This window comes from Planococcus donghaensis (assembly GCF_001687665.2).
Taxonomy (GTDB): Bacteria; Bacillota; Bacilli; order Bacillales_A; family Planococcaceae; genus Planococcus; species Planococcus donghaensis.
On sequence record NZ_CP016543.2, the window covers coordinates 1,037,559 to 1,095,229 of the forward strand.

The 57,671-nt window shown below is 39.3% G+C and carries 61 protein-coding genes, 1 tRNA gene, 1 other RNA gene and 1 riboswitch (2 of these 64 cut by a window edge); of the genes, 56 read left to right on the forward strand and 7 right to left on the reverse strand.

Translation table 11 applies throughout. From position 1 onward, the window contains the following. The 3 genes from BCM40_RS05115 to BCM40_RS05125 form a co-directional block, all read right to left on the reverse strand. A protein-coding gene (locus BCM40_RS05115; protein WP_065526862.1) for a DUF1801 domain-containing protein crosses the window boundary here: on the reverse strand, positions 1–212 show its beginning. Its footprint begins 214 nt before the window's first position; only the first 212 of its 426 coding nucleotides appear in the window; the start codon lies at positions 210–212; the stop codon falls past the left edge of the window. A gap of 31 nt (positions 213–243) precedes the next feature. Next, positions 244–2,190: an elongation factor G gene (locus BCM40_RS05120; protein ID WP_065526861.1), complete on the reverse strand. Its 1,947-nt coding sequence runs from the start codon at positions 2,188–2,190 to the stop codon at positions 244–246. Between the two features lie 87 nt (positions 2,191–2,277). Further along, positions 2,278–2,826, reverse strand: coding sequence for an N-acetylmuramoyl-L-alanine amidase (locus BCM40_RS05125; protein WP_065526860.1), 549 nt, complete (start codon positions 2,824–2,826; stop codon positions 2,278–2,280). Positions 2,827–2,992: 166 nt separating this feature from the next. Here BCM40_RS05125 and hprK point away from each other — a divergent pair, with 166 nt between their 5' ends. The 20 genes from hprK to BCM40_RS05225 all read left to right on the forward strand — a co-directional run bounded on the left by hprK (position 2,993) and on the right by BCM40_RS05225 (position 19,851). Next, the gene (gene hprK / locus BCM40_RS05130; RefSeq protein ID WP_065526859.1) at positions 2,993–3,919 is read left to right on the forward strand and encodes an HPr(Ser) kinase/phosphatase; all 927 of its coding nucleotides are present in this window, start codon (positions 2,993–2,995) and stop codon (positions 3,917–3,919) included. Positions 3,920–3,940: 21 nt separating this feature from the next. Continuing rightward, positions 3,941–4,753 (forward strand): prolipoprotein diacylglyceryl transferase, encoded by an 813-nt coding sequence (lgt, locus tag BCM40_RS05135; protein WP_065526858.1) that lies wholly within the window; start codon positions 3,941–3,943, stop codon positions 4,751–4,753. Between the two features lie 19 nt (positions 4,754–4,772). After that, entirely contained in the window at positions 4,773–5,708 is a 936-nt protein-coding gene (locus BCM40_RS05140) for a nucleoside recognition domain-containing protein (RefSeq protein WP_065526857.1), read from the forward strand. Beyond that, positions 5,705–6,361 (forward strand): pyrophosphatase PpaX, encoded by a 657-nt coding sequence (gene ppaX, locus BCM40_RS05145; protein ID WP_065526856.1) that lies wholly within the window; start codon positions 5,705–5,707, stop codon positions 6,359–6,361. The genes BCM40_RS05140 and ppaX overlap by 4 nt, the downstream gene beginning before the upstream one ends. Next, the gene (locus BCM40_RS05150; protein ID WP_065526855.1) at positions 6,358–6,870 is read left to right on the forward strand and encodes an acyltransferase; all 513 of its coding nucleotides are present in this window, start codon (positions 6,358–6,360) and stop codon (positions 6,868–6,870) included. Before ppaX ends, BCM40_RS05150 begins: the two co-directional genes overlap by 4 nt. Before the next feature lie 130 nt (positions 6,871–7,000). Then, positions 7,001–8,158: an ATP phosphoribosyltransferase regulatory subunit gene (gene hisZ / locus BCM40_RS05155; protein ID WP_065526854.1), complete on the forward strand. Its 1,158-nt coding sequence runs from the start codon at positions 7,001–7,003 to the stop codon at positions 8,156–8,158. Beyond that, positions 8,158–8,784, forward strand: coding sequence for an ATP phosphoribosyltransferase (gene hisG / locus BCM40_RS05160; protein ID WP_065526853.1), 627 nt, complete (start codon positions 8,158–8,160; stop codon positions 8,782–8,784). Before hisZ ends, hisG begins: the two co-directional genes overlap by 1 nt. After that, entirely contained in the window at positions 8,781–10,064 is a 1,284-nt protein-coding gene (gene hisD / locus BCM40_RS05165) for a histidinol dehydrogenase (protein WP_065526852.1), read from the forward strand. Before hisG ends, hisD begins: the two co-directional genes overlap by 4 nt. Next, positions 10,061–10,648: an imidazoleglycerol-phosphate dehydratase HisB gene (hisB, locus tag BCM40_RS05170; RefSeq protein ID WP_065526851.1), complete on the forward strand. Its 588-nt coding sequence runs from the start codon at positions 10,061–10,063 to the stop codon at positions 10,646–10,648. The genes hisD and hisB overlap by 4 nt, the downstream gene beginning before the upstream one ends. After that, positions 10,645–11,274 carry an imidazole glycerol phosphate synthase subunit HisH gene (gene hisH, locus BCM40_RS05175; RefSeq protein WP_065526850.1) on the forward strand — a complete coding sequence of 210 codons (630 nt, stop codon included), beginning with the start codon at positions 10,645–10,647 and terminating at the stop codon, positions 11,272–11,274. Before hisB ends, hisH begins: the two co-directional genes overlap by 4 nt. Then, positions 11,267–11,995, forward strand: a complete 729-nt coding sequence (gene hisA, locus BCM40_RS05180) for a 1-(5-phosphoribosyl)-5-[(5-phosphoribosylamino)methylideneamino]imidazole-4-carboxamide isomerase (RefSeq protein ID WP_065526849.1) — start codon at positions 11,267–11,269, stop codon at positions 11,993–11,995. The genes hisH and hisA overlap by 8 nt, the downstream gene beginning before the upstream one ends. Then, positions 11,989–12,741, forward strand: a complete 753-nt coding sequence (gene hisF / locus BCM40_RS05185; RefSeq protein ID WP_065526848.1) for an imidazole glycerol phosphate synthase subunit HisF — start codon at positions 11,989–11,991, stop codon at positions 12,739–12,741. The genes hisA and hisF overlap by 7 nt, the downstream gene beginning before the upstream one ends. Beyond that, complete coding sequence (gene hisIE, locus BCM40_RS05190) at positions 12,738–13,361, forward strand: bifunctional phosphoribosyl-AMP cyclohydrolase/phosphoribosyl-ATP diphosphatase HisIE (protein ID WP_065526847.1); 624 nt, start codon at positions 12,738–12,740, stop codon at positions 13,359–13,361. The genes hisF and hisIE overlap by 4 nt, the downstream gene beginning before the upstream one ends. Before the next feature lie 85 nt (positions 13,362–13,446). Continuing rightward, positions 13,447–14,970: a tetratricopeptide repeat protein gene (locus tag BCM40_RS05195; RefSeq protein ID WP_065526846.1), complete on the forward strand. Its 1,524-nt coding sequence runs from the start codon at positions 13,447–13,449 to the stop codon at positions 14,968–14,970. A 70-nt stretch (positions 14,971–15,040) separates the two neighbouring features. Then, on the forward strand, positions 15,041–16,003 hold the full coding sequence (gene trxB / locus BCM40_RS05200; RefSeq protein WP_065526845.1) for a thioredoxin-disulfide reductase: 963 nt from the start codon (positions 15,041–15,043) through the stop codon (positions 16,001–16,003). Between the two features lie 203 nt (positions 16,004–16,206). Beyond that, positions 16,207–16,692 carry an NUDIX domain-containing protein gene (locus tag BCM40_RS05205; RefSeq protein WP_065526844.1) on the forward strand — a complete coding sequence of 162 codons (486 nt, stop codon included), beginning with the start codon at positions 16,207–16,209 and terminating at the stop codon, positions 16,690–16,692. Then, entirely contained in the window at positions 16,685–17,566 is an 882-nt protein-coding gene (gene rapZ, locus BCM40_RS05210; protein WP_065526843.1) for an RNase adapter RapZ, read from the forward strand. The genes BCM40_RS05205 and rapZ overlap by 8 nt, the downstream gene beginning before the upstream one ends. Before the next feature lie 4 nt (positions 17,567–17,570). Then, a complete protein-coding gene (locus BCM40_RS05215) occupies positions 17,571–18,566 on the forward strand; it encodes a gluconeogenesis factor YvcK family protein (protein WP_065526842.1) in 996 nt (331 codons plus the stop codon). A 23-nt stretch (positions 18,567–18,589) separates the two neighbouring features. Then, positions 18,590–19,540, forward strand: a complete 951-nt coding sequence (whiA, locus tag BCM40_RS05220; RefSeq protein WP_008430561.1) for a DNA-binding protein WhiA — start codon at positions 18,590–18,592, stop codon at positions 19,538–19,540. A 53-nt stretch (positions 19,541–19,593) separates the two neighbouring features. Further along, complete coding sequence (locus BCM40_RS05225) at positions 19,594–19,851, forward strand: HPr family phosphocarrier protein (protein ID WP_065526841.1); 258 nt, start codon at positions 19,594–19,596, stop codon at positions 19,849–19,851. Positions 19,852–19,922: 71 nt separating this feature from the next. On the opposite strand, the gene clpP is transcribed toward BCM40_RS05225, so the two are convergent. Beyond that, the gene (gene clpP / locus BCM40_RS05230) at positions 19,923–20,534 is read right to left on the reverse strand and encodes an ATP-dependent Clp endopeptidase proteolytic subunit ClpP (protein ID WP_065526840.1); all 612 of its coding nucleotides are present in this window, start codon (positions 20,532–20,534) and stop codon (positions 19,923–19,925) included. A gap of 172 nt (positions 20,535–20,706) precedes the next feature. On the opposite strand from clpP, the gene BCM40_RS05235 reads away from it, so the two are divergent. From BCM40_RS05235 to BCM40_RS05330, 21 genes are all read left to right on the forward strand, one after another. Then, positions 20,707–20,778: transfer RNA gene (locus tag BCM40_RS05235), tRNA-Arg, on the forward strand. A 128-nt stretch (positions 20,779–20,906) separates the two neighbouring features. Further along, positions 20,907–21,137 (forward strand): glutaredoxin family protein, encoded by a 231-nt coding sequence (locus BCM40_RS05240; protein ID WP_065526839.1) that lies wholly within the window; start codon positions 20,907–20,909, stop codon positions 21,135–21,137. A gap of 107 nt (positions 21,138–21,244) precedes the next feature. Further along, positions 21,245–22,288 carry a sugar-binding transcriptional regulator gene (locus tag BCM40_RS05245; protein ID WP_065526838.1) on the forward strand — a complete coding sequence of 348 codons (1,044 nt, stop codon included), beginning with the start codon at positions 21,245–21,247 and terminating at the stop codon, positions 22,286–22,288. Further along, positions 22,289–23,296: a type I glyceraldehyde-3-phosphate dehydrogenase gene (gap, locus tag BCM40_RS05250; protein ID WP_065526837.1), complete on the forward strand. Its 1,008-nt coding sequence runs from the start codon at positions 22,289–22,291 to the stop codon at positions 23,294–23,296. A gap of 111 nt (positions 23,297–23,407) precedes the next feature. Next, a complete protein-coding gene (locus BCM40_RS05255) occupies positions 23,408–24,592 on the forward strand; it encodes a phosphoglycerate kinase (protein ID WP_065526836.1) in 1,185 nt (394 codons plus the stop codon). Between the two features lie 27 nt (positions 24,593–24,619). After that, the gene (tpiA, locus tag BCM40_RS05260) at positions 24,620–25,381 is read left to right on the forward strand and encodes a triose-phosphate isomerase (protein WP_065526835.1); all 762 of its coding nucleotides are present in this window, start codon (positions 24,620–24,622) and stop codon (positions 25,379–25,381) included. Further along, on the forward strand, positions 25,374–26,906 hold the full coding sequence (gene gpmI / locus BCM40_RS05265; RefSeq protein WP_065526834.1) for a 2,3-bisphosphoglycerate-independent phosphoglycerate mutase: 1,533 nt from the start codon (positions 25,374–25,376) through the stop codon (positions 26,904–26,906). The genes tpiA and gpmI overlap by 8 nt, the downstream gene beginning before the upstream one ends. 15 nt (positions 26,907–26,921) lie before the next feature. Next, the gene (eno, locus tag BCM40_RS05270; RefSeq protein ID WP_065526833.1) at positions 26,922–28,217 is read left to right on the forward strand and encodes a phosphopyruvate hydratase; all 1,296 of its coding nucleotides are present in this window, start codon (positions 26,922–26,924) and stop codon (positions 28,215–28,217) included. A gap of 172 nt (positions 28,218–28,389) precedes the next feature. After that, on the forward strand, positions 28,390–28,617 hold the full coding sequence (gene secG, locus BCM40_RS05275; RefSeq protein WP_008429540.1) for a preprotein translocase subunit SecG: 228 nt from the start codon (positions 28,390–28,392) through the stop codon (positions 28,615–28,617). 71 nt (positions 28,618–28,688) lie between these two features. Further along, positions 28,689–29,435, forward strand: a complete 747-nt coding sequence (locus BCM40_RS05280) for an alpha/beta hydrolase (protein ID WP_065526832.1) — start codon at positions 28,689–28,691, stop codon at positions 29,433–29,435. Between the two features lie 24 nt (positions 29,436–29,459). Next, on the forward strand, positions 29,460–31,784 hold the full coding sequence (rnr, locus tag BCM40_RS05285; protein ID WP_083394475.1) for a ribonuclease R: 2,325 nt from the start codon (positions 29,460–29,462) through the stop codon (positions 31,782–31,784). A gap of 47 nt (positions 31,785–31,831) precedes the next feature. Next, positions 31,832–32,296, forward strand: coding sequence for an SsrA-binding protein SmpB (gene smpB, locus BCM40_RS05290; protein WP_008429534.1), 465 nt, complete (start codon positions 31,832–31,834; stop codon positions 32,294–32,296). An 84-nt stretch (positions 32,297–32,380) separates the two neighbouring features. Next, positions 32,381–32,734, forward strand: a transfer-messenger RNA (tmRNA) gene (gene ssrA / locus BCM40_RS05295). Between the two features lie 161 nt (positions 32,735–32,895). Beyond that, the gene (locus BCM40_RS05300; protein WP_238323757.1) at positions 32,896–33,873 is read left to right on the forward strand and encodes a tyrosine-type recombinase/integrase; all 978 of its coding nucleotides are present in this window, start codon (positions 32,896–32,898) and stop codon (positions 33,871–33,873) included. Between the two features lie 212 nt (positions 33,874–34,085). Then, positions 34,086–35,354 carry a hypothetical protein gene (locus BCM40_RS05305; protein WP_065526831.1) on the forward strand — a complete coding sequence of 423 codons (1,269 nt, stop codon included), beginning with the start codon at positions 34,086–34,088 and terminating at the stop codon, positions 35,352–35,354. Between the two features lie 221 nt (positions 35,355–35,575). Beyond that, positions 35,576–35,749 carry a hypothetical protein gene (locus BCM40_RS16375; protein WP_156851260.1) on the forward strand — a complete coding sequence of 58 codons (174 nt, stop codon included), beginning with the start codon at positions 35,576–35,578 and terminating at the stop codon, positions 35,747–35,749. 202 nt (positions 35,750–35,951) lie between these two features. After that, entirely contained in the window at positions 35,952–36,704 is a 753-nt protein-coding gene (locus BCM40_RS05310) for a hypothetical protein (RefSeq protein WP_065526830.1), read from the forward strand. Positions 36,705–36,843: 139 nt separating this feature from the next. Then, positions 36,844–37,515: a hypothetical protein gene (locus BCM40_RS05315; RefSeq protein WP_065526829.1), complete on the forward strand. Its 672-nt coding sequence runs from the start codon at positions 36,844–36,846 to the stop codon at positions 37,513–37,515. A gap of 894 nt (positions 37,516–38,409) precedes the next feature. Then, positions 38,410–39,171: a SurA N-terminal domain-containing protein gene (locus tag BCM40_RS05320; RefSeq protein WP_065526828.1), complete on the forward strand. Its 762-nt coding sequence runs from the start codon at positions 38,410–38,412 to the stop codon at positions 39,169–39,171. A 317-nt stretch (positions 39,172–39,488) separates the two neighbouring features. Then, positions 39,489–40,985 (forward strand): glycine betaine uptake BCCT transporter, encoded by a 1,497-nt coding sequence (locus BCM40_RS05325; protein WP_065526827.1) that lies wholly within the window; start codon positions 39,489–39,491, stop codon positions 40,983–40,985. A gap of 79 nt (positions 40,986–41,064) precedes the next feature. Further along, positions 41,065–41,961 carry a 5'-3' exonuclease gene (locus tag BCM40_RS05330; RefSeq protein ID WP_065526826.1) on the forward strand — a complete coding sequence of 299 codons (897 nt, stop codon included), beginning with the start codon at positions 41,065–41,067 and terminating at the stop codon, positions 41,959–41,961. Here the strand turns inward: BCM40_RS05330 and BCM40_RS05335 are convergent. From BCM40_RS05335 to BCM40_RS05345, 3 genes are all read right to left on the reverse strand, one after another. Beyond that, positions 41,942–42,454: a C39 family peptidase gene (locus BCM40_RS05335; RefSeq protein ID WP_065526825.1), complete on the reverse strand. Its 513-nt coding sequence runs from the start codon at positions 42,452–42,454 to the stop codon at positions 41,942–41,944. The two genes, BCM40_RS05330 and BCM40_RS05335, sit on opposite strands and share 20 nt — an antisense overlap. A gap of 38 nt (positions 42,455–42,492) precedes the next feature. Then, complete coding sequence (locus BCM40_RS05340; RefSeq protein WP_065526824.1) at positions 42,493–42,957, reverse strand: STAS domain-containing protein; 465 nt, start codon at positions 42,955–42,957, stop codon at positions 42,493–42,495. 115 nt (positions 42,958–43,072) lie between these two features. Then, on the reverse strand, positions 43,073–43,393 hold the full coding sequence (locus BCM40_RS05345) for a thioredoxin family protein (protein WP_008429521.1): 321 nt from the start codon (positions 43,391–43,393) through the stop codon (positions 43,073–43,075). A 211-nt stretch (positions 43,394–43,604) separates the two neighbouring features. Between BCM40_RS05345 and BCM40_RS05350 the strand changes: the two genes are divergently transcribed. The 15 genes from BCM40_RS05350 to sufD form a co-directional block, all read left to right on the forward strand. Beyond that, a complete protein-coding gene (locus tag BCM40_RS05350; RefSeq protein WP_065526823.1) occupies positions 43,605–45,989 on the forward strand; it encodes a 3-hydroxyacyl-CoA dehydrogenase/enoyl-CoA hydratase family protein in 2,385 nt (794 codons plus the stop codon). A gap of 27 nt (positions 45,990–46,016) precedes the next feature. Continuing rightward, the gene (locus tag BCM40_RS05355) at positions 46,017–47,192 is read left to right on the forward strand and encodes an acetyl-CoA C-acetyltransferase (protein WP_065526822.1); all 1,176 of its coding nucleotides are present in this window, start codon (positions 46,017–46,019) and stop codon (positions 47,190–47,192) included. Positions 47,193–47,312: 120 nt separating this feature from the next. Beyond that, positions 47,313–49,094 (forward strand): acyl-CoA dehydrogenase family protein, encoded by a 1,782-nt coding sequence (locus tag BCM40_RS05360; RefSeq protein ID WP_065526821.1) that lies wholly within the window; start codon positions 47,313–47,315, stop codon positions 49,092–49,094. A gap of 96 nt (positions 49,095–49,190) precedes the next feature. After that, the gene (locus tag BCM40_RS05365) at positions 49,191–49,544 is read left to right on the forward strand and encodes an arsenate reductase family protein (protein ID WP_065526820.1); all 354 of its coding nucleotides are present in this window, start codon (positions 49,191–49,193) and stop codon (positions 49,542–49,544) included. Positions 49,545–49,624: 80 nt separating this feature from the next. Continuing rightward, entirely contained in the window at positions 49,625–50,005 is a 381-nt protein-coding gene (gcvH, locus tag BCM40_RS05370) for a glycine cleavage system protein GcvH (protein WP_008429509.1), read from the forward strand. Between the two features lie 220 nt (positions 50,006–50,225). Then, complete coding sequence (locus tag BCM40_RS05375) at positions 50,226–50,561, forward strand: toprim domain-containing protein (RefSeq protein ID WP_065526819.1); 336 nt, start codon at positions 50,226–50,228, stop codon at positions 50,559–50,561. A 5-nt stretch (positions 50,562–50,566) separates the two neighbouring features. Further along, positions 50,567–50,893: a thioredoxin family protein gene (locus tag BCM40_RS05380; protein WP_065527735.1), complete on the forward strand. Its 327-nt coding sequence runs from the start codon at positions 50,567–50,569 to the stop codon at positions 50,891–50,893. A 68-nt stretch (positions 50,894–50,961) separates the two neighbouring features. Next, positions 50,962–51,066, forward strand: a riboswitch (SAM riboswitch). 87 nt (positions 51,067–51,153) lie between these two features. Continuing rightward, on the forward strand, positions 51,154–52,179 hold the full coding sequence (locus BCM40_RS05385) for a methionine ABC transporter ATP-binding protein (RefSeq protein ID WP_065526818.1): 1,026 nt from the start codon (positions 51,154–51,156) through the stop codon (positions 52,177–52,179). Beyond that, positions 52,172–52,840: a methionine ABC transporter permease gene (locus BCM40_RS05390; protein WP_065526817.1), complete on the forward strand. Its 669-nt coding sequence runs from the start codon at positions 52,172–52,174 to the stop codon at positions 52,838–52,840. Before BCM40_RS05385 ends, BCM40_RS05390 begins: the two co-directional genes overlap by 8 nt. 50 nt (positions 52,841–52,890) lie before the next feature. After that, on the forward strand, positions 52,891–53,709 hold the full coding sequence (locus BCM40_RS05395; RefSeq protein WP_065526816.1) for a MetQ/NlpA family ABC transporter substrate-binding protein: 819 nt from the start codon (positions 52,891–52,893) through the stop codon (positions 53,707–53,709). A 154-nt stretch (positions 53,710–53,863) separates the two neighbouring features. Further along, positions 53,864–55,030, forward strand: a complete 1,167-nt coding sequence (locus BCM40_RS05400; protein WP_065526815.1) for a dicarboxylate/amino acid:cation symporter — start codon at positions 53,864–53,866, stop codon at positions 55,028–55,030. Between the two features lie 103 nt (positions 55,031–55,133). Beyond that, a complete protein-coding gene (locus BCM40_RS05405; protein ID WP_065526814.1) occupies positions 55,134–55,661 on the forward strand; it encodes a hypothetical protein in 528 nt (175 codons plus the stop codon). A gap of 203 nt (positions 55,662–55,864) precedes the next feature. After that, positions 55,865–56,020, forward strand: a complete 156-nt coding sequence (locus BCM40_RS16465) for a YuzK family famiily protein (protein WP_169818716.1) — start codon at positions 55,865–55,867, stop codon at positions 56,018–56,020. Positions 56,021–56,291: 271 nt separating this feature from the next. Continuing rightward, entirely contained in the window at positions 56,292–57,074 is a 783-nt protein-coding gene (sufC, locus tag BCM40_RS05410; RefSeq protein WP_331429111.1) for a Fe-S cluster assembly ATPase SufC, read from the forward strand. An 18-nt stretch (positions 57,075–57,092) separates the two neighbouring features. Further along, positions 57,093–57,671: the start of a Fe-S cluster assembly protein SufD gene (gene sufD / locus BCM40_RS05415; protein WP_065526813.1), read on the forward strand. The gene runs 726 nt beyond the window's last position; the window shows 579 of its 1,305 coding nt (coding positions 1–579); it begins with the start codon at positions 57,093–57,095; the stop codon falls past the right edge of the window.

Sequence of the window (57,671 nt, forward strand, 5' to 3'; positions counted from 1 at the left end):
AGTGGCGCATCGCCTTCATGACCAGTTTTGTAGACATAATGGTAAGAACCAAAGCCGATGATGCTTGGCCCCCACATTTTAGGGGGATAACCACTGGTTTGTTCAAATAATTCTACGAGTTGATAAGCATCATGCCGTTTTTTAGGGTGTTCAACCGATTCAATAAATTCAATAACATCTCTATCGTTTTCTTTTGTTTTCGGTTCGTACATAATCAATCCCTCTTTTCATCCAGATGTGATTTTACAAACAATGCATTGCTTTTTTAGCTTCGGCCCACGGAACTTTATAACCTTGACCTTTAGCACAAAATATAGAAGTCGAAGTATAGAGCGGATCGGCATTTTTGTCGTAGCCCATCTTGGAAATCACATGAGCTTCATTGTGGCATACATCGTACCCATCAAATAGTAAACGGAGCGATCCTTTGCCATGAGTCCATGCAGCAAACTCCGTGCTGTAATTCATAAATGTTGCAACAGGTACACGACCTTCAATCGTTGTTTTGCCGTCAATTGTTTCTGGTGTTTCAAAACTGCCATAAGCTTGTTGTATATCAGATAGTACTTTCCCAATTTGTTCAAAGTTAACTTTTATTTTGAATCGATACATGGGTTCAAGCAATCGATTTTGAGCTTGTTCCAATCCTTGACGAAGAGCACGAAAAGTAGCTTCTCGAAAATCTCCACCTGAAGTATGTTGGTTGTGTCCACGCCCGGTCACTAAGGTTGCTTTAACATCCGTCAAAGGAGAACCCGTTAATAATCCATGATGATGTCGCTCAGTTAAATGATGAAGAATCAAGTTTTGATTGCCCGTAGATAACGCATCAGCGTGACACGAATTCCCGATTTGAAAACCACTGCCTCGTTCGCCAGGTTCTAATTTCAAATGAACTTCTGCATAGTGGCGGAGTGGTTCAAAATGGCCGTAGCCCATAACAAGCGCATCAATTGTTTCTTTGTAAAGAATTTCTGGTATTCCAAACTGGATAGAATAACCAAAGCGCTCGAGGATGACTTGTTCTAATACTTCAAGCTGAATAATGCCCATTACTTGAATTTGGATCTTTTGAAAATGTTCATCCCAGTAAACCGATAGGGAAGGGTCTTCTGCACCGAGTAGTTGAAAGCTCCTTAACACTTCTTTTACATGCACAGTTGAATTAAATAACACGGTTGATTTTAAAGTAGGGAATACTTCTGATTGGGTGTTGTTTGAACAATTGCCAATCACCTCCCCAATTGATGCTTCGGATAATCCAGCAATCGCAAACAGTTCTCCTGCAACAGCTTGTTCCACTGTTTGAAATTTCATGCCATTGTAAATTCGGATTTGTGATACTTTTTCTTCTACATGTTTTGGTCCATAGGAAAGTTTATCACGAACATTGAGTGTGCCACTTACAGCTTTCAAAAAGCATATTCGGTTTCCATTCTCATCATGTCTAATTTTATAAATCCGGGCTCCAAATGGTTCAGCTTGTTGATAAGCACTGACGGTTAATTGGTCAAGTTGATGCAAAAACTCAGAAATGCCGGTATCTTGTAAGGCAGAACCGCTGGCGCACGGGAAAATGAGATTTGAAGCAATCAGGTATTGAAAGTGTTCAAGCCAAAGCGCTTCTTCGTAGCCAGTTTCTACATATCGAGATAATAGCTCTTCATCTCGTTCTGCGATAAATTCGATTAAAGATTCACTCATCTGTCCATTTTGGAAATCGAATGTGATATCACAAGCATTTTTTGAGAAATTCGTTTGAATTTCATTTAACACTTGCTTAGGGTTTGCACCTTCGCGATCGGTTTTATTGATGAAGAAAAAAACGGGAACTTGGTGCTTTTGTAGAAGCTCCCAAACAGTTTCCGTATGTCCTTCAATCCCATCAACCGCACTGATGATAATAATGGCGTAATCCATTACTTGAATTGAACGTTCCATTTCTGGTGAAAAATCGACATGTCCAGGTGTATCGATGAGAAAGTAAGTTGAATCTTTATAAGAAAAAGTCGCTTGATCTGCAAAAATAGTAATGCCTCTACTTTTTTCAATACTGTGACTATCTAGAAAAGCACTTTGGTGATCCACTCGACCACGCTCACGAATACTTTTTGTATGATAAAGCAATTGCTCTGAAAATGTAGTTTTACCGGCATCAACATGTGCCAGGATACCAATCGTTTTGTTCATATTGTCACCTCTTGGTTTTAGTGTAGCAGAATTTATATTTATCCATAAGAAAAACGCGAAAACCGAATAGGCTTTCGCGTTGAAACTTTAAATACTGTTTTCAAAACAAGCAATACCAAAGCAAATGCCTTGTGCACAACGCTTTCGGTAAAGTAGAGACTTGAGCAAATCAACTTCCTGTTTATGTGTCATGAAACCACATTCCACGAGTATAGCTGGCATATGGGTATCGCGCAGTACGGCAAAATCAGCTTGTTTAACACCCCGATTTTTTCTCCCTGTAATCAACACTAACGATTGTTGAACCATGGCTGCTAATTTTTGTGTAGCTTCTTGAGGTTTATGGTATATAAACGTCTCTATTCCATTTGCAGAACTAAACGTATGACCCGCTGCATTCGCATGAATTGAAATGAATAAATCCACACGCAATTGATTTGCAAGCCGTGTTCGTTCGTGAAGGGGCACGTCTAAATCAGGTTGGTGACTAAAAAACACACTATGGCCATCTAGTAGTAATTGTTTTTTTACCTCTTCTGCCACAGCAGTATTAAAATAAAACTCTCGCAACTTCCCATCGGGTGAGCGCTTTCCAGGTGTATTTGGCCCATGCCCGGCATCGATCATTATTTTCATGTTGAATCTCCTCCTTTTTCTAGTTATATAGCTAAAGGAAGTGAGGGAAGGGACAAAAATCTTCAAATATAGTTTATCCATGGTAAAATAAAAGCAAACCGCATGCAAAACTAGCTATTTCGACAAAATTCGAAATAATGTGTGGATAGGAAGTGAGGAGCAAAGAATGGGGCAAGTAACGACAAAACAAGTCATGAAAATGTTTGACCTAGATTTAATCAGCGGAGAAGAAGGCATTGGTCGTCATATTCCCATTAGTGATATTTCGAGACCGGGTTTGGAAATGGCGGGATATTTTACGCATTATCCAGCAAACCGTGTGCAATTGCTCGGGAAAACGGAGCTTTCTTTTTTTGCGATGTTAACACCAAAAGAGCGTACCGAACGAATGATGAAACTTTGTACTGACGACACACCAGCAATCATTGTTTCGCATGGCGTTTCAGTTCCAAATGAATTGATTGCGGCTTCAAGCAACCGGCATGTTCCGGTTTTGACGACTCCAATGTCGACCACTCGTTTTTCAAGTTTACTGACAAACTTTTTAGAAAGTAAATTAGCTCCTACCACAGCGGTTCATGGTGTGCTTGTTGATATATATGGTGTAGGGGTTTTACTAACAGGAAAAAGTGGTGTTGGTAAAAGTGAAACTGCGCTTGAACTTGTCAAAAAAGGACATCGTTTAGTTGCTGATGACTGTGTAGAAATTCACCAGGAAGGTGAAAATACCCTAGTTGGATCGGCACCGAAATTAATCGAGCATCTGCTTGAAATTCGTGGAGTTGGCATCATTGACATTATGACGTTATTTGGTGCGAGTGCAGTTCGTACATTTAAACGAATTTCACTAGTGATTGATTTGGAAATATGGGATCAAGATAAAACATACGATCGGCTAGGATTAGAAGAAGAAAAGATGAAAATTATAGATACACAAGTAACAAAACTGACAATTCCAGTTCGCCCTGGACGAAATTTATCCGTTATTATCGAAGTAGCAGCGATGAACTATCGTTTAAAACGAATGGGCGTTAATGCAGCTGAAGAATTTTCGAATCGTCTTAATGACGTTATTGCTCAAGACACAAATTAAGCGAATGGGAAGGTGCACAAAATGTTTTCATTATTAGCTACAATCGACCCCGTCGCTTTTTCACTCGGACCGATTTCAGTTCGTTGGTATGGCGTAATCATCGCAGCAGGGATTGTCATCGCTTTTTTAGTAGGACAGCGTGAGATGGTTAAACGGGGATTGCATAACGAATTTTTAACAGATTTATTGATATGGGCGGTTCCGCTCGCGATTGTGGGTGCACGTATTTATTATGTGGCTTTTGAGTGGGAACATTATAAAGGTAACCCCGGAGAAATTATTGCCATATGGAATGGTGGAATCGCGATTCATGGTGCTTTGATTGCATCAGTGATTGTCGCTTATCTGTTTACGAAAAAGCGCAATACTTCATTTTTAAGAGTAGCGGATATTTTAGCGCCAAGTATTTTAATTGGGCAAGCGATAGGCCGTTGGGGAAATTTCATTAACCAAGAAGCACATGGTGGAGAAGTGTCACGCACGTTCTTAGAAAATTTATTTATTCCTGATTGGATTATTAATCATATGTACATAGATGGAGCTTATTACCACCCAACCTTCTTGTATGAATCTATGTGGAGCCTAGTAGGTATTATCATTTTACTGTTGCTTCGTAACGTTAACTTAGTGCGAGGGGAAATGTTTTTCTTCTATATGATATGGTATTCTGTTGGTCGCTTTTTTATCGAAGCAATGCGGACAGATAGCTTGTATGTAGTTGGGGAACTTCGGGCAGCACAACTTGTATCTGTAATTGCCATCGTCATTGCCGTGGTATTAATTGTATACCGTCGTGTAGCAATTAAAAATCCACCCCATTACAAAGATAACTAATAAAGAAAAGAGCGATTAAATGACGACATTGAAAAATGGATTGAAGGCAGGGTTAAAAACGACTTGGTCGTTAGGGAAAATTATTTTTCCGATTACCTTGCTCATTACTATGCTTCAATATACACCGGTCTTGCCTTTTGTTATTAATTTAATTGCGCCAGTTATGGGCTTGTTTGGCTTAAGTGGAGATGCGGCAATTCCATTAGTTCTGGGGAACGCGCTTAATTTATATGCGGGTATCGCCGGCATCTTGTCTTTGGAATTAACAGTCAAAGAAGTGTTTATCTTGGCAGTTATGCTATCATTTTCACATAATATTTTTATCGAGACTGGGGTGGCATTAAAGGTTGGCGTTAAGCTATGGGTCGTGTTAGTTGTCCGTTTCGGATTGGCTGCACTTTCTGGTGTCATCATCAACTTGTTTTGGCAAGGTGGAGGAGAACTAGCTCAATACGGCTTTGCACCTGAAGTTTCTGCGACGCCTGAGAGTTGGGTAGGGATTTTGTTCATTGGGCTAGAGAAAGCTTCATTTGGTGTTTTGCAATTGGCAATGATTGTGATTCCGTTAATGGTTATGATCCAGATTTTAAAAGATAAACACTACCTCCAAAAAATATCTGACACACTAGGCCCTTTAACTCGATTATTGGGTGTTCAAAAAAATGCTTCATTAACATTAGCTTCTGGACTTGTTTTTGGATTGGCTATGGGAGCAGGTGTGATGATTCAAGCTGTGCAAGAAGATGGTGTTAGTAAAAAAGACGCGACTTTAGTGTTTATATTCTTAGTGGCTTGTCACGCCATCGTCGAAGATACGCTAATCTTTATCCCATTAGGAATTCCGATATGGCCGCTACTCGCAATTCGTATAGTTACAGCGCTTGGGTTAACTATATTCATCGCTTATATGTGGCGTAAAGGAGAAGAAAAGCAGAAGGAAGTGGTTTCTACATGACAGAGAAAAAAATCAATACACTTTTATTCGATTTTGATGGTACGTTATTAGATACAAACGAACTAATCATTCAAACTTTCTTAGCTGTGCTTGATCAACATTATCCGGGCCGTTTTAATCGAGAAGATGCGTTGCACTTTATTGGCCCGTCATTAGAACAAACTTTTACCGCTATTGACCCAAACCGTGTAGAAGAACTGATAACTGAGTATCGGCAGTTGAACCGAATCATGCACGATGATTTAGTTGAAGAATACGATGGAGTAACTGAGACGTTGCATCATTTGAAAGCGCAAGGGTTGAAAATGGCAATTGTCTCAACAAAACGGAGTGAAACGATTCGTCACGGGTTATCTTTAATGGGGGTTAAGGATGTGTTTGATGTGATAGTTGGTTTAGACCATGTAACCAACCCAAAACCACATCCAGAACCGGTACAACTGGCTTTAACACGATTAGGGGCATCTCCTGATGAAGCGCTAATGATTGGAGATAACTCGCATGATATCGACGGTGGTAAAAATGCAGGAGTGCGAACGGCAGGGGTAGCTTGGGCTGCAAAAGGCGAGGACTACTTGGCTAAATTCAAACCAGATTTTATGCTTCAGCACATTAGCGATTTACTGGAATTAACAAAAGAGGCTGTAAAATGAGAAACACCCAACGCCATTTTGTAGAAGGACCGAATTCACTTTGGCATATTTACAAAACGGTGCCATTTTGGAAAGTTGCCAAAAATTTTTTAGTAATTCAAACAGCGAGATATACACCGTTTTTGCCAATGAAAAATTGGTTGTATAAAACTTTTTTGAAAATGAAAATCGGAAAACATTCTTCTTTTGCGTTAATGGTGATGCCGGATGTTATGTTTCCCGAGAAAATTACAGTTGGAGAAAACTCTGTAATTGGCTACAATACAACGATTCTTGCACACGAATATTTAATAGATGAATACCGGCTCGGCGACGTGGTCATCGGAGACCGCGTCATGATCGGAGCAAACACTACGATTTTGCCCGGCATTACGATTGGAAACGGTGCCATTGTTTCCGCTGCCACGCTCGTCCATAAAGATGTGCCAGCTGGATCTTTTGTCGGTGGAAATCCGATGAACATCATCTTTACAGCTGAACAAATGGCAGAGCGACAAGCAAAATCCTGAAAGCACTCAGTGCTTTCAGGATTTTTTTCGAGTATATCCCTTGACGATAGACGGAAAAATAAGATAAAATGTGTTTACTTCACCACATTAGCGAGATAAAGTAAAATAACCAATATTAGGGAGTTTTATGATGACTATACAAATGTTTGAGAAACCATTAGGCATGAGAGATGATTTTCCATTTATCGCAAAAAAGAAAGCAGAGCTCCGCGCAAGCGGTACGAATATCATTCAACAAGCGGGTTATGAATTGTTGCAGACACCAACGTTAGAATATTACGAAACCATTGGTAAAATATCGGCTATCGCTGATAACGCCTTGTTTAAACTATTAGACAGTCAAGGAGAAACATTGGTGTTGCGACCAGATATGACATCACCAATCGCACGAGTTGCAGCATCTAAACTATTAAAAGAGAAAATGCCAGTTAGACTTGGCTATTATTCAAATGTCTTTCGTGCTCAAAAACGAGAAGGTGGCCGCCCGGCTGAATTTGAACAAATGGGCGTAGAACTGATAGGCGATGATTCCTTGTATGCCGATGCAGAAGTGATCATTCTTGCAGGCACTATCTTAAAAAACTTAAACATCGAATCTAGTCGTTTCGTAATTGGTCACACGCAATTGCTTCAATTGATTCTTGAAGATTTCGGGTTAAACCAAGAGCAAATAGAACAAGTACGTAGCGCATTTGTTTCTAAAAATAGTGTTGGGTTTGAAACCTTAGCAAAACAATTACCTATCGAAGAGTCAAGAATGGAGTCGTTTATTGGTTTGATTTCCACGACTACTGTCGAAGAATGGCAACAATGGGTCAACCCTCATAATTCGAAACAAAGCTCATTATTTGAAGAGATGAAAAAATTAAAGAAAATATTAGACCGCAATGGATTATCTGAAGCTGTTACTTATGACTTATCATTTAATAGCCACATGACTTATTACACCGGAGTAGTGTTTGAAGTATACGCTGCAGGTAGTGGTTTTTCACTTGGCAATGGTGGAAGATACGACGGTTTGATGAAGCAATTTGGGCTAGAAGTCGGTGCGACTGGTTTTGGTTTGCGTGTCGACAGACTATTAGAAATCATGTCAGCTGTCTCTGAACAACAAGAACATATATTAATTTTGTTCGATGCAGATAATGAGGATCAAGCATTTGACGAAGCACAAAAACTTCGCACAAATGGGACGCGCGTGACGTTGCAATTTGCACCAGCGGTCAAAGCCACTGATGAATTTAGCAACCATTTCAGCAAGGTTCTACGATTGGAAGGTGCTAACTAATGGATGCATTAACTATAGCAATGCCAAAAGGCAGAATATTTGAAGAAGCTTATGAATTGCTGGTGAAAGCTGGCTATGATTTACCGAAAGAACTTGACGATTCAAGAAAGTTAATCGTCGAAGCACCTAATGAGAATATCCGTTTTATTCTTTCAAAACCAATGGATGTTCCAGCCTATGTTGAACACGGGGTAGCAGATATCGGCATTGCAGGAAAAGACGTTATGCTGGAACATGACCGTGATGTTTATGAATTACTAGATCTTGGCATTAGCCGTTGCTATATCGCGACTGCAGGTATGCCAGATTCCCCAATGAATAAAGTTTCACCACGTGTCGCAACTAAATACCCGAAAGTAGCTTCACAATATTACCGTGGCAAAGGCGAACAAGTTGAAATCATTGAATTGAACGGTTCGATTGAATTGGCCCCAATGATTGGCTTGGCTGACCGTATCGTAGATATTGTTTCGACTGGTAAAACGTTAAAAGAAAATGGATTAGTTGAATACGAAAAAATCGTCGACATTACGTCACGTTTAATAGCGAATCCTGTAAGTTATCGCTTGAAGCAAAAGCGTATTAGCGATCTTGTGGAAAGACTAAGAAAGCAGGCAGTTTTATGAAAGTGACTCGTCTTTCTTCAGGAATATCCATTAGAAGAACGATTGCAGAAGGCACTGAACAGCAAGTCACAGCAGTAAAAGCGATTATTCAGGAAGTGAAAGATCACGGAGACAAAGCAATGTTTCGCTTTACTGAAAAATGGGATGGGGCAAAATTAACTTCTTTACGTGTGACAGAAGAAGAAATTGCGCAGGCGGTGGAGCGCTTTGATCCTCAATTGTTAGCGGACTTAACTGAAGCAGCGGCGAATATTCGGAAGTACCACGAAAGTCAACAGCAACAAGGTTATCGTTTAGATAATGAAGATGGCTCATATGTCGCACAACGTGTAACAGCCATCGAATCAGCTGGGCTTTATGTGCCGGGCGGTACCGCTGCATATCCATCATCGGTATTGATGAATGTCATACCAGCACAAGTAGCGGGAGTTTCACGCATTGTGCTTATATCCCCACCAAGTAAAGACGGTACTTTGTCGGATGGCGTACTCGCATCCGCTCATATTCTCGGCATTTCGGAAGTGTATAAATCGGGTGGTGCACAAGCGGTTGCTGCATTAGCTTACGGCACAGAATCGATTGTACCCGTTGATAAAATTACAGGACCTGGCAATATTTTTGTCGCCCTTGCTAAACGAGAAGTAAATGGGGACGTGGCCATTGACATGATTGCTGGACCAAGTGAAATTGCGATTATTGCGGATGATACAGCTTATGCAGATGAAGTAGCTGCAGATTTGTTGTCTCAAGCGGAACATGATCCACTTGCTAGCGCTGTATTACTTACAACAAGCGAAAAACTAGCAGATGCGGTTTCCGAACAAGTGGAGAAACAGCTGGCAAGTTTGCCGCGTGAAGCTATTGCCAGCCCAGCAATTGCAAACCACAGCATGATTTATATTGGAGACTCAATAAATGAGCTCATTGAAGCTGCAGATCAACTAGCACCCGAACATTTGGAAATTATGACAGCAGATGCCGAAGCAGTCGCTGATAAAATTCGCCATGCCGGCGCTATTTTTATCGGCCGTTACTCTTCTGAACCAATTGGTGATTATTTCGCGGGAACGAATCACGTTTTGCCGACAAATAGCACGGCCCGTTTTTCAAGTGCATTATCGGTATATGACTTTATAAAACGAACGAGCATTATTCGCTATAGTGAAAAAGCGTGGCAAAACAATAAAGAAAAAATCGCTCGTCTAGCACGTCTTGAAGGCTTAGAAGGACATGCACGTGCAGTCGAATCACGGTCGTGGGAAAAGGGGACAACTAAATGAGACAAGCTGAAATCAAACGCAATACCAATGAAACGAAAGTAGCCATCAACTTTTCATTAGACGGCGAAGGAAAGTCAGTTATTGATACAGGTGTTCCATTTATGGACCATATGTTGGATTTGTTTATTAAGCACGGATTGTTTGATGGAGAAATTAAGGCAGATGGTGATACGCATATTGATGATCACCACACGACCGAAGACATTGGCATTGTTTTAGGACAAGCTGTGAAAGAAGCGCTTGGCGATAAAAAGGGCATACGTCGTTATGGCAATGCATTTGTCCCAATGGACGACGCCTTAGCGCAAGTGGTGATCGACTGCTCTAATCGTCCTCACTTAGAATTGCGTTGCGATTCGCTGAAAGAAAAAGTGGGAACATTTGATACAGAGCTAGTAGAAGAGTTTTTGTGGAAATTTGCACTTGAGTCACGTATGAACGTTCACGTTATTGTTCATTATGGCAAAAATACACACCACATTATTGAAGCAATCTTTAAAGCATTAGCACGTGCACTTGATGAAGCAACAATGATTGATCCACGAGTTAAAGGTGTACCATCAACAAAGGGGCTGTTAACATGATTATTGGGATCATCGATTATGGCATGGGCAATTTATTCAGTGTTGAACAAGCATTGAAAAAACTAGAATGCACAGTGATTATCTCAGATGATCCGGCTGTGTTAGAGGAAGCAGAAGGCATTATACTTCCAGGTGTAGGGGCATTTCCTGACGCTATGGAGTTATTAAATCAAAAAGGGTTGTCTGAATTTATTCAATCCTTGCCAGAAAAAAACATTCCACTTCTTGGAATATGTCTTGGTATGCAGTTATTGTATGAAGATAGTTCAGAAGTTAAACCAACAAAAGGCTTAGGTTTATTAACAGGACAAATTCGTCGTTTTGAAAAAGGAACATATCGAATTCCACATATGGGATGGAATCGTTTGGAGTTTTCCCATATGCCGTATTGGTTGGATGATTTGTTAAGTGACACGCATGTTTATTTTGTTCACTCGTTTTTAGCGGTTAATACAAAAGAACAAGAAGTGTTAGCGACTGCAAGTTATGGGAATTCATCTGTTCCGGGTGTCGTAGGAAAAGGGCTAATAACAGGCATGCAATTCCATCCGGAAAAGTCTGGAGATTTCGGTCATTATTTATTAGAACAGTGGATTGCAAATGTTAGGAGGAACCTCAATGACTAACTTTCAAATTTATCCTGCGATTGATTTGCGGGATGGTAAATGTGTGCGTTTGTTTCAAGGTGACTATGCACAGGAAACCATCTATGGAGATTCGCCCGTTGACATGGCGAAAAAATTTGTAGATGCTGGTGCAGAGTGGATACATATGGTTGATTTGGACGGTGCCAAAGATGGCGTCCGCGTTAATGATCAAGTGGTAATTGAAGCTGCAAAATTAGGTGCTAATGTACAAATCGGTGGCGGCATTCGGACGCGTGAAGATATCGAACATTATTTATCAAATGGTGTGAAACGTGTCATCATTGGCAGTTTAGCAATTCGTAACCCAGAACTTGCTGTATCATTTATTGAGGAATTTGGAGCTGAGCAGATTGTCATTGGCATTGATGCGAAAAATGGCATGGCGGCAACTGAAGGTTGGATTGAAACATCAGGACAAGCCGCGACTGAAGTTGCTGATTACTTTGCTTCAAAAGGTGCTAAACATTTTATCTATACCGATATCGCAACAGACGGGACGTTAGCAGGACCTAATATCGGAGCCAATAAAGCTTTAGCAAAGTCTGAAAAAGCCCAAATTATTGTCTCTGGTGGCATTGGTTCACTGGAAGATGTGAAAAATGTAAAAAAAGCAGCGGAACAAAGCAATATTGCAGGTGTCATTATCGGCAAAGCACTATATGAAAACCGCTTTACACTAGAGGAGGCATTGTCATGCTGACAAAACGCATTATTCCATGTCTCGATGTTAAAGAAGGACGCGTTGTGAAAGGTGTAAGCTTTGTATCGCTACGTGATGCAGGAGACCCTGTAGAACTGGCTCGTTTTTACGACAAACAAGGTGCAGATGAGTTGGTCTTTTTAGACATTTCAGCGTCTCATGAGGGCAAAGAAACTATGGTCGAAGTGGTTAAAATCGTTGCAACGGAATTATCAATTCCCTTCACAGTGGGTGGCGGGATTCGCAGCTTAGATGATATGAAGAGAATGTTGCGCGCTGGTGCTGATAAAGTATCGTTAAATACGGCAGCACTAGATCGCCCGGAGTTAATCAAAGAAGGTGCAGATTTTTTTGGTTCACAATGTATTGTGGTCGCGATTGATGCTAAGAAAAATGGCGACAGCTGGGACGTATACACACACGGTGGACGCAACAAAACCGAATGGTCAGCTGTAGAATGGGCAAAAAAATGCGTCAAGCTTGGCGCAGGTGAATTGCTATTAACGAGCATGGACAAAGACGGCTCAAAAGACGGCTTTGATTTGGAATTGACTCGCGCTGTACGTGAAGCAGTGGAAGTTCCAGTAATTGCTAGTGGTGGTGCTGGTAACAGAGAACATTTTGATGAAGTATTTAAAAGTGTAGACGCTGACGCAGCATTGGCAGCATCGATTTTTCATTATAAAGAAACCAGTGTTGCAGAAATAAAAGATTATTTACGCAAAGAGGGAGTGAATGTCCGATGACTACGATTCAATATGACCAAAACGGGCTAATTCCCGTCATTATCCAACATACTGAAACAAAAGAAATCTTAACGCTTGCTTATGCGAATAAAGAAGCTGTGCAAAAAACAATGGATACAAATGAAACTTGGCTATATTCAAGAAGCCGCAACGAATTATGGAACAAAGGCGCAACGAGCGGCAATACGCAGCAAGTAACGGCGGTTCGATTAGATTGTGACGGCGATTCACTCATTTATGAGGTAATTCCAAATGGTCCAGCTTGTCACACCGGACAGAACAGCTGCTTTTATGAAACGATTCACGGTGAATCGAACGAGTCGCCAGGAGATATGATTGCGCAATTAGCGGCATTGATCAAAACACGCGAAAAGGAAATGCCAGAAGGCGCATATACAACGTATTTGTTTAATGAAGGCGTCGATAAAATTTGCAAAAAAGTTGGCGAAGAAGCAGCAGAAGTTATTATTGCTGCAAAAAATCGGGATGCTGAAGAATTATCAATGGAAGCGGCCGACTTGCTGTATCATGTATTAGTTTTGTTACAAGAACAAAAAGTAGATTTCAGCCAAGTGGTAGATGTATTAAAAGAGCGACATACACCAAAAACGGGCAAGTAAATAATAGGGAAATATGCTATAATTACAGCACATTTGAGTTTGGAGACGATTTTAATCGTCTCTTTTACTTTTTCGGAGGCATATTTTGGAGAATAAAAAAAGAAACGATAAGAACATACTGTCTTTTATACCGACAGGGGAATTTTACTATAGAAAAGCGATGAAAGAGCTTCAGCGTGAAAATTACCCAAAAGCACACAAGTATTTGCGTCGTGCTACAGAGCTTAGCCCAAAAGACGCGCTTTTTTTAACACAATATGGCATTGTGTTGATGGAAATGCAAGAATTCGAACAGTCGATGGATGCGTTGCATGCTGCACATGAATTGGATGCGAAAGACCCTGATGTTTTGTTTTTCCTTGCTGAAGTCCATGCACATATGGGCTTATTTTGGGATGCGCGAAACTATGCGAAACAATATTTAGTTTTTGAAACGCAAGGAAAATATGCGGCTGAAGCGATGAGTATTATTGATTTTGCAGAACAAGAAGAGTGGCAAATTTTTGATGAAGATGGTGAAAATCAAGAAAGTGAATTCCATTATCAGCAGGAAAAAGCACGGCGTATGATGGAAAATGGCGATTTTAAAAACGCTATCGAACTACTTGAAAAGGTAATCGCTGAAAAACCTGAATTTTGGGGTGCTTATAACAATTTAGCGCTAGCCTATTTTTATATTGGAGAAGCCGAAATGGCGAAAGCTTTACTTTATGATGTCTTGCGTAGAAATACCGGCAATTTGCATGCTTTATGTAATTTAGCTGTTTTTCATTATTATGAAAAAAATGATGAGTTAGAGGATATTCTTGAATTGTTGAAGAAAATTCAGCCATATGTATTTGAACAACGCTACAAATTAGGCGCAACATTTGCTCTAGTTGGGAAATACAAAGAAGCTTATCGATGGTTAAAGAGCTTGCAAAAACGTGGCTTTGAAGGAGATGCGGCATTTTATTTTTGGTTATCGCACGCAGCTTATCATTCAGGACATGAAGAAGCCTCAAGACAAGCTTGGGACCAGTTGAAAAAAATGGATCCCGATAAAGATGGTTATGCACCGTGGAACGAACATTCGGCGATGCCACATGCAGATGCATTAGAACATGATCGCGATTATTTAGTGGAAAAGTTGGATCATGCGAAAAAAAGTGAGCGACTATTTGGTTTGTTTTTATTAGGAAAGTCAGCTCATAAACAAGAAATTATTTCTCATCCGAACTGGCTAGCTTCTGACCAACCATCTGTTATAGAAACTTTTGTGTTGGGTTATGCGCTTGGGCATCCTTTTAAAAAGGAAATACCGGAGGAGCAAGCGTTTATGCGTGCTATGGAAGTTGCAGAACTGTTATATGCAGTAGACAAAATGGTAACTCAGCAGCGAGTCGAAGTATTTAAATTATGGTTCTTACTAGCGGAAAAAGCGTTTAGTGAGAATTATGGGTTTAAAAACCCACCTGCCCTAGCTGCAGCTGTCGAATACATAGTAAAATCAGCTAACAGTGAAAAAGTAACAAAAAAACAAATGGCAGATCGCTTTAGTATTTCTGTTGCTACAGTAACCAAGTATATAAAAGACATGACTGCTTACTTGCCTGAAACAGAGCTATAGGCATAAAAGTTGAAGCTTTAGCTAGAATCTTATACGATTTAGCTACTGAAGAAATAGGAGGCCTATTAATATGACTGAAGCAACTACAATTTATGATGTAATCATTATCGGAGCAGGACCAGCAGGCATGACTGCCGCTGTTTACACTTCTCGCGCAAACTTGACAACGTTAATGCTTGAACGCGGTATTCCAGGAGGTCAAATGGCCAATACGGAAGAAATTGAAAACTATCCAGGATTTGAACACATCTTAGGACCAGATATTTCAACGAAAATGTTTGAACACGCCAAAAAATTCGGTGCTGAATATGCATACGGAGATGTAACAGAAATTATTGATGGGGAAGAGTTCAAAACCATCAAAGCAGGATCTAAAGAATACAAAGCTCGTGCTATTATTGTCACAACAGGTGCAGAGTACAAAAAAATGGGCATTCCAGGTGAATCTGAATTAGGTGGCCGTGGTGTCAGCTATTGTGCAGTATGCGACGGAGCATTCTTTAAAGAGAAAGAATTGGTTGTTGTCGGTGGTGGAGATTCAGCTGTAGAAGAAGGGGTTTACTTGACTCGCTTTGCGAGCAAAGTAACAATTGTTCACAGACGTGATGAACTACGTGCACAAAAAATTCTTCAAGATCGTGCTTTTGCAAACGATAAAATTGACTTTATCTGGAGCCATACCGTGAAAGAAATTCACGATGAAGGAAATGGTAAAGTAGGAGCTGTAACATTAGTATCTACTGAAGATGGTACTGAACAAGAATTTAAAACAGATGGTGTCTTCATCTATATCGGTATGCTTCCATTAACAAAACCATTTGCTGAATTGGGCATTTTAAATGCCGAAGGATATGTTGTAACCAATGAAAAAATGGAAACTTCAGTTCCAGGGATTTACGCAGCGGGCGATGTTCGTGAAAAAACACTACGCCAAGTAGTTACTGCAACAGGCGATGGCAGTATTGCTGCACAAGCCGCTCAACATTATATTGAAGAGTTAGTTGAAAAAATGAGCATGAAAACAGAGGCTTAATTGTTTCTTAATCATTTTGTAACGCGCTTGTCATAGTGGAGCTATATAATAAGAAGAGTAAAATGACCCCCTTTTTTAAAAGAGTTTTTGACAGGCCGTCTTTCGAGCAATTCGAAAGATGGCCTTTTTTTTCATTCCTTTGCACGACACGCCAGGATAGATGTATAATGAAGAGAGTTTACAATAGAGGCGGAGTGTCGAATGTGCAGCGAATCGCGAATTTACTAATTATTAAAGATGGACAAGTATTATTATTGAAGAAACCACGGCGTGATTGGTATGTAGCACCCGGTGGAAAAATGGAGTCTGGCGAGTCGATTTTTGAGGCAGCCGTCCGTGAGTTTACAGAAGAAACAAATGCCACGCCTATAGGTACGCATTTAAAAGGCGTTTATACCATGATGATTCAAGAACAGGAACAAACAGTGGATGAGTGGATGTTGTTTACGTTTGCAGCAAATCATTTAACAGGTGAACTATTTAAAGAAACAACTGAAGGCATATTAGAGTGGCATCCGGTAGGAGCATTAGCAACTTTGCCAATGGCGGAAGGCGACCGAACCAATTTGCAATTTGCCGCAAACCAGCAGGGGGTTCAATATGGAACATTTTATTACACCCCTGAGTTCCAGCTGATTAAAGAAAGCATCCAATCATCAATTGAAGAGGTGAATCATCCGAATGAATAATCATGTAGAAGAAACCGAGTTAATCATTATTACAGGAATGTCGGGTGCCGGAAAAACAGTAGCGATCCAAAGTTTCGAAGATTTAGGGTTCTTTACAATTGACAACTTACCCCCAACATTATTACCTACTTTTCTTAAGTTGATGAGAGATTCTGGGAAATCGATGAAGCGCGTAGCAGCAGTTATGGATCTACGCGGAGGCGACTTTTTTGATAGCCTTGTCGATGCAATTGACGATTTGTCGAAAGAACCAAACGTTTCAATTACCATCTTATTTTTAGATGCGGAAAACGAAGCATTAGTTAGTCGGTATAAAGAGTCAAGAAGATCTCATCCTTTATCACCGGGTGGATTGGTTTTGGGAGGCATAAAAAAAGAACGCGACATGTTAAGCGATCTCCAAGGTCGCGCCCAACACATATACAATACATCTAATATGACCCCTCGGCAGTTAAAAGAACGAATTACTTCTGATTTTTCGTCAAAAACAAGCAATGTTTTTACAGTAAACGTCATGTCTTTTGGCTTTAAACACGGCATGCCAATAGATGCTGATTTAGTGTTCGACGTTCGCTTTTTGCCAAATCCATATTATATAGAAGAGTTAAAGCCATTATCAGGACTTGATAAGGGCGTATCGAATTATGTATTAAAATGGCAAGAAACGCAAACGCTTATTCAGAAGTTGACAGATCTTCTGCAATTCATGATTCCACAATACAAACGCGAAGGAAAAGCACAACTGGTCATTGCATTTGGTTGTACGGGAGGTCAACACCGTTCAGTTACGTTGGCAGAGTATTATGGTAAACTCCTCGCAAAAAACAATAAAGTTATCGTTACACATAGAGACGTAAAAACCAGAAAGGAATGAGCGCATGGAACGTAACCAGCACCGGAAACGCGTCGTCATATTAGGCGGCGGCACCGGACTTTCCACATTGTTGAGGGGCTTGAAATTGTACCCGTTAGATTTGACGGCTATCGTAACCGTTGCAGACGATGGTGGAAGTTCAGGACGTTTACGAGATGATCTAGATATTCCTCCACCAGGAGATATCCGCAATGTCATGGCAGCATTATCAGATACGGAACCGTTAGTTGCTGAGATGTTCCAATATCGTTTTAAACACTCTTTAGATCTTGATGGTCATTCATTAGGAAATTTAATGCTGGCTGCTTTAACGGATATTACAGGAGATTTTTCTCACGCAGTTCGAGAGATGAGTCGTGTGTTAAGTGTAAACGGAACCGTTTTACCGGCCGCGAACCAAATTGTTACGTTAAGTGCAGAACTAGAAGATGGTACGATTATCGAAGGCGAATCCAAAATACCTGCGTACTTACAACCGATTAAACGTGTTTTTATTGAGCCCTATGATGTAAAAGCGTTGCCAGCAACGATTGCGGCCATTGAAAATGCAGATGTCATTGTAGTTGGACCCGGTTCTTTATATACCAGTATTTTGCCGAATTTGTTAGTGAAAGATATAAAAAAAGCTGTAATTGCTGCAAAGGCAAAGAAAATCTATATTTGTAATTTAATGACTCAAGCAGGCGAGACGTATAAGTACACGGCTTCTGACCATGTGAAAGCATTGTATGATCACGTAGGCGAAAGTTTTCTAGATGCTATATTGCTTGATAAAGTACAAATGCCAGCAACGATTGCTGAGCGGTATGAAAAAGAACAAGCATGGCCAGTTGAATATGACGAAGAACGCCTTAAAAAAATGGGTCTTGAAGTTTATCGGAAAGACATTGCTAATATTTCTGGTGAAACTGTACGTCACGAACCGACAAAAGTCGCAGAATGGCTATTTGAATATGCTGATGGTCATACCAGTGAAGATTCGAAGCAGCTATATTTTTAATGCTTTGAAAGGGGGAACGAATTTTGTCTTTTGCATCCGAAACTAAAAAAGAAATGACACAAATTGAAATCGATGATTGTTGTGGGAAGGCAGAGCTTTCTGCAATGATCCGGATGAACGGCACGTTATCGTTTTCCAATCGGCAACTAAGCCTGGATATCCAAACCGAAAATGCGGCAATTGCTCGTCGTATATACACCCTATTAAAACGGTTTTACAAAGCTTATCCTGTCGAATTGCTCGTCAGAAAGAAAATGCGTTTAAAAAAGAACAATATTTACATTTGCCGAATCCGTGAAGGTGCTAAGCAAGTTCTTGAAGACTTAGAAATCCTGACAGAAGGTTTTCAATTTCAACACCAAATTGTTAAGAGTTTGATCGAAAAGGATTGTTGCAAACGTTCTTATTTGAGAGGTGCATTTTTAGCAGGTGGGTCGGTTAACAACCCCGAAACCTCTTCTTATCATTTAGAAATCTATTCTCTTTACAAAGACCATGCGGACTCTTTAGTGGAATTGATGAACAAATTTCACTTAAATAGCAAAACAATTGAACGAAAAAAAGGGTTTGTCACTTACTTAAAAGAAGCAGAAAAAATCGCTGATTTTTTGAGTATTACCGGTGCGCATTCAGCTCTTTTGAAATTCGAAGATGTACGGATTATTCGAGATATGCGAAATAGTGTAAATCGTTTAGTCAATTGTGAAACCGCTAACTTAAATAAGACGATTGATGCTGCTTTACGACAAGTAGAGAACATTCGCTTTATCGACCAAGCAATTGGAATCGATCAATTGCCAGAGAGATTACGAGAAATCGCTCGACTTCGTGTAGAATATCAAGATGTGACGCTAAAAGAGCTAGGTGAGATGGTCTCTGGTGGGACAGTAAGTAAGTCAGGTGTCAATCACCGGCTGCGGAAAATTGATGAGATTGCAACGTCCTTGAGAAATGGAGAAATGATCGGCCACTAACAATTGGCTGTTCTTTCATATAGAAGATAGTTAAGTTTTAGAGGAGGGTCCGTATGGTTGAAAAACAAGTAAAAGTACTATTAAAAACAGGTCTGCAAGCAAGGCAAGCCGCTTTGTTTGTTCAAGAAGCAAACCGTTACAGCGCCGATATTTACTTAGAAAAAGACAGTAAAAAAGTGAATGCAAAAAGCATCATGGGAGTTATGAGTCTAGCAATCAGCAAAGGAACAGATGTTAAAATTTTTGCTGATGGATTGGACGAAGAAAAAGCAGTGGATTCTTTATCGCAAATCATGGAACAAGAAGTGTAAGTTTTAGAAGGTCAGACACCATTATTTACACAAACATAGAAAAAATCACAGCCAAGTAGGCTGTGATTTTTTTATACATCTTTTTTGTGATTTTCAGGTAATTTGCTGCGAGTAATAACTTGGTCGATCAAACCGTATTCTAGCGCACGTTCAGCTGTCATAAAGTTATCGCGGTCTGTATCTTTCGCAATCACGTCAATTGGTTGACCAGTACGTTCAGAAAGAATTTGGTTCAACTTTTCACGAAGGTGTAAAATGCGTTTTGCTGCAATTTCGATTTCAGTCGCTTGTCCTTGTGCACCACCAAGAGGTTGGTGAATCATAACTTCAGCATTTGGAAGAGCAAGGCGTTTGCCTTTTGTTCCAGCTGCAAGTAGGAAAGCTCCCATTGAAGCGGCCATACCGATACAGATTGTTTGAACATCTGGACGGATAAATTGCATAGTATCATAAATTGCCATACCGGCTGTGATGCTACCGCCTGGGCTGTTGATGTAAATTGAAATGTCTTTATCTGGATCTTCTGCTTCTAAAAACAGCAACTGTGCAACAATTGAGTTTGCAACATTATCGTCAATCGCGCTTCCCAGCATGATGACACGGTCTTTTAACAAACGTGAGTAAATATCATAAGCACGTTCGCCTCGGCTAGTTTGTTCAATTACTGTAGGAATTAAGTTCATAAAATAGTTCCTCCTCGATTAAGTGATTTGCAAACAATGCTGAAAGTTCTCTCAGCTGTACTATTATCATACACATCATGGTCAATGAAGGTCAAATCTAACGAATTAAAAAATGCAGCTTGATTATGTTCCAATATTTTCGTATAATAGAAAAGTCGCGAATAGCGAAAACGCCCTCGTAGTGTAATGGATCACACGTAAGATTCCGGTTCTTAAAATGGAGGTTCGATTCCTTCCGAGGGCATTCCAAAACTACCAGACTCTGCTCACCTGAATAGGTGGACAGAGTTTTTTGTATTTAGAATCTTTGTTTACGCTAAAAGAGGCAAAGGGAATAGTTAGTAAAGATAAAAGCCAAAAGGAGGACGAAGAATGTTTACGCTATATACTCGTGCTAACTGTCCGCTTTGTGATGAAGCTAAGTTAATGATGCAACTTGTTAACGAAGATATTCCGTTTTCTTATAAAGAAGTAGATATTGAAAGTGATGATGCATTACACGAAAAATATATGCTAATGATTCCTGTCTTAGAAAAAGATAACGAAATATTAGTATACGGCAATATCGGTTATGTAGAACTAGTAGAAGCGTTAGAAAATTAACGCTTCTTTTTATTTGCAATTAAAAGAAAGATTGGGTAGAATGAATTTAGTGGGACGCAAAATTAAAGAGTGGGACGAAAATTGTCCAACAAGAACGGAGTGAAAATATGGATGCATTATCTGTTGCTCAGCAAAAGCTGATGCCGGAAATGTCCGAACTCCTAAAAAAACGTTATCAAATTTTACAAATAATAAGTTTAGAACAACCAATCGGCAGGCGAACATTGTGTGAAGTTGCCGGAGGCACAGAACGTGAAATCAGAAAAGAAACAGACTTGCTGAGAAAACAGCAGTTGATTGAGATGAAGACGGCAGGTATGAAAGTTACTTCGCAAGGATTGGAAGTACTAGACAGACTGAAAGTGTTTATCCGTGAAATTTCCGGACTGACAGACATGGAAGTACAGCTGCAATCGATTTTAGGAATCTCAAAAGTGGTTATTTTGCCGCAAAATTCCGATGAAATTCCAGCTGTGAAATCCCACATCGGCAAAGAAGCAGCCAGATTACTTGAAACTGTATTTGGTCGCTACAAGAAAATTGCCGTAACAGGCGGTAGCACGATGGCCGCCATTTCTAAAGAATTATCGATTGGGAAATCTGATCGAACGCTTCAGTTCATCGCAGCACGTGGTGGACTTGGAGAAGATGTTTTGCACCAAGCCAATACCATCGCAGCGGCATTTGCTGAAAAAACAGGTGGTTCTTTTAAAACACTTTATTTGCCGGATCACTTAAGTGCAGAGGCATTTGAAATGATGATGAAAGAACCTGTCATCAAGGAAATGATGGACTTGTATGATCAAACGGATGTTGTTGTGCACGGAATTGGTGATGCAGAAGAAATGGCGGTTCGCCGTCACTCTTCTTTAGAAGAAGTGAAAATGATTCGTTCAGGCGGAGCGGTGAGTGAGGCTTTTGGCTATTATTTCGATAAAGACGGAAAAATTGTTTATCGTATCCGCACAGCGGGCATTCAGTTAGAGCAGGTGCAAAAAGCAAAAACGGTGTTGGCAGTTGCTGGTGGTGAATCAAAAGCAAGAGCGATTTTGTCTTATGCTAAAAATGCAGCCGGTCCGACAGTGTTGATCACAGACGAGGGTGCTGCACGAAAAATTATTGATCTAACTAAAAAATTGGAGGAATTATAAATGACTTTAAAATTAGCAATTAACGGATTTGGACGTATTGGACGTATTGTATTTCGTCAAGCTTTAACAAATGACGAAGTAGAAGTGGTAGCAGTAAATGATTTAACAGATGCAAAAATGCTTGCACATCTTTTGAAATACGATTCAGTTCACGGAATTTTAGATGCTGAAGTTTCAGTTGACGGAGACAACATTGTCGTTAACGGCAAAACAATCCGCGTATTTTCTGAAAAAGATCCAGCAAACCTTCCTTGGGGCGAGCACGGCGTAGACATCGTTGTTGAATCTACTGGATTCTTCACTGATCCTGCTTCTGCTTCTAAACACATCGAAGCTGGCGCGAAAAAAGTTATCGTATCTGCTCCTGGTAAAGGCGGCATGAAGACACTTGTTATGGGTGTAAACCATGAATCTTATGACCCAGCAGAACATGATGTTATTTCAAACGCTTCATGTACTACAAACGGACTTGCAGGAATGGCAAAAGTATTGAATGAACGTTTTGGCATCAAGCACGCTATGATGACAACAATTCATTCTTATACAAATGACCAAATTCTTTTAGACTCTCCGCACAGTGACTTCCGTCGTGCACGTGCAGCTGCAGAATCAATGATTCCGACAACAACTGGAGCAGCTTTAGCAGTTGCAAAAGTATTGCCTGAATTAGAAGGCAAAATTGATGGGATGGCAATCCGCGTTCCAACACCAAACGTTTCTCTTATCGATTTAGTTGCTCACCTTGAAAAAGATGTAACTGTCGAAGACGTAAACAATGCGTTAAAAGAAGCAGCAGAAAACGAATTAAAAGGGTTAATGGATTACAGCGATCTACCGCTTGTTTCTAGAGACTATAACGGCAACACAGCATCAGCTACAATCGATGGCCAGTCTACAATGATGGTTGGCGATAACATGGTTAAAGTTCTTTCTTGGTACGATAACGAGTCTGGTTACTCTAGCCGTTGTGTTGACCTTGCGCTTCATATGTATAAAACGGGATTGTAATCTCGAAATTATAGCTTAATTACCAATGAACCTCTATAATAAAAGAGGGTAATAGGGGCGGGGAACTTACCCCGCTCCTTATTTTTTTGAATACAAATAGGAGGTATTTTCATGCAGCAGAAAATGACCATGAAAGATTTGGATTTAAAAGGGAAACGCGTATTTTGCCGAGTCGATTTCAACGTACCGATGTCAGAAGGTAAAGTCACGGATGATACAAGAATTCGTGCAGCTGTGCCAACAATCGAATACTTAGTCGAACAAGGTGCAAAAGTAATTTTGGCTAGCCATTTAGGTCGTCCAAAAGGTGAAGTCAATGAAGAAATGAGACTTGCTGCGACAGGCGTCCGTTTAGGCGAATTGTTACATAAAGAAGTGAAAAGCCTAAACGAATCGATTGGTGAAGAAGTTGAAAAAGAAATTTCATCGATGCAAGAAGGCGACATTGTTTTACTTGAAAATGTTCGTTTCCATGCAGGCGAAGAAAAAAATGACGAAGAGCTTTCAAAAGCATTTGCATCGTTAGCAGATGTATTTGTTAATGACGCATTTGGTGCAGCTCACCGTGCCCATGCTTCAACGGCAGGTATTGCGAGTCATTTGCCGGCCGTGTCTGGCTTATTGCTTGAAAAAGAATTAGACGTTTTAGGTAAAGCATTATCAGAGCCAGATCGTCCGTTTACGGCAATTATCGGTGGGGCAAAAGTAAAAGACAAAATTGGTGTCATTGATCATTTATTAGACAAAGTGGATAATTTGATCATTGGCGGAGGATTATCGTATACGTTTATCAAAGCGCAAGGCTATGAAATCGGAGATTCTCTTGTTGAAGAAGATAAATTAGACTTAGCCAATTCGTTCATCGAAAAAGCAAAACAAAAAGGCGTTAAGTTTTATTTGCCGGTAGATGCAACAGTGGCAAATGAATTTTCAAAAGACGCTGAAACAAAAAGTGTGAAAATCACAGAAATCCCAGCAGACTGGATGGGCTTAGACATTGGTCCTGAAACAGTTGCATTGTATTCAGATGTTATTAAAAATTCAAAATTGATCATCTGGAACGGACCAATGGGTGTGTTTGAAATGCCGGCATTTGAAAATGGCACAAAATCAGTGGCAAAAGCAATGGCTGAAACTTCAGGCTACACCGTAATTGGTGGGGGAGATTCTGCAGCGGCTGTTGAAAAATTTGATGTAGCTGAGAAAATGGATCATATCTCTACAGGCGGTGGCGCTTCGCTAGAGTTTATGGAAGGCAAGGATTTACCTGGCGTTAGTGCGTTAACCGATAAATAAATCGTTCAATTGAAAGGGAGTGCTTTTGTGAGAAAACCAATTATTGCAGGAAACTGGAAAATGTACAAAACAGCAACAGAGGCAAAACAATTTGTCGAAGAAGTAAACGGCTTAGTACCGAATGCTGAAAAACTGGATGCTGTTATTTGCGCACCAGCATTATTCTTAGCGCAACTCGTTATTTCTTCAGAAGAAAGTGCGCTTCAAATTGGCGCACAGACTATGTCTGAGCAAGACGAAGGTGCTTTTACAGGAGAAATCAGCCCTGTCCAATTAGCGGATATTGGCGTGAAATACGTTATTATTGGTCACTCTGAACGCCGCCAATATTTCAATGAAACAGATGAAACGGTAAACCAAAAAGTCAAAGCGGCTTTTGCTCACGGTTTAGTTCCGATTTTATGTGTTGGTGAAACACTTGAACAGCGTGAAAATGGTGAAACAGGATCTGTTGTCGAAGCACAAGTGGAAAAAGGGATTTCTGGGTTGTCAGAAGAGCAAATTACGCAATTAGTTATTGCTTATGAACCTATTTGGGCAATCGGAACAGGTAAAACAGCTACTGCTGAAGATGCAAACGAGGTTTGCGGAATTGTCCGCAAAAAAGTGGCATCGTTATATGAAGATCAAACAGCTGAACAACTTCGCATTCAATACGGCGGCAGTGTAAAACCTGCAAATGTCGATGAATTGATGGGTATGGAACATATTGACGGAGCATTAGTTGGCGGTGCCAGCTTAGAAGTCGAGTCTTTTGTGAAGTTGTTGGAGGCTGGTTCAAATGCGTAAAACCGAACATCCAGCGGCGCTCATCATTTTAGATGGATTTGGTTGTCGTGAAGAAACCTTCGGAAATGCTGTTGCACAAGCTAAAAAACCCAACTTCGATCGCCTATGGAAAGAATATCCACATGAAATGCTGACAGCTTCAGGTGAAGCTGTCGGGTTACCAGATGGACAAATGGGTAATTCTGAAGTTGGCCATTTGAACATTGGTGCTGGACGTATTGTTTACCAAAATTTAACACGTATTAATAAAGCAATTCGTGAAGGTGATTTTTTCGAAAATCCTGCATTTCTTGAAGCAATTGCTAACGCTAAAAACAATGGCAAAGCACTTCACATTTTAGGCTTATTATCTGATGGTGGTGTACACAGTCATTACTCTCATCTTTTTGCTTTATTGGAACTTGCAAAACAACAAGGACTAACTAAAGTATATGTACACGGTTTCCTTGATGGTCGAGACGTAGGACCAAAATCTGCGCTTGAATATGTAGAAGAAACCGAAAAGCAGATGAAAGAAATTGGTGTTGGTAAATTTGCGTCAATTAGCGGACGATATTATGCAATGGACCGTGACAAGCGTTGGGAACGTGTAGAGTTAGCGTACCGAGTGTTAGTTGATGGAGTTGGCAAAACAGCAGAATCGGCAACAGCGGGCATCACGTCATCTTATGACGAAGACGTGGTGGATGAATTTGTAGTTCCTTTTGCAATTGAAGAAGATGGCAAACCGGTTGCAACAATTGATTCTGAAGACTCGTTAATCTTCTTCAACTTCCGACCAGATCGTTCAATTCAAATGACTTCGGCGTTTATTCGTGAAGATTTCAACGGATTTTCGTTAAGCGATAAACACCCTAAAAACTTAAGCTATATCACATTTACTTCTTATAGCGAAGAATTACCAACGCGTGTTGCGTTTGATACATTAAACTTAGAAAACACGATTGGTGAAGTTTTATCTTCAAATGGCTTAACTCAGTTGCGTATTGCAGAAACTGAGAAATATCCACACGTAACATTCTTTATGAGCGGCGGGCGCGAAGAAATTTTCCCAGGGGAAGATCGAATTTTAGTCGATTCACCAAAAGTAGCGACTTACGATTTGCAGCCAGAAATGAGTGCTTACGAAGTAACTGATCGTTTAGTTGAGCAAATTGAAGCGGGCGCACACGATGCGATCATCTTGAACTTTGCAAACCCAGACATGGTCGGTCACAGTGGTATGCTCGAACCGACAATGCGAGCTATTGAAGTAGTAGACGAATGTCTAGGTCGCATAGTAGATGCGCTACATGCGCAAGGCGGCTCGGCACTTATTACGGCTGACCATGGCAATGCTGACGAGGTTCGTACGTTAGAAGGGCTACCTATGACGGCACATACTACGAACCAAGTACCGGTGATTTTGACGAAGTCAAGTCATGAACTTCGCAAAGGTGGCATTCTTGCCGACCTAGCACCAACTATTTTGAAAATGCTAGATGTTGAACAACCGGTTGAAATGACCGGAAAACCATTATATTAAAGGGAGCTGTTTTAATTGCCAATTATTACACACATTCAAGCACGCGAAATTTTAGATTCACGAGGAAACCCAACAATCGAAGTTGAAGTATTCACAGAAAGCGGAGCTTTTGGTCGCGCAATCGTACCATCAGGTGCGTCTACGGGTGAACACGAAGCAGTAGAACTACGTGATGGCGATAAGAGCCGCTACCTTGGTAAAGGTGTATTAAAAGCAGTAGAACACGTTGACGGTGAAATTGCTGAAGCATTAGAAGAAAAATATTCAGTGCTTGACCAAGTATCAATCGATAAAGCATTGATCGAATTAGATGGTACAGAAAACAAAGGTCGTTTAGGCGCAAACGCAATTCTTGGGGTTTCTCTAGCAGTTGCACACGCTGCAGCTAACTACTTAGATATGCCTTTATACCAATACTTGGGTGGCTTTAACGCTAAACAATTGCCAGTTCCAATGATGAACATCTTAAATGGTGGCGAACACGCTGATAACAACGTCGACATCCAAGAATTTATGGTAATGCCTGTTGGAGCAAAATCGTTCCGTGAAGCTGTTCAAATGGGTGCAGAAATTTTCCATAACTTAAAAGCTGTACTTAAAGAAAAAGGCTATAACACTTCTGTTGGGGATGAAGGCGGATTTGCTCCGAACTTAGGATCGAATGAAGAAGCATTAACAACAATTATGGAAGCAATCGAAAAAGCTGGATACAAGCCAGGTTCAGATATCTTACTAGCAATGGATGTTGCGTCTTCTGAAATCTACGATAAAGAAAAAGGCGTTTACAACTTGCCTGGAGATAACACAGTAAAAACTTCTGCTGAAATGGTTGATTGGTACGAAGAGCTTTGCAACAAGTACCCAATCATTTCGATTGAAGATGGCTTGGATGAAAACGACTGGGCTGGACATAAATTGTTAACCGAACGTATCGGCGACCGCGTGCAATTAGTGGGTGACGATTTATTCGTTACAAACACGAAGAAATTGTCTCAAGGAATTGAAGAAGGTGTCGCTAACTCAATCTTGATCAAAGTTAACCAAATCGGTACACTGACGGAAACGTTTGATGCGATCGAAATGGCAAAACGTGCTGGCTATACAGCAGTAATCAGCCACCGTTCAGGTGAGTCAGAAGATGTTACAATTGCAGACATCGCTGTTGCAACAAATGCTGGACAAATTAAAACAGGCGCGCCATCTCGTACAGACCGCGTTGCGAAATACAACCAATTATTACGCATCGAAGATCAATTGTTCGAAACAGGCCAGTACCTTGGATTAAAAACTTTCTATAACTTGAAAAAATAAAGTTGTAAAAAGTAGAGTTGATTGGAGTTAATCATCAGCAAATCAAATTCTCTAATATATCTTTTAGAAAATAGAAGGCATTTGCCTTCTATTTTCTATTTCTATTGTCACCGGTCACAATGTTTGGTAAACTTAATTTTGTTGTGAATGTTCGTTTCAGGAGGTGGAATTTATGCATACGTTGTTAATGACATTACTCGTCATCGTATCGCTCGCATTAATCGTAGTCGTTTTATTGCAATCTGGAAAAAGTGCAGGTCTTTCAGGAGCCATCTCCGGTGGAGCAGAGCAACTTTTCGGTAAGCAAAAAGCTCGTGGCTTGGACTTAGTCTTACACCGAGTAACGATTGTACTTGCTGCCTTATTCTTTATTCTGGCTATTGCCGTAACGAAAGTTTAATGTAGATGATTAAATCGCCTGACCATACATGGTTAGGCGTTTTCTTTTAGTATTAGAATGGAGGAGTTTTCATGCGAGTTTCGCAACCAAAACCATTTTTCTTTAAAAAAGGCCCACGGGCAGTAATTCTTTTGCATGGCTTTACAGGAAATTCAGCAGATGTTCGGATGTTGGGACGTTTTCTTGAAACCAATGGATATACAAGCATAGCACCACATTACGCAGGACATGGCGTGGCACCAGAAGAATTGGTTGGCACAGGCCCAGCGGATTGGTGGAAAGACGTAGAGCAAGCGTATGATACGTTAATCGAAGAAGGCTATACTGAAATTGCAGTAGCCGGTTTGTCGCTTGGCGGCGTATTTAGCTTGAAATTAGGGTATACAAAGCCTATCAAGGGCATTGTTTCGATGTGTGCACCAATGAATATGAAATCTACTGATTTGATGTATCAAGGTGTATTGAAATATGCGCGCGATTATAAGAACTATGAAGGAAAAAGCGATGAAGTTATCGAAAAAGAAATAGAGGCTTTTCAAGAAAAGCCGATGGAATCATTGGCTGATTTGCGTGCCTTGGTTGCAGATGTAAAAGAGCATGTAGATCACATTTATGCGCCTTTATTCGTTGTTCAAGGTAGATTAGATACCGTAATTGATACAGATTCAGCTAATGTCATTTATAATAACTCAGAATCGACCGACAAACACATAAAATGGTACGAAAATTCCGGTCACGTTATTACGCTCGATAAAGAAAAAAAGCAATTGCACGAAGACATTCTCACATTTCTTGAATCGTTAGATTGGAGTGTGTGAACTGTTATAAAGGAGGAGTTAGATTTGGGGAATCCCGAAAAATCATTAGAACAGCGCTTATTGGTGTTTATGCGTGAAGAAGCTTATAAACCGCTGACTGTACAAGAAATAGAAGAACAATTCGGCTTTGAAGATGCTGATGAGTTTACAGAGTTAGTCAAAACATTAGTAAGGTTAGAAGAATCGGGAACACTCGTCCGCTCAAGATCTAACCGATATGGCGTGCCAGAACGCATGAATGTTATGCGCGGCAAATTCATCGGACATCCAAAAGGATTTGGCTTTGTTGCCCCAGAAGAAGCAGGATTAGACGATGTCTTTATCCCGCCTACTGAAGTGAATGGCGCAATTAATGGAGATACTGTATTAATCCGTATATCAGAAGGCTCTTCAGGAGATCGCCGGGAAGGCGCAATTATTCGGATTATTGAACGTGGAACGACAAAAGCAGTTGGAACGTTCCAAGAAAACAAAGGTTTTGGTTTTGTTGTAACCGATGACAAAAAAATGAATATGGATATTTTTATTGCAAAAGACGACACGTTAGGAGCTGTAGACGGTCATAAAGTTGTAGTAGAAATTACTGGATGGCCAGAAGGCAGAATGTCTGCCACGGGCATGGTAACGCAAATTCTTGGTCACAAAAACGATCCGGGTGTCGATATTCTTTCTATTATTCATAAATACGGCATCGAAACAGAATTTCCACCAGATGTACTAGAACAAGCGAATAATGTACCAGACCAAATTGATCCAGCAGATCTAAACAATCGTCGTGATTTACGCGAAGAACAAATCGTAACGATTGATGGAGCGGATGCTAAAGATTTAGATGATGCCGTTCAAGTAGTAAAATATGAAGACGGTACGTATAAATTAGGCGTTCACATCGCGGACGTTAGTCATTACGTAACGGAAGGCTCTCCAATTGACCGCGAAGCTTATGATCGTGCTACGAGTATTTATTTGACGGATCGTGTGATTCCAATGATTCCACATCGCTTATCGAACGGAATTTGCTCGTTAAATCCACAAGTAGACCGTTTAACATTGTCATGTGAAATGATTTTCAATGACAAAGGTGAAGTGCAATCACATGAAATTTTCCAAAGTGTCATTAACACGTCCGCTCGTATGACCTACACGGATGTTTACGAAATTTTAGAGCAAGACAACCAAGAACTGAAAGAACAATATAGCGAATTAGTGCCTATGTTTGAATTGATGAAAGAATTAGCAGAAGTTCTTCGCACAAAACGTATGCGCCGCGGAGCTATTGATTTTGACTTTAAAGAGTCGAAAGTATTAGTCGATGAAAACGGCTATCCAGTAGATGTTGTGATTCGCGAACGTACAGTTTCGGAACGTTTAATCGAAGAATTTATGCTAGCTGCCAATGAAACAGTAGCTGAGCATTTTCATAACATGGAAGTTCCGGCAATTTACCGTATTCACGAAGATCCAAAACCAGAAAAGTTACAACGCTTTTTCGAATTTGTTACGAACTTTGGAATTGTGGTAAAAGGTTCTGGTACACAAATTCATCCGCGTGCTTTGCAAGAAATTGTTGAATCCATTGCAGGAACACCGGAAGAACCGGTTATTTCCACAATGATGTTGCGTTCAATGCAACAAGCGAAATACTCTGCTGAAAGTTTAGGTCATTTTGGTTTATCAACCGAATTTTATACACATTTCACATCACCAATTCGTCGTTACCCCGATTTAATCGTGCATCGCTTGATCCGCACATATTTAATCGAAAAAGACTTGTCGAAAAAAACAATTGCTTATTGGGATGCCAATATGGATGATATTGCAACGCATACGTCAGAACGTGAACGCCGCGCAGTAGAAGCAGAACGCGACACGGATGCATTGAAGAAATCACAATTCATGGCTGATAAAATCGGTGAACAGTTTACAGGAATTATTTCTTCAGTAACGAATTTCGGTTTGTTTATCGAACTGCCGAATACGATTGAAGGCTTGGTGCACGTATCTAATATGACGGATGATTATTACCGTTTTGACGATCGCAGCATGATGATGATAGGTGAACGTTCAAACCGCCAATTCCGTATTGGTGACGAAATTGAAATTAAAGTCATCGGTGTTAAACCTGAGGAATCATCAATTGATTTTGAAATTGTCGGCATGGTGCAAACACCTCGTCGCACAAGAAAAGATCAACCAAAAGTGATTCGTGCAAACAAAAAAGATGGCGCTGGGAAACCAGGACGTGATGGCAAAAAGCCAGAAGGCGGCGGTCCAACACGCAAGCCGAAAAACAAAAAGAAAAAGTTTTATGAAAATGTAGCAAAACAAGGACGCAAAAAGAAAAAATAAAAAACGGCTCTAGAGCCGTTTTTTGAATCTAGTTGAGGTGAAACCACATGGCCAAAGGAGAAGGCAAAGTAATTGCCCAAAACAAGAAAGCCGGTTTTGATTTCTTTATTGAAGAAACAATCGAAGCGGGTATCGTCTTGCAAGGAACCGAGATTAAGTCCGCACGAAACGGCAAAGTCCAATTAAAAGATTCGTTTGTACGAATTCGTAATGGCGAAGCTTGGATTTCAAATATGCACATCAGCCCTTATGATCAAGGCAATCAGTTTAACCACGACCCTACACGGTCGCGTAAATTGTTGTTGCACAAAAAGCAAATTGCGAATTTATTGGCGCATTCAAAAGTGCAAGGCTCTGCAATCATTCCACTGAAAATGTATTTGAAAGATGGATTTGCTAAAGTATTGCTCGGTGTTGGTAAGGGTAAGAAAAACTACGACAAACGAGAAGACTTGAAGAAAAAAGACGCAAAACGAGAAATCGACCGTGCGATGAAAGAACGTAACCGCTAAGACTTGATGTCTGACCATTGGTACTTTATAATGGGTTTATAGCACATGAAGCTGTTTATACATCTTCCGTGTCTCTTTTAATGAGGGGACGTTACGGATTCGACAGGGATGATCTGGGCTTGAGTTGCGCGTCGGAGGGCCGTCTTCGTCACAAACGCATTTATAACAACTGGCAAAACAAACCAAAACCTAGCATTCGCAGCGTAAGCTCGGATCTGCTTTATCTATCCATCGCCCATGTGGCTAGGTAAAGCTCAACTTTAGTGGGATACACCGTTTGCTACCATCTGAGGCAACCGGGAGAGATTCTCAGATTAGTGCCCAGGACGCCTGCTTATCGGCAGAATGGCGCATGAAACCTTAATAGATGAGCTACACGCGTAGATGCTTAAGTAGCGGAGTTTCTGGACGCGGGTTCGACTCCCGCCGTCTCCATAGTGAGATAGCTGCTAAATGCAGTGGTATCAAGGTTTTAATGAGTTAGGGATATTGTACGGGAGTTGAACTCTTGTGTGATATCCCTATTTTCATCCCTACATATTTTATCGAGTTTATTTCATGGACCTTCTAATTCAAATAATGAATTGGGAGGTTTTTTTGTGTTTAAAAGTAGAAAGAATGGAATATTTGCAGTTGGTGAAGATATGGTAGTGTCAATTCCATCTCGTGAAAGTAGTAAAAAGAGTGATAGCTTAACAATAGGTAATGCACTCGAGACCATATTTCAACAAATGAAGATTAGCGGAAACCGTCCACGTACAATAGAAAGCTATAAGTATATTTTCAATCAGTTTATTGAAATGACTTTAATAAAGAACGTTGATGAAATTACTATTGATTCAATCTATCATTATCTAGACGCTGTGCAAGTATCACCGAGTACTAAGTTAATTCGTTTAAAATCTATTAAAGCTGTGTTAAGTAAATTCTTTGATAATGGGTGGATTAAAGAAAAGTTCTGGAATAACATCCATATCAAAATTGATAAGGAAGTTAAAAAAGGAACTAAGGAGTCAGATATTGAAATGCTACTTGCGGTTATTGACCAAAGTACATTCATCGGATTTCGTGATGCAGCAGCTATCAAATTGATGTATACAACTGGTATACGAATAAAAACCTTAGGGGAACTAAAAGAACGTCACATTGACTTTGATAGTCTTTATTTAAACCTTGATGGGTCAACATTGAAGAATCACAAGTACTTAAAACTTCCTATAAATGAAGAGATAGCTGCTATTTTTAAAATACTAATAAAGTTAAATGAGGGTATAAGGGGGCATTATGGAACAGAGAATAAAAATGTCTTTATTACTCAAAATGGTTTACCAATGAATTCAAGTAAATCTTCAAATTGTGCTATTTCTAAACAGCTAAACAAATATTCCAAAAGGTATAATTTGAAAAATATCAATGCACATGCAATTAGGAGAGGTTATGCTAAGAATCTTCTTGAAAAAGGTGCTAGCGTAGCACTTATAAGTAAAGCATTAGGACATTCAGATTTAGCTGTTACTACACAGTATTTAGATTTAGATGTAGAGGAAGTAGCTACAGATTTAAGGAATTTTATATAACACAATATGCAGTCTTAAAATAATTTCAACCTTAAGTGCCTAAATGTTGTTTATTTAGGTGCTTTTTATTTTTATTTGAAGAACATTTTCCTAGTACAGAAAGAAGTAAATTTATTTCATAACATTATTTACATAACGTGTCCTAAAAATAAAAGTATTTGCAAGTAGGTAAGTGTAACAAGAAGCAAATACAAACTACGGGGAGACATGTTATGGAATCATTAGTTAAGAGAAAAAATAATATTACTGTCGTTGATTCAATTATGGGAAGCGGTAAAACAAGTTGGGCTATTCATTATATAAACACGAGTCCAAAATGTAAAAAGTTTATCTTTATTACACCCTATTTGACGGAAATACAAAGAGTTATTGAGAAAACTAATAAATCTTTTATCCAGCCACTGCCAAAAGGGAAGAGAAGTAAATTAGAATCTTTGAAGAACGCTATAGTGAACGGAGATAATATTGTCTCAACTCACGCCCTCTTTAAAAGATGTGATTCAGAACTTATTCAACTATTAGAAGCTGAAAACTACACTTTGATTTTGGATGAAGTAATAGACGTGATTGATGAAATCAATATCACAAAAGACGATATCAAAATCCTTCTAAATTCCGTTGATGAAAATGGAGAGAAAATCATTTCTATAGGAGATAAAGGAGAAGTAAAATGGAATGCTAAAAGTTACGGTTATGGTAACTATCAATCTGTAAGAAATATAGCTAATTCAGGGAATCTAGTTTTATTTGATGAAAGCAAAATGTACTGGCTTTTTCCAGCAGAAATTTTTGAATCTTTTACTCAAATATATATATTAACTTACATGTTTGAAGGGCAAGTACAATCATATTATTATCAGCTATTTAAGATTGATTATAGATTAAAATCTGTAGGATATGAGAAAGAAAAAGGATATTATCTCAAAGAGTATGAAGGTAGAATGAACGAAAATCGTAAGCAGCTTAAATCACTAATAAACATTTATTATTCTTCTCCTTCTGATAATAGGGACATGAACAAAATTGGCGAAAAGTTTAATTCTTTTAGTAAAAGTTATTTAACGGAACAATTAAAAAGTCAAAAGTACAAAGATTTAATAAAGAAGAACAGCTACAACTTTTATCGTCATAAAGTAAAGTGTTCTACCAAAAAAGTTATTTGGACTAGTTTTAAAGACTATGAAAAAATATTAACTCCAGTTGGATTGAAGAAGAGTTTTGTACCTTTAAATGCAAGGGCAACTAATCAATATGCAGCTGCTACTACATGTATTTATTTATCTAATCGCTATATGAATCCTTTAATTAAACGATATTTTCAATCACATGGAATTAAGGTTAATGAAGAATTGTTTGCACTATCTGAGTTATTACAGTGGCTATTTCGTAGTGCTATACGTAAACAACAGAAAATAGATGTGTATATTCCGTCTAGTAGAATGAGAACTCTATTAGAGAAGTATTTAAATAACGAAATTTAATGCATAAAAAAACTAGCAAATAACTCTGCAAACACTGATATCAAGGCGTTTTTAAAGCGTTTCCTTAAAGAAAGAAAAATACACAATCACATTCCGAGGGATACAACTATCCCTCTCCTTGTGATAGTGCATGAATAGAAATAAATACGGAATTAGATATTAAAGGTGGGAGTGAAACGACCACATATGTAGCGTAGCGGAATATAGAGAGGAGTAATGAAATGAAATACAATAGTAGCTTGATGGATGGTATGATTAGATTAGCAATTAAGAACCAATTCGATATACAAGGTAAGCGTCTAACTAAAGATGATGTAATAGCATTAGCACTGCATGATTTGATAAAAGAACAAGAAAAAACACTCAAAAAAGGCTATGCAAATATGTGCAAGTAAAAAGTTACACAATAAGGGCACACCATGGGGGATGGGGGGACACTCGCCGCGACTAGTAGATGCACAATATACGCGGTGGTATCAAAACTTTTTATGCACAATTATTATATAGAAGGTAACTCTACATTGCTAGTGAATTTGAAAGCCGAATTGAGGAGGTTAGTTGTCTAGAAATAAAGTAAGTCATTAGGAGGGTAGTTTGATGAAGTTAAAGCATTTTATAATTGTAATTACTATAATATCAATTGTTATCTTTTTAGGTTCATTAACCGTAAATGGACTAGTTACATATTGGGGAAATAGTTTAAAGTGGGGAAGCGGTAGTAGAGATATTTGGATAGGCTTTTGGGGAAGTATATTAGGTGGTTTAGTTGGTAGTTTAGCGGTTATATTTACTACGTATTATTTGATTAGTAACGAAGATAGAAAGCAAAGAGATTTAATTTTGTTAAATTTAGAAATAGATACAATTAAACAAATTAACACAAACTTATCTACTCTTGAAAATTCTTTCAATAAATTTTCAGAGTTAGCAGAGGAATATATATATAAAGTCGGTAAAGATGTTTCAACATCAGAAGTTGCCGAAATTAAAGAGTTGATTTATAAGGAATTGCGGAAACTGGACAAATTAACTGGTAGGTTTTACAACAATGAAAGTTTTTACACTGAAGATATGAGTATTTTCAGCAATTTACTTTCGGACTTTAGAAGAAATGTGAAATACATAGGTTGGAAAGTTAGAGATTGTAATGATAAAAACGCTAGCAAAACTCTTGAGGATTTTATTGAACTTAATAATAAGGTTGAAGAAATTGTAGATGGACTGATAAAACATTTAAGTATTAGACACTTAGAAGAATATATTAAGTTTTCTGAAGCAAGAGGTTCGAAAAAAAATATTAGAGATAGTTTTAAAAGCGTATTAAGTAAAATAATAAAAGAAGAAAAATAAGTGTAAGAGAATTATACTCATCCTTCTTTTATTCTGTATTTATTTATACAGCTTTTAAAAATGGTTATTTTTTGGGGAAGAAAAGATGGACTGGAACGGGTATTAAAATGGAAGGACTAAAAGATAGTGAGGCGATAAAATGGAACTTGAACTTTATTCAAAGGGAGAAGTTATAGATTATGTTTATCAGTACTCGAAATATCATGGGAATTTATTGGTTTATTGTGAAAGAATAGCTAAAGAAGAAACAGCTAATGGATTCGCTACACTAATTTTTCTATTTAATATCACTGAAAATATATTTAAAGGTATTACTGAAGATTATGATGTTAATTTTTATGAAGTAATACATAATTTAAGAAATCAAAAGTATATCTCACGAGAAGAATATGTATTTCTTAATAAAGGGAAAACAAGTGTTAGGGGATTACGGAATATATTTGCACACGCAGATTTATCTAAGTACAATCTAGTTTTTCTGGAGAACGGCAAAGAAGTGCTGTATCCACTAAGTGAAAATGAAACTTGTGTAATATTATATGATATTCTTTCAGATGTAGTTTTTAATTTGTTATTGAAGGTAGTAAGTGTTAACTTCGTAAATCCAATTCCACTCAATCTAGATAATACTATAAAAAGTATTAAGCTTAATCTGAAAGAGTTTTCACCAGAGGAGTTAATGAGATTTAAGGGATTAGAACCTAAAGAAATTGTAGAATGGGAAGATTTCAGTGAAGCTAATAGATATAGGTTCGCTGAAAATGCAAGCGATGTTAACGTTTTGGCAGAAATATTACGATATCTAAAATGACGGTCTACTTAATTTATAGTGGCTAATGTCGGCTAGCTACTACTATTTATGGATTGAAGGAAAATGAAAAAAGAGTTTAAATTTGTATTTACAAATGCGACTAAATAATCGGCAACTTTGCTGCTGCATCTATCGGTGGTATTAAACTGCGTCTAAGCGAATAGCAACTATTGAGTTGGAATAATATTATTGTAAGGAGAATCTCAAAATTATAAGATTTTCTTTTTAATTTCCAATTGTATGATATATACTAGTGTTCAGAAGGTCTTTGAACCGAGTTCGTGAATATGTAATAATCCCTAATGAGTAAAACCCTAACATATCAGTAGCTACACGCGTAGATGCTTAAGTAGCGGAGTTTCTGGACGCGGGTTCGACTCCCGCCGTCTCCATAGTGAGATAAAAAACGTCAAAACCTTTACTGGTTTTGGCGTTTTTTTTGTGGGGTTAAGGCCTTTTAATATGCATGCAGCTATTGATGTTAGTATTCATCGAACCTTTATCAATCATGTACGTCCTATTACCGTATGACTTCGAATGAGGTGACGGGATGGGGTTTTGGTATTTCTTAATTTTATTGTTTGGACTTTCATTTCTAGACTACTTATGACAAAGCGACTTCAGGTACCAATTCGGATGGGGCTACTGATTGTAGGAACCCTCTTTATAGCACTTTCCTTGTTTATGTTTTCACCTGGAAGTGCTGAAATCATTGTAGATTTATTTAAGTTGAATAGATCTTAACAATTAAAAATGTGCTCTTTTTACGAACTAACATAGCAAACTTGTATAGCTTATTGGAAAACGAGCAAGTACCTCAAAAAGGTTATTGTTTTTACAGCTCCGCACAATATGCTACAATAACCGACATTATGTTTGAAGGGAGAATAACCCATGATTAAAAAATGGTTTTTAACAATCGTACTTGGAGGATCCATGGTAGCATTAGCTGCTTGTGGTGATGATACAGCTAAAGAAACAGAGGGTGAAGAAACACCGCAAGAAGAGGTTGCAACAGATCAAGAAAGCGGCGAACAACCAGACATGCCAGAAGCTGATTTAGAAGGTATTCCAGAAGTTGTCGCAGAAGTAAATGGTGAAGAAATCACAAAAGAGGATTTTGAATCTGTTTATACGGGGCAATTCGAGCAAATGGCAATGCAAGCTCAAATGACTGGACAGGAAGTTGACCAAAGTCAGTTAAAAGAGCAAGTGGCGGATAGCTTAGTGGCTCAGGAATTGCTTGTTCAAGAAACTGCAAAGCAAAAACTGACTGCATCTGAAGAACAAACAAATACAGCATTAGAAGAGTTAGCTCAGCAAAATGGTTTGACCTCTTCAGATGAATTATTGGCAGCTTTAAAAAAGCAAGGGATTTCTGAAGAAGAAGTCATGAAACAAGTTGAAACGCAAGTGAAGATCGAGCAGTTGATTGCCTCAGAAACTGGTGAGGTCAAATTGACTGATGACGAATTACAAACTTATTATGATGAAGCAAAAGCTCAGCAAGAAGAAGCGGGTAGCGAAGAGATTCCAGCTTTTGAAGAAGTAAAACCGCAAATTGAAGAACAATTGAAGGCACAAAAAGAAAGCGAAGCGACACAAGCATTAATCGAAAAACTTCGTGAACAAGCAGAAGTTACAATTAATCTATAAACAAAAAAAACCAGATTCCTTGAGAATCTGGTTTTTTGTTTTTATGGAGTACTTAATCGAAAGATCGAGAAAATCCAGTTTATATAACTCTTTTTCCAGGAGATAATAGCCAATTGTCAATGAGTGGATTTGACAGGACCGGAAATTTTCCGTATCCTTTAGACTTGTGATAAAGAGAAACTTCAATCAGCGGGGGTTCTTTTTCCTCCGCTGATTTTTAGTTGATCAGTTCGGACTTTGACGGTCAGAAGATTGCTATTTAGAATAATAGGATTTACTGAGCGTTAAAGCAGAAAAAGAAAGAGGAGAGATAGTATATGAAGAAAGTAACCAATGTTTTTTGGATTGCTCTTGCACTGGCATTACTGGCCATAGGCTTCGGCGCATTTGCACCCGATAGTTTTGCAGAAGTTACAGGAAATATAAAATCATTCCTAACAACTTCGTTCGGGTGGTATTACCTATTAATCGTTTCTGTGATGGTTTTATTCTGCTTGTTTTTCCTTATCAGTCCGATGGGGCAAATCAAACTGGGTAAAGACTCAGATAAACCCGAATTCTCATTCGGCACATGGATTGCCATGTTATTTTCAGCAGGTATGGGAATTGGTCTAGTTTTCTGGGGAGCTGCAGAACCGTTATCGCATTATGCGATTGGTCCAGCAACAGCAGAAGCTGGCACAGCTGAAGCCATGCGCGAATCAATGCGTTTCAGCTTTTTCCACTGGGGAATTCATGCCTGGGCTATTTATGCCGTAGTGGCGTTAGCACTTGCATATGCTCAGTTCCGAAAAGGTGAACCTGGATTGATCTCGGCGACTTTAAAACCGTTATTTGGAGATAAAATGAAGGGGCCATGGGGAACTTTTGTAGACGTTATTGCTGTTTTTGCAACAGTTGTCGGCGTTGCAACTACTCTTGGGTTTGGAGCGATTCAAATCAATGGCGGACTTGCTTATTTGTTTGATGGAATACCAGGAGACAGCTTTGGTGTTCAATTAGTTATCATTGGAGTTGTTACTGTATTGTTCATGATCTCTGCTTGGTCTGGATTAAGCAAAGGGATCAAATACCTTTCCAATGCCAATATGGTATTGGCAGTTGCATTACTGGCTGCGATGATTATTTTAGGACCAACTTTACTTATTATGAATATGTTCACCGATACAATCGGCACATACTTCCAAAATTTTGTGGAGATGAGTTTCCGTGCAGCACCTATCGATGGTGAAAATCGTGCTTGGATTGATGGTTGGACAATTTTCTATTGGGCTTGGTGGATTTCATGGGCACCATTTGTTGGTATTTTTATTGCTCGTGTATCTAGAGGACGGACGATCCGTCAGTTCCTTTTAGGCGTCTTATTACTTCCAACGTTTATCAGCTTCCTTTGGTTTGCTGCTTTTGGAACGACTGCTATTGATGTGCAAAACAGCGGCGTAGACTTGACTAGCTTACTGACAGAAGAAACATTGTTCGCAGTGTTTAATGAGTTGCCGTTTGGTGTCTTGTTATCAGTAATTGCAGTATTCTTGATTACAACGTTCTTCGTTACTTCTGCCGATTCTGCGACATTCGTTCTTGGGATGCAAACTACAGGCGGTTCGTTGTATCCACGGAACTCTGTAAAACTGACGTGGGGAGTGGCCCAATCGTCTATCGCTGTAATTCTTTTATCTACAGGCGGACTTGGTACTCTGCAAACGGTATTAATCATTGTAGCGTTCCCATTCTCGATCATCATGTTGTTAATGATGGCCTCCTTCTATAAGGCATTAAGCATCGAATACAAAGCTATAAAACGTAAACGTTAAAACCGCCGCTTCGGCGGTTTTTTCATTACATAAGCGTTATAATGGAATTCAAGCAATAAAAAGATGGAGGATTTTTAGTATGGAAAAACCACATGTATTATTAATCGATGGAATGGCGTTGCTATTCCGATCGTTTTTTGCGACATCTGCTGTGAATCAGTATTTTAGAACAACGGAAGGCTTGGCAACAAATGGCGTACAAGGATTTACCCGTCACGTTTTAACTGCGAAAACAATGATGAAGCCTACACATATGGCAGTTTGTTGGGACATGGGTTCTAAAACATTCCGCACGGATTTGTTTGATGGTTATAAAGCCAATCGGCCAGCTCCTCCAGAAGACATGGTACACCAGTTTGACTGGGCGCAAGAAATTTCTAAGCAACTTGGCTGGAAAAATTATGGCGAAGCGGGGATAGAAGCAGATGATTTTATCGGCTCTTTCACAAAGCAATGGCAAGACCAAGTAGACTTCACCATCATCACAGGGGACAAAGACATGCTGCAATTGTTAACGCCTTCGGTTAATATTGCATTCATGAAAAAAGGGTTTCACGTTTATGATGTTTACACAGAAGCGAGGTTTATAGAAGAGTACGGCATTCAACCATCACAGTTTGCAGACGTAAAAGCGTTTATGGGCGATCCGAGTGATGGCTATCCAGGGGTAAAAGGGATTGGTCCAAAAACCGCTCTTCAACTTATTCAAAACTATGGTTCAACAGATGGTGTACTAGAAGCAATTGAAGAGTTAAAGCCGGCACAGAAAAAGAAAATCGATGAGCATAAAGAGATGTTATTGCTATCAAAAAAACTGGCTGTCATCAAATGTGACATCCAGTTGGACGTGTCGCTAGAAGAAATTACGGTTCCTAACTACACGAGTGACCATATTCAATTATGTCGCGATCAGGAATTAATATTGCTCGCTAAACAGCTTGAGAAGAATATTGATGTTACAGATCCTTGGGCTTAATTTTAACAAAAGTAAGTACTTTTCGATTTTTTTGATAAGAAACCGTCCGCATTTTACTGGGGCGGTTTTTTTGTCCATTATCATGAATATAAAGAAGAACATCATTTGCCCCTTCTTCAAAGCCAATAAGTGGTACCCAATGGTAACGGTATGTCGGTTTTGAAAACCAGTGAAACGTGAAGTAACGGTCAAATTTCATCGCAAGTGGACGTCCTGCTAGTAATTCTTCTTTTACTTCTTCAATTGTAGTGATTTTCTTAACTTCGAAGCGTCCACCATTGATTTTTCGGAAATTTTTCACAAGGCGCCAAGTAAACAACCCAAAAGGAGTCGAACCGAGTAGCCGGTAAAGTTGGTTCATACCAATTTCAAGCTCCTCATAATGGTGCAATATGGCTGCTATGGTAACTGGGCCACATGCAGAAGGTCGATATTTTTTTGAAATGCTTTTATCGTATTGAGAAAGTCCTTGAAAATCGATTAGTTTTTTCATAAGCTAGACCTCCACATCGTTATGGAAGAGTTAAAAAATCATACTTTAGGCACTAATTTTTTGTTTTCACTAAGAACGTGTTCAAGTGCTACTTTAAAAGTTGTATAAACTTCTAATTCAACTTGAATTCCTGCATGTACTATTTCACGTACAAACAATGGGTTAAAACCAACATAAATGGCGCGTAAACCCATTAACCCAAGAGCGGAGTTTAATTGGCTTAATTCACTTGCCAGTCCATTATAGTCAAACTCCATCAAGTCATCGGTCGTTACTCCAGTAAAATCAAAAATAACCCGTTCGGTATCTCGGTGTTTTTCTGCGTACTCTAAAACTGCTGTACGAATCAAATCAAAGCGATCTGTAAAAATAAAGCCAGCGATTGGCACTAAAATAGTTTTGGGTACAACCGAAGGGATAATCGGCGCAGACATATTTTTAATCAGCTTTTTAAAATAAACCAGCTGGTCTTGTAATTGTTTTATCTCCTGTTGTGGATCCATTCTTATACCTCCGAAATTTGTAATAAGGGGAAATCGTGTAGCTGCTCAAACTATATCATGTTTTATAAAAATTGGTACTCCTTATAGTATAACGAAAAAACGAGTAGGCGGGGGCCTACTCGTTTTGATCGTTTAAAAAGTTTGTAACCGATTCGGGAGATTTAGCATTCGCACTATGGAGGTGAGCTGTTTTTTCTCCACCTTTGAAGATTAGTAAACTTGGAATTCCCATGACATCGTATTTTTCTGCAATGTCTGGAAGTTCGTCGCGATTAACATCCAACCACTGGTATTGATTATATTCTTCAACGATTGGGTCGATAAACATATCCATTCTACGACAGTCAGGGCACCAACCCGCTTGGAATTTCACAATGACTGGTTGTTCGCCGTTAATAGCTTCATTAAATTGTTCAGTTGTAGTAAGTGATTTCATTTAAAGTGCCTCCTTATAGGTTCTCTTTCAGTTTACCGTGCTTTTAATAAATCGCAAATTATTTGTCTTTGAAAATTTTAGGGAATTTTTAACGATTAAATATTGCGAAAATAAGGAAAATAACTTACACTTAAAGACATAGAAGAACGTTCTATTTTTTTAAACTAAAAATGAATGAGTATTCATTCAAAAATTCAAGGAGGGTTTGCTAGTGGCTTACCAAATTAGAAAAGCGGCTGTACTCGGTTCAGGTGTCATGGGTTCAGGAATTGCAGCGCACCTTGCAAATATAGGAATACCAGTTGTATTACTCGATATTGTTCCGCGTGAATTGTCGAAAAAAGAACAAGCAAAAGGATTAACGCTTGAAGACAAAGTGGTACGCAATCGTCTGGCAACAGGATCCATTCAAAAACTACTAAAACAAAAACCAGCTCCATTAACAGCTAAGAAAAATCTTCAATTGATTACACCGGGTAATCTAGAAGATGATTTAGAGAAATTACAAGATGTAGATTGGATTATTGAAGTTATTGTTGAAAATCTTGATGTAAAGAAATCTTTATATGAAAAGATTGATAAGGTTAGAAAAGAAGGAACAATCGTTTCGTCTAATACGTCAGGCATTAGCATTAATGCCATGGTCGAGGGACGTTCAGAAGACTTCGGCAAACATTTCTTAGGGACGCATTTCTTTAATCCACCACGTTACTTGAAATTGCTAGAGATTATTCCAGCAAAAACGACAGCTCCAGAAGTGCTAGAATTTATGTCGACATTCGGAGAAGATCAATTAGGTAAAGGGGTTGTACTTGCCAAAGATACACCAAACTTTATCGCTAACCGAATCGGCACTTACGGTTTGCTTGTCACATTACGTGAGATGATGGCGCGCGGTTATTCAATCGGTGAAGTAGACTCAGTTACTGGACCGCTAATTGGTCGTCCGAAGTCAGCTACATTTAGAACATTAGATGTTGTCGGTCTGGATACTTTTATGCACGTAGCCAAAAACGTCTATGATCAAACTTCAGGAGAAGAACAAAAAGTTTTTGATGCTCCAGCATTCATGAAAAAAATGGTGGAAAACGGCTGGTTAGGAGCTAAGTCTGGTCAAGGATTCTTCTTGAAAAAAGACAAAGAGATATTAGAACTAAACCCGGAAACGTTAGAATACCGTGAAGCCGGTAAATTGAAAACGCCTTCACAAGAAATGGCGAAGCAACAAAAAGGGCTTGCAGCTAAAATGAAAACGCTCGTTTATGCAGAAGATCGGACTGGCGAATTATTGTGGAGTATACTTGCTCCAACACTACGCTACTCGGCTGAACTGAACGGAGAAATCGCAGATGATATCGTTGCTATCGACAATGCCATGAAATGGGGCTTTGGATGGGAACAAGGGCCGTTTGAAACATGGGATGCGATTGGCGTGAAAAAATCAGTAGAAAAAATGACACAAGAAGGGCATTCGGTTCCGGCATTTGTGCAATCACTTTTAGACAGCGGAAACGAAAACTTCTATAAAGAAGAAAATGGCGACCTTCATTTCTTTGACGGCACAACGTATCAACCAGTTCCAGTCAACGAAAAAGTCATTGATTTAAAGCGATACAAGAAAAAGCATGGCGTTATCAAATCAAATTCAGGTGCTAGCTTAATCGATTTAGGCGATGGAATTGCGTTACTCGAATTCCATTCACGTTCAAATGCAATTGGGTTAGACATTATGCAAATGATCAATTTCGCAGTTGATGAAGTTGATAAAAATTACAAAGGACTTGTAATCGGCAATCAAGGCAAAAATTTCTGTGTCGGTGCGAATTTGGGCATGATTTTGATGGAAGCGCAAGATGACAATATTTTTGAACTTGATTTTACGATTAAAACTTTCCAAAACGCCATGATGAAGCTTAAATACAGCAACAAACCAGTTGTCGCAGCACCATTTGGCATGTCTCTTGGAGGCGGTGCAGAAGTAACGTTGCCAGCTGCGCATATACAAGCTTCGATGGAAACATATATGGGTCTTGTTGAAGTTGGTGTTGGGCTAATCCCAGGCGGCGGCGGAAACAAAGAGCTTTATATGAAGCAGCTAAAAGGTTTACCAAATGGCGTTACGATTGATTACTTGAATATCGCAACAAAGGTATTCGAATCAATCGCGATGGCGAAAGTGTCAACTTCAGCAGAAGAAGCGCGTGAAAACAACTTCTTGAACTTTGTAGATGGCATCAGTGTCAATAGCGACCATCTTCTATACGATGCAAAACAAGCGGCTCTTTCTTTATATGAAAATGGCTACCAAGCGCCACTACGTGAAAAAGTTCCAGTTCCAGGTGAGCCGGGTTATGCAACGCTTCTTTTAGGTGCAGAAGGCATGTTCATTTCGGGTTACATTAGCGAGCATGATTTAAAAATTGCTAAAAAACTAGCGTTTGTTCTAGCAGGCGGTAAAGTTCCATACGGCACAAAAGTAGATGAGCAATACTTGCTTGATCTTGAGCGCCAAGCGTTCTTAAGTCTAGTAGCCGAACCAAAAACCCAGCAACGTATGCAACATATGTTGGTTAAAGGAAAACCGTTACGTAATTAATCGTTGATATAAAAGGAGGAAATACACATGCGTGAAGCAGTAATTGTGGCCAGTGCTCGAACACCGGTCGGAAAAGCGACAAAAGGTTCTTTGGCAACAGTGCGACCGGATGATTTCGGTGCATTAGTTGTTCGAGAAGCGCTACAACGAGCAGGTGGCTATGACGGACCGATTGATGATTTAATCATGGGTTGTGCAATGCCAGAAGCAGAACAAGGCATGAACATTGCTCGTAACATCGGTGCGCTTGCAGGATTGCCGGATACAGTACCGGCTGTTACTGTAAACCGCTTTTGTTCTTCAGGTCTTCAAACAATCGCCTATGCAGCAGAACGGATTATGGTCGGGTCAGCCGAAGCGATCATCGCAGGCGGCGTAGAATCAATGAGTATGGTACCAATGATGGGGAACGTGATTCGTCCGAACTCGAAACTAGCGGAAACAGCTCCTCAATATTATATGAGCATGGGACATACAGCAGAACAAGTTGCGACAAAATATGGCGTTAGCCGCGCAGACCAAGATGCATTTGCTGTTCGTTCTCATGAAAAAGCAGCAGCAGCTATTGCAGCTGGACATTTTGATGATGAAATTGTACCAGTCGAAGTAAAAAAACGTTACGTTGATGAAAATAACAAATACCAAGAAAAAACATCAATGTTCACAATGGACGAAGGCGTTCGTCATGGAACAAATTCGGACGGACTTGGCAAATTACGTCCAGCCTTCTCAGCGCGTGGATCGGTTACGGCTGGGAACTCCTCGCAAACTTCTGACGGTGCTGGGGCATTGCTGGTCATGGACCGTGAAAAAGCTGAAGCGCTTGGACTCAAGCCAATCGCGAAATTCCGTTCATTCGCTACAGGTGGCGTTCCACCAGAAATTATGGGGATCGGACCGATTGTCGCAATTCCAAAAGCATTAAAATTAGCTGGACTAACGATTGATGACATCGATGTTTGGGAACTAAACGAAGCATTCGCTTCGCAATCACTAGGTGTTATCCGGGAACTTGGTTTGGATATCGACAAAGTAAACTTTAACGGCGGTGCCATCGCACTCGGTCACCCACTTGGTGCAACAGGCTCAATTTTAACCATCCGTATGATGAGTGAATTAAAACGCCAAGGCAAACAATTTGGTGTGGTTACAATGTGTATTGGCGGAGGAATGGGCGCAGCTGGCGTCTTTGAAATGCTGTAGAGAATAAGTGTAGATTAATAGTCGCTTCAGCCGGCCCCCCAGGAAAGCGTCCGCCTGAAGCGAATTCTTCAACCTATAACACAAATCATATAAGTAAGTAAAAAATAGGAGGAATTTAACATGGAACAAGAAAAAACATTGATCAAAGGCGGAAGCTTTTTAATCGAAGATGCAGATTTGTCACGTGTGTTTACACCGGAAGACTTTACAGAAGAGCAAAAAATGATTGCAAAATCTACTGAGGATTACGTCAACACTGAAGTAATGCCAGTCGTTGAAAAATTAGAAAACCATGAATTTGAGCACTCGGTTCGTTTGTTGAAAACAGCTGGTGAGCTTGGTCTTTTAGGGGCAGACGTGCCTGAACAATACGGCGGTCTTGGATTAGACAAAATTGCGTCAGCTTTAATTGCTGAAAAAATGTCCAAAGCGGGTGGTTTCTCGATTACTCACGGAGCACACGTAGGAATTGGCTCATTGCCAATCGTTTTATTTGGTAACGAAGAACAAAAACAAAGCTATTTGCCACGTTTAGCATCTGGTGAAATGATCGCTGCTTACGCCTTAACAGAGCCGAGTTCAGGATCTGATGCACTAGGAGCTAAAACGGTAGCGAAGTTAAACGAAGCTGGTACACATTACGTATTAAACGGTGAAAAGCAATGGATCACCAATGCTGGATTTGCGGATGTTTTCGTCGTTTATGCAAAAATTGACGGCGACAAATTTTCTGCTTTTATCGTAGAGCGTGAATTCCCAGGCGTTTCTGTTGGACCTGAAGAAAAGAAAATGGGCATTAAATCGTCTTCTACACGTACATTAATATTAGAGGACGCTGAAGTTCCGGTGGAAAACCTATTAGGTGAAGCAGGACGTGGACACATTATCGCGTTTAACATTTTGAACATTGGTCGTTACAAATTAGGAGTAGGTACAATCGGTGCATCGAAACGTGCGATGGAATTGACGATTCCTTATACAAACCAACGTCAGCAATTTAAAACACCAATTTCGTCATTCAACTTAACGCGTGAAAAATTAGCGACAATGGCTTCTAAATTGTATGCAGTAGAAAGTTCGGTTTACCGTACAGTTGGTTTATTCGAAGATCGCATGAGTGGTTTTACGGATGAGCAGCATGCAGATGGCAAATTAGTGGCAGATGCAATCGCAGAATTTGCAGTAGAATGTTCATTAAACAAATTTTTCGGTACGGAAACATTGGACTATATTGTAGATGAAGGCGTTCAATTGCATGGTGGTTACGGCTTTATGCAAGAATATGAAATCGAGCGCATTTACCGTGATTCACGTATTAACCGTATTTTTGAAGGCACAAATGAAATCAACCGCTTGTTAGTGCCGGGTACATTATTACGTAAAGCGATGAAAGGTGAATTGCCATTATTGCAACACGCTCAAAAGCTACAAGAAGAGCTATTAATGATGATGCCTGAAGAAGTAGGAACAGAAGCATTAGACCAAGAAAAATACTTGGTGAAAAATGCGAAGAAAATTGCTCTACTGGCTGCTGGACTTGCAGCACAAACGTATGGCTCGAAACTAGAAGCTGAACAAGAAGTTCTTGTCAACATTGCAGATATCGTCAGCAACGTCTTTGCGATGGAATCAGTTGTTCTTCGCACGGAGAAAGCAATTGCTGCTTCAGGTGAAGAAAAAGCAAAACAAAAACTTTTGTATACACAAATTTATTGCCAAGAAGCGTTTGATCAAATTGAACGAGATGCAAAAGAGACATTAATCGCTGCTATCGAAGGAGATAACCAGCGCATGATGTTATCTGCTTTACGCAAATTAACACGTTCAACTCCTTATAATGTAATCGCGAAAAAACGCGAAGCAGCAGTGAAGTTGATCGATGTTGAAAAATACGTCGTGTAAGTAAAAGGCAATCCCATTTATAGTGGGGTTGCCTATTTTTATACATCGACCAAGGTTCTTCTTTTTGGTAAGCTAAGAAAAAAGGGAGGTTTTAACTTGATTACTTATTATGCTTATCCAAAATGTACAACATGTCGTAAAGCGAAAAGTTGGCTTGAAAAAAATGGGGTAGAGTATGATGAAATACATATTTCAGAAAATCCACCAACAAAAGAACAACTAGCAGAAATTCATAAAGCTAGCGGTTTAGAGTTAAAGAAGTTTTTCAATACGAGTGGTTTGGTTTATCGTTCGCTTAGTTTGAAAGATAAATTGTCAACTATGAGCGAAGAAGAGCAGTTAGAGCTACTAGCTTCAAATGGCATGTTGATTAAACGTCCATTAGCATGGGATGGTGAAAAAGCGGTACTGGGCTTTAAAGAAGCAGAATATCAAAATACATGGTTATAAGCGCATAGTGGCAGCTTGTATTTCGCCGCTGTTTATGTCAAACTAAATTTGAATGAACTACATAATTTGGAGGGGTCAAGATGAGCACACCGGCAGAACTTCGTTATTCAAAAGAACATGAATGGGTTAAAATCGAAGATGGCAATGCACGTATCGGCATTACTCATTTCGCGCAAGCTGAATTGGGAGACATCGTTTTCGTTGAACTTCCACAAGTTGGAGACGAACTGAAAAAAGATCAACCTTTTGGTAGCGTGGAATCCGTTAAAACGGTTTCGGAATTGTATGCACCCATTAGCGGTAAAGTGATTGAAGTTAACTCTGAGCTTGAAGACAGCCCGGAATTTGTTAACGAATCGCCTTATGAGCAGGCTTGGATGGTCGTTATCGAAGCCCCTTCTGAAGAAGAAGTTAATGAATTAATGACTGCAGATCAATACAAAGAAATGACGAACGAGTAATTTCTGAAAAGCGCCAGCATCTTGGCGCTTTTTTTAGTTGCATGGGGTAGCTAGCTATACTTCCTCTGAGCTTGAAAATGGACTAGGACCTCTATCATTGGTATTTTTAAAGTAAGCAAATTACTAAAAGAATTATTTTCTACGTTAAGAAGTTTTGAAGCATAATGTGGTGATTTGAAAGTAGGACTTGTCATATTCTTGATTCGGTGGGGTGAGGGTTATGAAGGTGATTGTTGTAGAGGGGATTAGCGATAAGTTACGAATAGCACCACTCATTGCAGAACCCGTGACGATTCTTTGTACAAATGGTACAGTAAGTGCAACAAAACTTGAAGAGCTTTTACTGCCATACGAAGGTCAGGACATCATCATATTGGTAGATGCAGATTCGTCAGGTGAGAAATTGCGAAAGCTAGTAAAACGAGAATTTCCTGAAGCTAGTCATTTTTATATCGACCGGTGCTATAAAGAAGTCGCCACAACGCCGCTTCGGATATTAAAAGATGTACTCATAACTGCAAACATTCAAGTTAAAACGTTATTAATAGAGGGATGAAAAAAATGAAAGAATGGACCCATAAAGAATGGATCAAAGAAAAAAATACACAAGACGTAACAGCCTATTATTTATATACACCGATGTGCGGAACGTGCCAAGTCGCGTCTAAGATGTTATCGGTCATCACGGAATTGTTACCCGATTTGCCAATGGGCAAAGCAAACTTGAATTATGTTCAAGAAATTGCGGACCTTTATGAAGTAGAGAGTGTACCTTGCTTATTAATTACAGAAGGTGGCAAACTAAAAGAAAAGGTTTATGCCTTCCATTCGGTACCTTATTTGTATAATAAATTAAAAGCTGTTGACGAATACAGTCGATCGTGGTAAATTAGTTTTCTGATAGGAAAGCGCCAGCGCTTATTACAGGTTTAATTAGTTAAAAATTTCATATCGAACTCTTATTAAGAGCGGTGGAGGGAAGTGCCCTATGAAGCCCGGCAACCGTCATGAAAATGAAATGGTGCCAAGTCACTCAAAGCGAAAGCTTTGATAGATGAGAGATTGGTTTCCGTATAATATACGTTTGCCCTTCTGCTCATTTATGCGCAGAAGGGTTTTTTATTTTAAGATTTAGGAGTGTTAGAAGAATGATTGAGTTAAAGAAAGTAACAAAAAAATTCGACACGGGCAAAGCAATACTAACAGCCGTTGACGAAGTCGATTTATCCATTGCCGATGGAGAAATTTTCGGGATTATCGGATATAGTGGAGCAGGTAAAAGTACGTTAATCCGCTTATTAAATGGTTTGGAAAAGCCGACATCAGGAACTGTAGAAATTAACGGTCAAATGATCACCGCGATCAAAGGTGGAGAATTACGCAAAGCTCGCCAAAAAGTAAGCATGATTTTCCAACATTTCAACTTGCTTTGGTCTCGTACCGTGAAAGAAAATATTGAGTTTCCATTAGAAATTGCCGGAGTGGCAAAATCACAACGTGGAAAACGAGTACAGGAACTTATCGAACTTGTGGGGTTAGCTGGTCGTGAAAACGCATATCCGTCTGAACTGTCTGGCGGACAAAAGCAGCGCGTTGGTATTGCTCGTGCGTTAGCAAATGATCCCGAAGTGTTATTATGCGATGAAGCAACGTCGGCACTTGATCCAGAAACGACGGATGCTATTTTAGACTTACTTGTGGACATTAATAAACGTCTCGGACTAACGATTGTGTTGATTACTCATGAAATGCATGTTATACGAAAAATATGTCATCGCGTAGCGGTAATGGAAGGCGGTCGAGTGGTTGAACTTGGAGATGTGTTAACTGTTTTTCAATCTCCACAAGCAGAAATCACGAAGCGCTTTGTTGCACAAGTAGCTGATAGCAAAGATTCACGAGAAACCATTAAAAACTTGCGGGAACTATACCCAACCGGTGAATTAGTAAAATTGGTCTTTCTTGGCGAACAAACTGAAAAGCCTTTATTAACAAAATTGATTCGCAGCCATTCAGTAGACGTCAATATTGTTCAAGGGAATATTTCACATACACAGCGAGGAGCGTATGGAACATTGATTTTGCAGTTAAAAGGTTCTCCGGCAGAAATTGAAGAAGCATTAGCCTTTCTTCGTGCAGAAGATATTCAAGCGGAGGTGATGCAAAATGATTGAGTCTTTATTTCCAAACGTTGATTGGGAAAACATGTGGGAAGCCACACTTGAAACGCTTTATATGACGGCGATATCAACTTTGTTTACATTTATTATTGGGTTAGCACTTGGGATTCTTCTGTTTTTGACAGCGCCGAAGCAGTTATGGGCAAACAAAGTGGTCAATTGGTTGACGGGCGCATTCGTCAACATATTCCGTTCGATTCCATTTATCATCTTAATCATTCTATTAATCCCATTAACATTATTACTTATGGGAACGATTCGTGGACCTAATGCGGCTTTACCGGCATTGATAATCGGTTCTGCTCCATTCTATGCACGAATGGTCTTGATCGCGTTAAAAGAAATCGATAAAGGCGTCATTGAAGCCGCTCGTTCCATGGGCGCAACGACGGGCACAATTATTTGGAAAGTCTTATTACCAGAATCGAAACCAGCATTAATCTCTGGTATTACAGTTACGGCTATCGCATTAGTTGGCTATACAGCTATGGCGGGAATTATCGGCGCAGGTGGTCTTGGTACACTTGCTTTCCTAGATGGATTTCAGCGAAGTCGTGAAGACGTCACATTGATGGCAACAATCTTAATTTTAATTATTGTCTTTATCATTCAATATATTGGTGATTTAGTAACAATTAAAGCTGACAAACGGTAAAAACGGAATTTCCGTTCTATACACAAACACACCATAAGGGAGAGATTTAGATGAAGAAATTTGTAGTAGGAACAGCGTTAACAGCATTAGTACTAGCAGGATGCGGCAATGGAAATGGTGGAGCGAGCGAAGAAGAATCTGCAACATTACGCGTAGGAGCTTCTAACGTGCCTCACGCTGAAATTTTAGAAAAAGCGAAACCTATGCTTGAAGAACAAGGAATTGACTTAGAAATCGAAACGTATCAGGATTATATCCTGCCAAATAAAGATTTAGAGTCTGGTGAAATTGATGCCAACTATTTCCAAACTGTGCCTTACTTAGAGACGCAAATAGCTGATAATGGTTATGAGTTTGAAAATGCTGGAGGGATTCACATTGAACCAATCGGTGTTTATTCACAAAAACATGCTTCTCTTGATGAATTACCACAAGATGCAACCATTTTGATGAGCAACTCGGTATCGGAGCAGGGGCGTATTTTATCGCTGCTTGAGGTAGAAGGCTTAATCACATTGGCAGAAGATGTAGATAAAACATCGGCTGAAGTGAGCGATATTGTTGAAAATCCGAAAAATTTACAATTTGAGCCAGACTATGAAGCAGCTTTGCTCGTTCAATTATATGAATCGGGTGAAGGAGATGCAGTCTTGATCAACTCCAACTATGCAATTGATGCTGGCATCAGCCCTTTAGAAGATTCAATTGCAATAGAATCATCTGATTCGCCATATGTAAATATTATTGCTGTACGTGCAGGCGACGAAGATAATGAAAATGTGAAAGCATTAGTTGAAGTGTTAACATCTCAGGAAATCCAAGATTTCATTTTGGAAGAATGGGGCGGCTCAGTAGTACCAGTAGATTGATATGTAGAAAGCATCCTTTGGGATGCTTTTTTATTTGTTTTCAAAACAATAAAAATATTGCGTGTTTTCTTTTAAACCTTACAATAAAACATGGTCTGTGCTATTTTTGAATAATAAAAAAAGAAACAAATGTTCATATGAGGGGGACAGGTACATGAAGTTCAATTTTGGTTTATTGCCGCGTATAGTTGTGGCGATCGTTTTAGGAGTTCTTATTGGTCTAGTTGCACCAGAAAATTTGGTGCGTGTTTTTGCAACATTCACATCGATTTTTGGTAATTTCTTAAACTTTGTTGTTCCACTAATTATTCTTGGATTTATTGCTCCAGGAATTGCGAAATTAGGAAAAGGGTCTGGTAAATTATTAGGAGTTGCTACGGGTATCGCTTATGCGTCCACAATTACGGCTGGTGTGTTAGCATTTTTTGTAGCGACGACTGTATTGCCTAATTTTATGAAGCAAGGATCGTTGAGCAATTTGGAAGATCCGGAACATGCATTAGCATCTTCATTTATTGCACTTGAGATGACACCTGTATTTGGTGTAATGGCTGCCTTGATCTTGGCTTTTCTATTAGGTATCGGTATGGCATCAACAGGAAGCAAAACCATGGCATCGTTTTTTGATGAATTCCAAGCAATTATCGAAAAAACAATCTCATATATCATCATTCCACTTTTACCATTCCATATTTTTGGGATATTTGCCAATATGGCATACGGTGGAGCGGTATTTGAAATCTTGTCGTTATTCGGGATTGTCTTCATCATGATTATCGTTCTTCACTGGACAATGCTAATGCTTCAATATTCAGCGGCAGGTGCGTTAAAAGGAAGAAATCCATTCTCAATTTTAAAAACAATGATGCCTGCTTATTTTACGGCATTAGGAACTCAGTCTTCAGCAGCAACAATTCCGGTCACTTTGCGCCAAGCACGAAAATCTGGAGCAAACGAGCGAGTAACAGATTTTACGGTTCCATTGTTTGCGACAATTCATTTATCAGGGAGCACCATCACATTAGTTTCTTGTGCAATTGGGGTTGTGCTACTAACAGGCGGAGCACCATCCTTCGGTAGTTTCTTCCCATTTATTTTAATGCTAGGCGTCACAATGATTGCGGCACCAGGAGTTCCAGGTGGAGCTGTTATGGCAGCAATCGGTCTGCTGCAAAGTATGCTCGGATTTGACGAGACAATGGTAGCTTTAATGATTGCACTGTATTTGGCACAAGACAGCTTTGGTACTGCTGCTAACGTTACAGGTGATGGTGCATTAGCGCATATTGTAGACCGTTTTACAAATGGCCGTAAAGTTTAAAATAATTGAATCAATCTAAAAGTTGCAGTTATTCCTAAGTGTTGTCCTATTGGTAAATTTTGTGTTACTATAACGATGAATATACACAATAGGAGGGAATTCTATGAAGAAATTGTGGGCAATTGGATTATCCGCTACTTTCTTATTAACCGCGTGTTCTGAAGAAGAAGCAACTGAGCCAAAAGAAACGACAACTAGCACAGAGCCGTCAGATGACACTTCAGAAGTGAAAAAAGAAATGATGAAATTTTACATGGCTATTCCAAACACAATCAATGCTGTAGACGAAGACTTGAATAAGTTTGAAATGGACCAAGCAGAAGAAGCTTTGCCAGAAGGTGAAGAGTTGCAAGCAATGAAAGACGCTGCTATAGCTTCTGCAAACGAGGCAGCTAATGCAGTTGAATCATTAGAAATTCCAGAAACATTAAAAGATCAAGAAGAACAACTCACTTCAGCATTTGCGTCTATGCGTGAATCATATGAACTAAAAGCTGAAGAATTAACAAAAGAATCCCCTTCATTTGAAGAAGCCAATGAAAAATTCAACGAAGCGGATGCTCAGTTAAATGAATTACTTGAAGAACTAGAATTAGCGGCATCAAGCATTTATAACGAAGTTTCACAGTAATAGTTAACCCTTTGACGTTTAGTCGTCAAAGGGTTTTTTTTCTTAAGTAGATATCCAACAATAGTTCTATTTTCAGATTAATTAGATAATTCGGGTGTTTATTTCAACATTAATGGGGTATACTAACAACTGTAAATAATAAAACCTAAGATTGAAAGGAATGGTTCATTATTGAATCGAACGGAATAGACAAGACAGAGAAGATGGAACAAGCATTTAGAAATGCACATGGTTTTGGAATTGATGAGTATCAAAATGATACTGCCAAAATTGTTGAAGTAGAACAGCGTCGGGAACAAGATTATCAGCTAGGCCAAAAAGTAGCCAGCAAGCTCGAACAGCAAGTTCATCGTGACTAAATTTCGCATATAAGAGAGTAAAACCAGCATCTAAGGATGCTGGTTTTTTATTGATATAAATTCTCAATTAGTATTCTTTTATTGAAAATATAAAAGCATAATAGATATCCGCTCCAACTTTTGTAAATAAGTGAGAAATCCAGTAATCTAAATTGTTTTACCTTCGTTTTTGAAGTGGTTTAATGATTTGCCAGTAAGGTGAATATGGGTTAAGATTAGAATGATACTAATTAAGGATGGTCCGCCATCCCAATATTAACTTTATGGAGGTATATACATGTCAACTTTGGTCATTAAAGATTTACACGTTAAAATCGAAGACAAAGAGATTTTAAAGGGTGTAGACTTAACAATTAATACAGGTGAAATTCACGCAATTATGGGACCTAACGGTACTGGTAAATCTACATTAGCATCAGCTATCATGGGTCATCCTAAATATGAAGTAACTCAAGGAACAATTACGCTAGACGGTGAAGATGTTCTTGAGATGGAAGTTGACGAACGCGCTCGCGCTGGTCTTTTCCTAGGAATGCAATACCCAAGCGAAATTTCTGGCGTAACTAACGCTGACTTTATGCGTTCTGCTATGAATGCACGTCGCGAAGAAGGCGATGAAGTGTCATTGATGAAATTTATCCGTGAACTAGACAGCAAAATGGAAGTTCTGGATATGGAACAAGAAATGGCACAACGTTACTTGAACGAAGGCTTCTCAGGTGGAGAAAAGAAACGTAACGAAATTTTACAGCTTATGATGATCAAGCCAAAAATCGCTGTTCTAGACGAAATTGACTCTGGACTTGATATTGATGCATTGAAAGTTGTTTCAGAAGGCATCAACCAAATGAGAAGCGAAAATTTTGGTTGCCTTATTATCACTCACTACCAACGCCTACTAAACTACATTACTCCTGACCACGTTCATGTAATGATGCAAGGACGCGTTGTTAAATCAGGTGGGGAAGAACTTTCTCACAAACTTGAAGCTGAAGGCTATGACTGGATCAAAGCTGAACTTGGTATTGAAGACGAGACTGTAGGACAAGCATAATTGAAGGGAGAGACTAGCATGACGGTTGAAACAAATTTAAAAATGACCGAGCAGGACGTGCGCTCCTTTTCAGAAATGAATGGTGAACCTTCATGGTTTACTGAGCTTCGTCTTCGTTCGTTTGGTGAAGCGCAAAGCTTGCCACTACCGAAACCAGATAAAACAAAAATTCTTAGCTGGAACTTTACTGATTTTCCAGTGCATGCGGTTGAAAGTGAAAAATTTGAATCGCTTGAAGATTTAACAGAAGATGTTAAAGCTATCGTAGATTTAGAACAAAAAAATCTTTATATCCAACACAATAATACACCTGCATTTTCTCGTGTTTCTGAAGATCTTGCAGCACAAGGTGTTATTTTAACGGATATTTTTACAGCTTTACGTGAACATGGTGATTTAGTCAAAAAATACTTTATGACTAATGGCGTGAAAACAGACGAGCATAAATTGACGGCGCTAAACGCTGCGTTAATGAACGGTGGCGCATTCCTTTACGTGCCGAAAAACGTTGTTGTTGAAGAACCTGTGCAAGTGGTTTTCTATCATGACGATGCAGAAGCGTCATTGTTTAACCATGTAATTGTTGTTGCGGATACA

Coding starts and splice junctions, on each gene's coding strand:
- BCM40_RS05120 (WP_065526861.1), bottom strand. CDS start 2,190: ATGAACAAAACGATTGGTATCCTGGCACATGTTGATGCCGGTAAAACT.
- BCM40_RS05125 (WP_065526860.1), bottom strand. CDS start 2,826: ATGAAAATAATGATCGATGCCGGGCATGGGCCAAATACACCTGGAAAG.
- hprK (WP_065526859.1), top strand. CDS start 2,993: ATGGGGCAAGTAACGACAAAACAAGTCATGAAAATGTTTGACCTAGAT.
- lgt (WP_065526858.1), top strand. CDS start 3,941: ATGTTTTCATTATTAGCTACAATCGACCCCGTCGCTTTTTCACTCGGA.
- BCM40_RS05140 (WP_065526857.1), top strand. CDS start 4,773: ATGACGACATTGAAAAATGGATTGAAGGCAGGGTTAAAAACGACTTGG.
- ppaX (WP_065526856.1), top strand. CDS start 5,705: ATGACAGAGAAAAAAATCAATACACTTTTATTCGATTTTGATGGTACG.
- BCM40_RS05150 (WP_065526855.1), top strand. CDS start 6,358: ATGAGAAACACCCAACGCCATTTTGTAGAAGGACCGAATTCACTTTGG.
- hisZ (WP_065526854.1), top strand. CDS start 7,001: ATGACTATACAAATGTTTGAGAAACCATTAGGCATGAGAGATGATTTT.
- hisG (WP_065526853.1), top strand. CDS start 8,158: ATGGATGCATTAACTATAGCAATGCCAAAAGGCAGAATATTTGAAGAA.
- hisD (WP_065526852.1), top strand. CDS start 8,781: ATGAAAGTGACTCGTCTTTCTTCAGGAATATCCATTAGAAGAACGATT.
- hisB (WP_065526851.1), top strand. CDS start 10,061: ATGAGACAAGCTGAAATCAAACGCAATACCAATGAAACGAAAGTAGCC.
- hisH (WP_065526850.1), top strand. CDS start 10,645: ATGATTATTGGGATCATCGATTATGGCATGGGCAATTTATTCAGTGTT.
- hisA (WP_065526849.1), top strand. CDS start 11,267: ATGACTAACTTTCAAATTTATCCTGCGATTGATTTGCGGGATGGTAAA.
- hisF (WP_065526848.1), top strand. CDS start 11,989: ATGCTGACAAAACGCATTATTCCATGTCTCGATGTTAAAGAAGGACGC.
- hisIE (WP_065526847.1), top strand. CDS start 12,738: ATGACTACGATTCAATATGACCAAAACGGGCTAATTCCCGTCATTATC.
- trxB (WP_065526845.1), top strand. CDS start 15,041: ATGACTGAAGCAACTACAATTTATGATGTAATCATTATCGGAGCAGGA.
- rapZ (WP_065526843.1), top strand. CDS start 16,685: ATGAATAATCATGTAGAAGAAACCGAGTTAATCATTATTACAGGAATG.
- BCM40_RS05215 (WP_065526842.1), top strand. CDS start 17,571: ATGGAACGTAACCAGCACCGGAAACGCGTCGTCATATTAGGCGGCGGC.
- BCM40_RS05225 (WP_065526841.1), top strand. CDS start 19,594: ATGGTTGAAAAACAAGTAAAAGTACTATTAAAAACAGGTCTGCAAGCA.
- clpP (WP_065526840.1), bottom strand. CDS start 20,534: ATGAACTTAATTCCTACAGTAATTGAACAAACTAGCCGAGGCGAACGT.
- BCM40_RS05240 (WP_065526839.1), top strand. CDS start 20,907: ATGTTTACGCTATATACTCGTGCTAACTGTCCGCTTTGTGATGAAGCT.
- BCM40_RS05245 (WP_065526838.1), top strand. CDS start 21,245: ATGGATGCATTATCTGTTGCTCAGCAAAAGCTGATGCCGGAAATGTCC.
- gap (WP_065526837.1), top strand. CDS start 22,289: ATGACTTTAAAATTAGCAATTAACGGATTTGGACGTATTGGACGTATT.
- BCM40_RS05255 (WP_065526836.1), top strand. CDS start 23,408: ATGCAGCAGAAAATGACCATGAAAGATTTGGATTTAAAAGGGAAACGC.
- gpmI (WP_065526834.1), top strand. CDS start 25,374: ATGCGTAAAACCGAACATCCAGCGGCGCTCATCATTTTAGATGGATTT.
- secG (WP_008429540.1), top strand. CDS start 28,390: ATGCATACGTTGTTAATGACATTACTCGTCATCGTATCGCTCGCATTA.
- BCM40_RS05280 (WP_065526832.1), top strand. CDS start 28,689: ATGCGAGTTTCGCAACCAAAACCATTTTTCTTTAAAAAAGGCCCACGG.
- smpB (WP_008429534.1), top strand. CDS start 31,832: ATGGCCAAAGGAGAAGGCAAAGTAATTGCCCAAAACAAGAAAGCCGGT.
- BCM40_RS05305 (WP_065526831.1), top strand. CDS start 34,086: ATGGAATCATTAGTTAAGAGAAAAAATAATATTACTGTCGTTGATTCA.
- BCM40_RS16375 (WP_156851260.1), top strand. CDS start 35,576: ATGAAATACAATAGTAGCTTGATGGATGGTATGATTAGATTAGCAATT.
- BCM40_RS05310 (WP_065526830.1), top strand. CDS start 35,952: ATGAAGTTAAAGCATTTTATAATTGTAATTACTATAATATCAATTGTT.
- BCM40_RS05315 (WP_065526829.1), top strand. CDS start 36,844: ATGGAACTTGAACTTTATTCAAAGGGAGAAGTTATAGATTATGTTTAT.
- BCM40_RS05320 (WP_065526828.1), top strand. CDS start 38,410: ATGATTAAAAAATGGTTTTTAACAATCGTACTTGGAGGATCCATGGTA.
- BCM40_RS05325 (WP_065526827.1), top strand. CDS start 39,489: ATGAAGAAAGTAACCAATGTTTTTTGGATTGCTCTTGCACTGGCATTA.
- BCM40_RS05330 (WP_065526826.1), top strand. CDS start 41,065: ATGGAAAAACCACATGTATTATTAATCGATGGAATGGCGTTGCTATTC.
- BCM40_RS05335 (WP_065526825.1), bottom strand. CDS start 42,454: ATGAAAAAACTAATCGATTTTCAAGGACTTTCTCAATACGATAAAAGC.
- BCM40_RS05340 (WP_065526824.1), bottom strand. CDS start 42,957: ATGGATCCACAACAGGAGATAAAACAATTACAAGACCAGCTGGTTTAT.
- BCM40_RS05345 (WP_008429521.1), bottom strand. CDS start 43,393: ATGAAATCACTTACTACAACTGAACAATTTAATGAAGCTATTAACGGC.
- BCM40_RS05355 (WP_065526822.1), top strand. CDS start 46,017: ATGCGTGAAGCAGTAATTGTGGCCAGTGCTCGAACACCGGTCGGAAAA.
- BCM40_RS05360 (WP_065526821.1), top strand. CDS start 47,313: ATGGAACAAGAAAAAACATTGATCAAAGGCGGAAGCTTTTTAATCGAA.
- gcvH (WP_008429509.1), top strand. CDS start 49,625: ATGAGCACACCGGCAGAACTTCGTTATTCAAAAGAACATGAATGGGTT.
- BCM40_RS05375 (WP_065526819.1), top strand. CDS start 50,226: ATGAAGGTGATTGTTGTAGAGGGGATTAGCGATAAGTTACGAATAGCA.
- BCM40_RS05380 (WP_065527735.1), top strand. CDS start 50,567: ATGAAAGAATGGACCCATAAAGAATGGATCAAAGAAAAAAATACACAA.
- BCM40_RS05385 (WP_065526818.1), top strand. CDS start 51,154: ATGATTGAGTTAAAGAAAGTAACAAAAAAATTCGACACGGGCAAAGCA.
- BCM40_RS05390 (WP_065526817.1), top strand. CDS start 52,172: ATGATTGAGTCTTTATTTCCAAACGTTGATTGGGAAAACATGTGGGAA.
- BCM40_RS05395 (WP_065526816.1), top strand. CDS start 52,891: ATGAAGAAATTTGTAGTAGGAACAGCGTTAACAGCATTAGTACTAGCA.
- BCM40_RS05400 (WP_065526815.1), top strand. CDS start 53,864: ATGAAGTTCAATTTTGGTTTATTGCCGCGTATAGTTGTGGCGATCGTT.
- BCM40_RS05405 (WP_065526814.1), top strand. CDS start 55,134: ATGAAGAAATTGTGGGCAATTGGATTATCCGCTACTTTCTTATTAACC.
- BCM40_RS16465 (WP_169818716.1), top strand. CDS start 55,865: ATGGAACAAGCATTTAGAAATGCACATGGTTTTGGAATTGATGAGTAT.